Genomic DNA, 55,531 nt, shown 5'->3' with positions numbered 1-55,531 from the left:
TGATCGGCGGGTTCGAGGACGGTGACGTCGAGGCGGGTCACAGTGCGGCTGGTATTGGGGCGGCCGTCGTCACGCCGCTCGCTGTAGCGGGACATACATGCATCGGATGCAACTCCGCTCGGAGCCGCAGGAAGGAAACGTACGGGGTGACGGTAGCGGCCGTCATCAACCGCGGTGTCCGCGAGGAACTCCACCACGACCTCGGGATGCACGGGGTGCAACTCCAGCTCGCTGCGGGTGCCCCAGCCGGCGGAGAACCGGCGCCCGTGCCAGGGATGGCCAGGGCCGGCAGGGCGCAGCTGCGCACCGAGGTCGCGCCGGACGGTGGTGGCGAGCGGGGTGGTGCGGGCCATCAGCCGCAGTCTCCCGGCAGCGTTGTACCGGGCCAGCAGCAGCGTGCTCGGTGACGTCGGCGTCCCGGTGACGGCGCCGATCACCGCTTCGGCCGTGGCACGCGCGCACTGGTGGAGTGTCGGTATTCGAGGGTTGCAGTATTCGCCCGCAGGGCGAGCACTCCCGCACCCGGCCGGGTCGCGGCGACAAGGCGTACAGCTCTCACCGCAGCGGGTGCTGTCTGCACGAAGACGCCGGATCAAGAAGGAGAGACCGACCTCTTGCGGTGAACCAGCGCCGGCGCCCGCGCTCCGGTACGGGCCCTCGTCCTCTGCCACCGCGCCGTACGGGCCCTTCCCGGCAGCGGCTATCCCGCACGACAGAAGGCTCACCCGGCGTTACGAGGTTCACGACGCCGGTACGGCATCGATCTGCTGCTTCACCCGGAGGAGATCGAGCTGGCGCCGTTCGCCGACGATCCGGCCGTCGGTCACGTAGGAGAAGTTCATGGCCCGCACCGAAATCTTGTGGCCGAAGTGTCACCTAATGACCACCGGGTGACCGCTGTCCGCCGGGCGATTTGCCGGAGTCCAGGGAATGCTTGGGAAGCGTCACCGCGAGCGATCAGCTGCCGACACGCCATGTGAAAACACCCGAACCGCACCGGAAGGAATCTCACGCCATGACTGCTACCGCTCCCAAGGCTCCGACTGCACCAGGGGTGCGGTCCTGGTGGGGGATCCCGTACGCCACCGCCGAGCGGTATCGCCGCCCCGTGGTCGCGGACTTCGATCCGAGTCTCCCGTACGACCGGAAGGGCGTCGTCGCGATCCAGCCCGACAGCGGCGACTGGCTCGAAGCGGACAGCGGGATGGGCGAGGACTGCCTGAACCTGAACGTGTGGGCCCCCGAGCAGCCGGCCGACAAGGCTCTCCCGGTGACCGTTTACATCCATGGCGGCGGATTCGAGTTCGGCGCGAACACCCAGATCACCTCGAACGCCGCCGGTCTCGCCGCGACGGGGCGCGTGGTGGGCGTGTCCGTCAACTACCGGCTCGGCGCCCTGGGCCCGCTCTCGCTCTCGCAATACGGCGGGAAGCTCGCCGAGGCCAGCAACCTCTTCCTCCAGGACATCATCGCCGCGCTCACCTGGGTCCAGCGGAACATCGCCCACTTCGGCGGCGACCCCGACAACGTCAGCGTCTACGGCCACAGCGGCGGCGCCTACTCCTCCCTCGGACTGCTCGGCGCCTCCTCTGCCGACGGCCTGTACCGGCGGCTGGCCGGGTTCTCCGGCGGGCCCGCCCGCAGCATTCCGGCCTGGTGGGCCGAGGAACTCGCGCACCTGTTCGTCACCGAACTCGGCGTCGCGGACAACCCGGAGAAGCTGCTCGGCCTCGACCCGCTCTCCCTGCGGGACGCCCTGCGCAAGGTCGCCCCGACGGACCTCGGAGAACGGGGCGGGGTGGACAACAAGGCCACCGGCGTCGTCCTGGACATCGGGCAGCCCGGCGCGGTGGTGCACGCCCACCCCATGGACGTCCTGGCCTCGGGCGCGCACCGTGACGTCGACGTCCTGCTGAGCATGGCGAGCGACGACATGGGCTGGTGGGTGGCGAACGACCTCGACCGGTTCGACCCGGGCACTATCGACCGCATCGTCGACGAGGTCGCGGGGTGGCGCATTTCCCGCTCCCGTGCCAAGAAGATCGTCGACGCCTACGACCAGGGCGGCCGTACCCCGGCCGAGGTCCGCGCCGCGGTCATGGCGGACTACCTCTTCGCGATCCCCGCAGCCCGCGGTGCTCTGGCCCACGCCGCCGCGGGCGGCAACGCCCATCTCCTGATGATCGGGCCCGCCGAGGGCGCGCCCGCCGTGCACGGCACCGAGATGTACGCGCTTGTCGGTCAGGAACAGCCGGGCCGCAGCGCGGATCAGGCCGAGCGTGACACGCGTATCCGCGACATTGTGCTCGACTTCGCGACCGGCGAGCACTCCCGTCTGTGGCCCGCGGTCACGGACAAGCCCACCTCGGAAACCGTCGGCAACTCTCCCTTTGAGGGCACCGCCCGCTACCAGCAGGTCCTTGACCTGTGGGAGGGCATCGACCGCCCCTGACGGCTGGCGGGCGATACGGACGACGCAGGGGACAACACGGAGTGAGGTACTCGGCATGAGTCAACCGACAGCAGCCGCCGGCGCCGCACCGGCGACGATGAGGGCCGTCGTCGTCACCCGGCCCGGCGGCCTGGAGGCACTGGAGATCAAGGATGTGCCGGTGCCCGTCCGCATGCCCGGCTGGGTGCGGATCAAGGTAAAGGCGTTCGGCGTCAACGAGTCCGAGGTCACCACCCGCAAGGGCGAGTCGGACGCGGTGGTCACCTACCCGCGTGTTCCCGGCATCGAGGGCGTAGGCGTGGTCGACGAGGCCGACGAGGACAGCGGGCTGCGCCCGGGGCAGCAGGTGGCGACCATGATGGGCGATATGGGCCGCAGTTACGACGGCGCATACGCCCAGTACGTCACCGTCCCGGCGGAGCAGGTCATTCCGTTCGAGACCGGCCTGCCGTGGGACGTGGTCGGCGCGCTGCCGGAGATGTTCCAGACCGCGTACGGATCCCTCACCCGTGGCCTGGACCTCAAGGCCGGGCAGACGCTGCTGATCCGCGGCGGCACCTCCACAGTCGGGCTGAGCGCGGCGGGGATTGCGAAGGACATCGGAGCGACCGTGCTGTCCACCACCCGCAGCGAGGCGAGGGCAGGGGAACTGCGGGCGGCGGGCGTCGACCATCCCCTCGTCGACAGCGGCACGATCGCCGACCAGGTGCGCGAGCTGCTGCCGGGCGGCGTGGACGCCGCACTGGAACTGGTGGGCTGCTCGGTCCTCGCCGACACCCTCAACGCCGTCCGCCTCCACGGCACGGTCTGCTTCACCGGAGCCCTGGCGGGCCAGTGGACGATCCCCGACTTCACCCCGTTCATGATCCCGGGCGGCGTGCGCCTGACCTCCTACAACGGTGCGGCCACCGACCTCCCGGCCGATGTCCTCGCCCACCAGCTCCAGGCCATCACGGAGGGGCGCCTCCAGGTCCCGGTCGCGAAGGTCTACCACGGCCTGGAACAGGTCCGCGACGCCCAGGCCGACCTCGAATCCGGCACCACGCCGGGCAAGCACGTCGTCGTCCTGGACGACCGAGACCTGGGCAGCCGAGAATGGTAAGTGGATCGACTTGCTATCGCGGTGGTGTCGAAGTTACGTTCACGGGGTCCGTGCCGAACTGAAGCTCGTACCCCGATGAATGTGGCGTACGTGTCGGCCGCCGACCATCACTCCAACAACACCCCAGAGGGCAGAACCCATATGAGAATCCGACTGACCGCTGGAGAAACCGTCCTCAATGCAACCCTCGGCGACAACGCGACGGCACGTGACTTCGCCGCGCTGCTTCCGCTGACGCTGCAGATGAACGACCCGCTCAGGCGTGAGAAGTACGGTCACCTGCCCCGGTCTCTCACCGCAGGAGGCGAGCCGCGGTTCAGCTACGAGATCGGCAACATCGCCTACTGGTCACCCGGTCCCGACATCGCCATCTTCTATGACCACGACGGCGAGTCCATCCCCGACCCCGGCATCGTCATCCTCGGCGAAATCGACTCGGGGGCCGATGCCTTGAAGAAGTACGACGGCACGGTCGACGTAACCATCGAGGCTGTCGACTGAGACCCAGCCGGAAACAACCGGGATCGTCAGCCAACGGGAGGAGGGGGGCCATGTCCCGGGCCTCGCCCTCGGGGTGACCGGCGGCGTCGGCTCCTGCCTCGCCGCACGACTCATCGAACAGGGCGACCAGGTCGTGGGTCCTCACCGCCATACCGAGCAGGCTCCCACCCTGGAATCCGACGGAACAGAGCCGGTTCACGGCGCCCTGACGTCGCTCGGCGTGGGCACTCCAGCCGCCCGTCTGGAAGGTGCCGGCGCAGTCGTCTGCACCGCGGGTGCGAGCGGAGCCGGACCGCGACAGGCGGACGCTGTCGACGGGCGGGGCGGGGTAATCGTGGCAACCGCCGCAGCGAAGCAGGAGTCCACCGGTTCCTCCTTGTTTCCGCCTTCCCGTGCGCGGCCCGCCCTACCGGACACGTGTCCCTTCGTGATGGGTGGACATCAGGAGAAGCCTATGAGCGCGCCAGCACGCCGTCGGGATGCGGCGCAGAACCGGACCCGCATCCTGGAGGCCGCCCGCGCAGCCCTTGCCGAGTCCGATCACGTGCACCTACACGAGATTGCCAAGCGCGCCGGTGTAGGACAGGGAACGCTCTACCGGAACTTTCCCAACCGCGAAGCACTCCTCGTCGAGGTCTACCGGCGCGATGTCGAAGAACTCGTGGCCGCCGCCTCCGCTCTGCTGGCGGAACACACGCCTGTGAAAGCCTTGTGTCACTGGCTCGACCGAGTGATCGACTACGCCGAGATCAAGCGCGGCGTCCTGGCGGCCCTTGAGGCGGCGGCGTGGCAGGACCTTGTCGCCCACAGCCACAACCCCATCGAGGGCGCCCTCGGCCACCTGCTGGACGCGGGGAAAGCGGCAGGTTCCATCCGCGCAGACGTCGATGCCCACGGGGTCCTCCTTCTCATCGCATACCTCGGCCGACTGGACCGGGATGAGTGGGGATCAAGGGCACGGCCTCTGATGAACGTCATCCTCGACGGTCTTGCCCGACCAGACGCGGACCGGTAAGGACGGAGGACTGACCAGAATCGTCTGGCAGTTCACGACGTGGTGGTGCAGCATGCGGCACGTCACATGGATGAGGTAGTGGAAGGTGGCCGGGGCGGGGGCCACGGCCGGTCGTCATGGTCGGCGAAGAAGTCCTCGACGGTGGTGGACCTCCAGGCTGCAGGGGGTGCCGAACGGGGGCTGGAAGCCGTACAGCGGGGTGGGTGCGCCTGCGAGAGGGGCGAATGCCTTCGCCCTGTCCGGTTGTCCGTTCCTGACCATCATGTGTCCGCAGGCTACCCGGCCGAAATGCCCTGCCCGGGGAATCATGGCTGGTGAGGCCCGGACAGCCGGGCCGTCGGCGTCCGGAGTACGCAGGCGCACGCCGGGCGGGACGCACCCGAGCGGCAGCCGGGGTATCACCGCGGCCCTGGCCGAGGACTGGGTCACCAACTCGCAGGACCTGCCACTCGACTCGGCGCCCCGCAACCTGCGGCCTGCCCGCACCTGACCGCCCGCCCCGACCACCGTCACCTACGCGAAAGCCCACCCTCATGGACCACAGCGAACCCGCGCTCGCCCTGTTCGACGACGATCCCGGCCCCGACAGCACCGGCGCGAGCGACACCACCGTGCCGGCCATCGAAGACCTCTCACGTCCTCTCGCCGACCGGCTGCGCCCGCGCACCCTCGGCCAGGTGGTCGGCCAGGAGCACCTGCTGGGCGATGAGGCGCCGATCGGGCGGATGGTCGAGCGGCAGCATCTGGTGTCGATGGTCCTGTGGGGGCCGCCCGGCTGCGGGAAGACCACCATCGCCCGGCTACTCGCCGATGCCGCCGGTCTGGTCTTCGCCCCGCTGTCGGCGACCTTCTCCGGGGTTGCCGACCTGCGCCGGGTGTTCCGCGACGCCGAGCAGCGCCGAGCCCGGGGGCGGGGGACGCTCTTGTTCGTCGACGAGATCCACCGCTTCAACCGCGCGCAGCAGGACAGCTTCCTGCCCTACGTGGAGGACGGCACGGTCGTCCTGGTCGGCGCGACCACCGAGAACCCGAGCTTCGAACTGAACGGCGCGCTGCTCTCGCGCAGCCAGGTCTTCGTCCTCAAACGCCTCGACGAACAGGCACTGCAGACCCTCACGACCCGCGCCGAGGAGCTGACCGGGCGCCAACTGCCGCTGACCGGCGAGGCCCGCCAGGCCCTGCTCGCCCTTGCCGACGGGGACGGCCGCTACCTGCTGAACATGGCCGAGCAGCTCCAGTCCCTCCCCACCGGCACCGGCCCGCTGGACGTGGCCGGGCTGGCCCGGCAGGTGCAGCAGCGGGCCCCGCTGTACGACAAGGCGCAGGAGGGCCACTACAACCTGATCTCCGCGCTGCACAAGGCGATGCGCGGCTGTGACCCGGACGCCGCCCTGTACTGGCTGGCGCGGATGCTGGAGGGCGGCGAGGACCCGCTGTTCATCGCCCGCCGGCTGGTCCGCTTCGCAGGCGAGGATGTCGGCATGGCCGACCCGAGCGCCGTCCAGCAGGCCCTTGCCGCGTGGGACGTGTACGAGCGGCTCGGCTCGCCCGAGGGGGAACTCGCCCTCGCCCAGGCCGTCGTCTATCTGGCCACCGCCCCGAAGTCCGTCGCCGTCTACCGCGGTTTCGGCGCCGCGGGTAAAAGCGCCCGCCGTACCGGCTCCCTCATGCCGCCGCCGCATATCCTCAACGCGCCCACCCGGCTGATGAAGAACCTCGGCTACGGCAAGGGCTACCAGTACGACCCGGATGCTCCCGACGGCTTCTCCGGCGCCGAATACTTCCCCGAGGACATGGGCCGTGAGACCTACTACCGGCCCACCGAGCACGGCCATGAGGCCGAGGTCGGCCGCCGCCTGAAGCACTGGGCCCGGCTGCGTGCCCAGCGGCGCCACCCGGACTCCGGCTGAGCCAGGATCAGCCGCCCACGGTCCAGCTGCACGCCATCACCGAAGGCCGCCTCAAGCCCGACATCGCGAAGGTCTACCACGGCGTCGGCCGAATCCCGCAGGCCCACACCGACCTGGCAGCCGGCGGCGCCCCCGGCAAACACGTCGTCGTCCTCGACTGACAGCGCGGATGGTCGGCTCCAGGGAGGAAGCCGGGCCCGAGCGGCGTCGACCTCGCCCGCTGACACCCCACCACCCGCAAGGAGAGCCCCAGGTCCCTGTTCACCGACGGATACAGGTCATCCTCCGTCCTCGACCTCCCCGCCACTCAGACGTTCTACGGTGACGTCCTCGGCCTCCGTAACGGAGGAGCGCGACGCGATGCTCGTGCTGCACCTACCCGGCGGCGCCGAGGCGGTTGCCTACCCGAAGGGCGAGGCGCACCAGCCCGCCACCTTCACCGTCCTCAACTTCGTCGTCGACGACGTCCCCGCCGCAGTCGCCGAGCTGAGCGACCGCGGAGTGCTGTTCGAGCGGTACGACTCCGAACGCGCGTCGACGAGCACGGCGTCTACCGCGGCATCGGTCCCCTCTTCGCCTGGTTCAAAGACCCCTCCGACAACGTTCTCGCGGTGTGTGAGAAGGACTGAGCTCTCTGATCTGACCAAAAGCTGGATCAGGACAGCACCGCCGGCCCACTCCGCAAAGCAGCCGGGGAGTCGGTGGAGGAAATCCGCCCCAACCTGTTCATCCCTGTGTCAGCGCGGTCAGTCTGTGGTGAAGCTGGACAGGACCGCGACCGGGAGGCGGCTGCCTGCCGAGCCGTGGGGAAGGATCTCCGTGATGCGGGCCAGATCGGCGGCGGAGAGCTGGACGTCGGCGGCGCCGGCGTTCTCCTCAAGGCGCTTGGTGCTGCGGGTGCCGGGAATGGGCGCGACGTCCTCGCCCTGGGCGAGCAGCCAGGCCAGCGCGAGCTGGGCGGTGGTGATGCCCCTGGTGCCGGCCAGATTCTTGAGCTGTTCGGTGGCGTGCAGGTTGTACGTGTAGTTCTCGCCCTGCCAGCGCTCGTCCCAGCTGCGCATGTCGTCCGCGGGGTACTCGCTCGCGGGCTTGACCGCGCCGGTGAGGAAGCCGCGGCCGAGCGGGGAGTAGGGCACCAAGCCGATGCCGAGTTCCCGCAGGACGGGAAGGATCTTCTCCTCCACCTCGCGCTCGAAGAGCGAGTACTCGTACTGGAGCACGGAGACCGGGGTGACGGCGTGGGCGCGGCGGATGTACTGGGGGCCGACGTTGCTCAGGCCGAAGTACTTCACCTTGCCTTCGGTGATCAGCTCGCCGACCACGCCGGCGACCTCCTCGACCGGAATGGTGGGGTCGGAGATGTGCTGGTAGAAGAGGTCGATGTGGTCGCTCCGCAGGTAGCGCAGGCTGTTCTCGGCGACCTTGCGGATGTTTTCCGGGCGGCTGTCGAAGGCGGGGCTGATCGCCGGGGCGGTCATGTCGAAGCCGAACTTGGTGGCGAGAACCACCTCGTCGCGGAAGTCGCGGACCGCTTTGCCCAGGAGGATCTCGTTGCTGCCGGTACCGGCGCCGTACAGCTCGGCGGTGTCGAAGAAGTCGATCCCGAGTTCGTGGGCGCGGCGGATGGTCGCGATGCCCTCGTCGTCGTTCGAGGCGCCGTAGGCCATGGACATCCCCATGGTCCCCAGGCCGAGCGCCGAGACGCGCAGACCCTGAGAGCCCAGATTGCGGTGCTGCATGAGTTCACTCCCTCAGTGTTTCGCCGGCTTCACCCGCAGAGGTCAAACCGAACTGTTCAGTTTGACTGTACGCCCGAGCACCCGCGATGCCAAACCAAACGGTTCGGTGCTCTATCCTGGGGTCATGCCCCAGTCCCGCGACTCCGGCCGGACCGCAGCGCCCGCCGTCGGCGACACCACGCGCGAGCGCGTCCTTACCGCTGCCATGGAGGAGTTCGCCCGCCATGGCATCTCCGGCGCCCGCGTGGACCGCATCGCCAAGCTCGCCAGGACCAGCAAAGAACGCGTCTACGCCTACTTCCGCAGCAAAGACGCGCTCTATGCCGACGTCGCTGCACGGGAGTACGTCGTCATCGCCGAGGCCACCCAGATGGACCCGTGCGACCTTCCTGGCTACGCGGGCCGCCTGTTCGACTACTTTGTCGCCCGTCCGGACCACTACCGCCTGATCGCCTGGGGCCGCCTCGAACTGCCGGGCACCACAGCCGTTGCCGACGATCCCGCCCAGGCAGTGCTCGCCCGCAAAATCGACCAGCTCCGCCAGGTGCAACAGGCCGGACAGCTCGACCCCGCCTGGGACCCGGCCGACGTCCTCGCCCTGGTCAACCAGATCGCCATGACCTGGGCGTCGCAACCCGAACTCAGCGAGGCCGCCGCCGCACACGCCGTGGACCCCACCGCCGCCGCCCGCCGCGTCGCAGTGGTGACCGCTGTCGAGCAGCTTTTCCCTCGAGCGCGCTGAGGTCCCCCGGACCGGCGGCAGCCCTGCTCGATTCCCCGAACGGCGCCCGCATCTGCCCGTAGGCAGGCTCCGTGGAGAGGGTGGGCTGTTCACCGGAGAGCGATCGACGCAGTTCTCTTCCGGGCGCGGTCAGGGATCCCGCAAGCCGTCCGGGCCGACGCCGCCGGGCGGATCGTCTGGAGCCTGGTGGGTGGCGACCCGACACTCGCCCTCTGGGCGAATACTGCAGCTCTCGATTACCGACACGCCAGTGCACCCATCGGGCGTTCACGCAGACCGCGAAGGGGGCCGGGAGCCTCCTGACGGGCACGGGTCCTGCGCCGCGTTTCCGTCACGCGTGGGTCCTCGCTGCGCGGGCGGCGAAGGCGGCCGGGGTGAGGCCGGTATGGCCGCGGAAGAAGCGGCCGAAGTTCGCGGGGTCGGTGAAGCCGAGGTGGACGGCCACAGCCCGGGCGTCCCACCGGGCGCCTGCCAGCAGGCGCCGGGCTTCCAGGAGGCGCCGCTCGTCGATGAGTTCACGTACTCCCTTGCCGGTGGCGTCCCGGGCGGCACGGCTGAGGGTGCGGACCGAGCAGCCGAGCAACTCGGCGTAGTCCGCTGCTTGGTGCAGTTCGCGAAAGTGCAGCTCCAGGGCGTCCAGGAAGCGCGCGTACCTGTCGGCACGGCCGGTGCCGGTCGTGGCCGTGCCGATGGGGGCGATGTCCAGGGAGTTGGCCAGGCGCAGCAGCAGCGATTCGAGCAGGCTGCGCCGCAGGGCGTGGTGGATGTCGAGGGGGCGGCGCCCCAGTGCGCGGTGTTCGTCCAGGAGCTGGAGTGCCGTCTGCTGGAGCCATACGGTGTCGTCGGGGTGCGGGCTGAGCACGGCAGGGGCCTCGTGCGCGGTGAGCGGGGCCAGGAGACGGGCGAGGTCGGGCCGCAACACGTCCGGTTCGAAGAGGATGAACGGGCCGCGGGCCGCGCCGGGCGGATGCCAGCACTGCGCGTGTCCGGGACGCACCCACAGCCACTGGCCGGGGGCGACGGTCCGCGTGACGTGGTCGACGTCGTGCCGCAGCTCACCCTCGGTGACGGCGATGAGGTAGTGGAAGGTGGCACGGCCCGGACGGGGCGGGTTCCACGGCCAGTCGTCGTGCTGGGCGAAGAAATCCTCGACGGTACTCACCTCAAGGCCGTACGGAGTACCGACCGGGGGCTGGAAACCGTACAGCCGAACCGCGGCCGGTCCGGCCGCAGTTCCGCTCGAGTCGGGGTGTCGCTTGTCGACCATCATGTGTCCGCAGCCTACGGTCCTTCTCGTCGGCTTCGACGAAAGGATGGGACGTGCCGCCGCGCCCGCGCGCGTGCCCTCCGCGTCCTTCGATGCCGCACCTGTCACTACCTGAGAGAGGCAACGCCCCATGAACGGATCGGCCTTGCACAAGACCGCCGCCGACTACGCGGAGGAACTCCCCGGAGCCCAGCTGGAGCACCCCTTCGGCCCGGACTGGGAGGTCTTCAAAGTGCGCGGCAAGGTGTTCATGCTGATGACCGAGGTCCCGGGGCGGCCCGTCGTGATCCTCAAGGCGGACCCCGGTGAAGCTCATGCCCTGCGGGAGCAGTACAGCCACATCACCCCCGGCTACCACATGAACAAGAAGCACTGGATCACCCTGGAGAGCGGAGAAGGCGTCGACGAGGAACTCGTCAGGGAACTCGTCACCGACTCCTACCGGCTCGTCGTCGCCCACCTGCCCAAGGCCGAGCGGCCTGTCGACCCGCACACCTACGGCACCGGCGCGCGGGCGGCCCGGTGAGCGCGGCCGGTGACCGGCTCCAGGACACCGCCCGCCAGGCGGCCCTGGCCCTCCCCGGCGTCAGCCACGGCTACCCCTTCACCCCGGCACTCGACGTGTACAAAGTCGCGGGCAAGGTGTTCCTCATCGTCACCGACGACCCGGACGAACAGATCATCACGGTCAAGTGCGAACCCGAACACGCCCGCGCGCAAGAACGCGGCTACGCCTCGATCACACCGGGCCGCTATCTCGACAAGCGCCACTGGATCTCGCTGGGGGCGGGACCCGGCATCACCGAGCGTCTGGTCACTGACGCGGTCGAGGGTTCCTACGACCTGGTCGCCGAGCGGCTGCCGCGACGCGACCACCCCGGTGCCCGATGAGCACCGCGAGCTTCCCCGCGGACGGCGAGCCCTTTGCGGGGTGCGCATGGTCGCCGAACCGCACCAGGCCCACGATGGTAAGTGGAGCGACTTGCCTTATGGGCATCACGGGAGTTACCTTCTGATGGTGAGTCCATCGACTTACCTTACGACTCGGCAAGGAACAATGAACATGAATCGTCTTGCGGGCAAGCGCGCCCTCATCACCGGCGGCACGAGTGGGATCGGTCTGGAGACCGCGCAGCGTTTTGTTGCGGAGGGGGCCGAGGTGCTGGTCACGGGCGTAACCCCGGCCAGCATCGACAGGGCGCGGCAGGTCCTCGGGGACAAGGTGCCGGTGGTGCAGGCCGATGCACGCGATCTCGATGCGCAGCGCGGCCTGGCGGAGCGGGTGCGTGAGCACTTCGGGGAGCTGGACGTGGCATTCCTGAACGCCGGCGTCTCGGACTGGCGGCCGTTCGAGGACCACACGGAGGACAGTTTCGACCGGCTCTTCGACATCAACGTCAAGAGCGTCTTCTTCCTCACGCAGGCCCTGGTGCCCGTGCTGGCCAACCCGTCCTCGGTCGTCCTCAACGCCTCCAACAGCGCGCACGGCGGCTACGGGCAGTCGAACGCCTACGCCGCGACGAAGGCGGCTGTCTCCTCCCTGATGCGGTCGTGGAACGCGGACCTGCTCAGGTCGCACGGCATCCGGTTCAACGCGGTCAGCCCCGGACCGGTGAACACCCCGCTCTACTCCAAGCTCGGGATCGAGGACCCCGCGGTGCAGGCGGCGGTCCTGGAAGGGATCGGCGCCGGCATCCCGCTGGGTCGCATGGGCATGCCCGAGGAGGTCGCGGAAGCCGTGGTGTACCTGGCCTCCGACGTCTCCGCCTTCGCTGTGGGCCAGGACCTTATCCTGGACGGTGGCCAGACCGTCCTCTGACAGCGGGGATGCGGCTGGGAGACGGGCGAGGGGCGTGGGTATGTCGGTGGCGGACCGAGCGGAGACCGGTGGCGATACGTGCCAGGCCGGGTATGGCGCGCAGACCAAAGCCGGGTATCACGCGCAGATCAAAGCGGAGAACCGCGCGCGCATCATCCGCGCCGCCCGCGACCTCTTCCTCGCCCGGGGATACGACAAGACCTCCCTGGCCCAGATCGCCAGGGAGGCCCGCGTCTCCACAGGCACCCTCTTCAAGCGGTACCCCTCCAAAGCTGCGCTGTTCGCGGCCGTCACCTCCGAGCAGTGGCAGCTGGACGTGCAGTACGCCGAACCGCCCCCGCCCGGTGATCCCCGGTACGGCCTGGACCACATCGGCCGCGACTACGCCTGCCTGGTCTCGCGGCCCGGCACGGCGGCGCTGTGCCGCCTCATCATCACCGAACTTCCCCAGATGCCGGAACTCGCCGACATCGTCGGCACCGGCTTCGCCATCGACCGCGGACCCTTCTTCGACCGGCTCCGCGACTACCTGGACGCCGAGGCACAGGCCGGCACACTCGACTTCCGTTCGGCCGACGGACAGACACAGCCGGCATCCGCAGTGGCCGAACAGTTCCTCGGCATGATCTGCGGCCAGCTCCTGTGGCCTCAGCTCGTACGCACCGACTTCGTCCCGCCCGACCCCACCGACACCACGATCGTGGACGAAGCCGTCGCCCTCATGCTCACCCGCTACCGCACCGGATCCTGAGCCCCGGACGCGGCGGCTACTGCCAGCCGACCGCAGAAACGTCGGACGCAGGGTGGCGGCCCGCACCTGAGTCAGCCAGCCTGGCGGAGGTCCTCACTGCCTAGCCCTGCGGGGCGGCCCATCGCGCTGTCAAGTATTCGGACCAGTTCCCGCCGACGAGGGTGGCCCAGCGTTCGGCTGTCTTGGGGTGGATGCCGGGCGGGAACGGCGATGAGGTGGCGGCGGATGGTGCCGGTCCGTGCCCGTGCGTGGAACGTGGAGGCCAGATGCCCGGCGGCCCGGGTCAGGTTGTAGGCGACTGCGGCCAGGGTCAGCCAGGCGGCGTTCGCGGTGAATGTGCCCGAGGGCAGATGAGCGAGGGCTGAGTCCCCAGGTCAGCGAAGACCTGTTCCACCGCGGCGTGATCGCGGTGCATGGGCTCGGCGTCGGTGAGGACGAAGCGGCTGTCGGCGAAGATCACGTGATAGCGCCAGACGGCGAACAGTGCGCTCTGCCCCTCAGGCACCGTCTTGGGGTTCAGTCGTTTCACGCGGCGGACGATGAGCCGGGCGGTGGTGTGGAACTGCTTCTTCTTGCTGGTGAAGGCGGTGAAGCGGGCCGTAGACCTGCTTGACCTTGGAGTCGATGTCCACGAACACCACCTCGTCCCCCTTCGGAACGAAGCCCGTGTGAGCGGCCAGGTTGCACGCGAACGCGCGTGCAGCGGACTCCAGTTGACGCACGTGGCTCCAGGTGAAGGCCCGCAGGAACATGCCCAGCGTGGACGGCGCCCGCACCCCGCTGAACAACTTCGGCAGCCCGCCGTGCCGCAGTACGTCCAGGTCGTCGATGGAGTCGGCTCCGGCGACCATGCCGCCCACGACGCTCATCACCTTCGCGTCGGCAGCCGTACCCGCACCGTTCTTCGCACCGCTCAGCTTGACCTTCTCGGCCACCAGAGCCGGCAGGCCGCACCGCTCGGCCAGCCGGACGGCCGGGACCAGCCCGGCATGCGCGATCAGATTCGGCTCGTCGAACGCGGCGAACACCCGCGCCGGGCTATGGAACAATTTCACTTGAGAGGTGCCTTGCTGGTTGGTACTGCTGGAAGCGTCAGAACTCCCATCATCCCAGGTCACGGGCACCTCTTCTGTTTTCTCCGTCCGCAGCCCGGCCGCTACGCGGCAGATCGAGGCTCAGCCGGAGTCAGCCAGGCGTCGGTAGCGGCCGGTCTCCTTGTGCCACTGGTAAGAGCCGGCAGCCCAGCCTTGGATGGCCTGGGCGTGCCGCAGCACGGCATGCTGGGTGTCCTGATCGGCGTTCAGGTCATGGAGTGTTTGCGGCAGGTCGGCCTGGACGGTTTCGTGCAGTGTCCTCACCCGGCCTGTCAGGATGCGGTTGACGAAGGAGACGGCTTCGGCCAGGGGGATCTCGTACAGTTCCTGGGCCACGTGCACGATGTTGTTCCTGGTCACGCCTTCGCGGACTTCCTTGAGGTAGGACACGATGTCGTTGTGCAGATCGACGGTGTCCCGGAACGCGTTGATCAATACGGCAAAAGGCCGTGTTCCCCGGATGCCCGCGGTGATCTCCCAGCCGAGTGAGTGCTCCATCAGCAGTGCGCTGCACCCGGCCGCACCATAGTCGCGGCGCATCTCGGTCTGCTCGATGAAGTCGGGGGACCTGCGCCGGGTGAGGTTGTCCGCCTCCCACAGTGATGCTTCCAGGAACTCCTGCACGGACCTGGTGTACAGCAGTCGCCATGAGGCGGAAGCTGAAGGCGCCGTGCGGCGCCACAGGTCCGCCAGAGCACGTTCCAGCGGCTGCTTCGGGGGCGGCTCCGAGGTGTCTGCCCGTACTGGCAGGAAGGTCATCAGCCGCTCAATGTGCTGGAGGATCTGTTGCCGGCTGCTGAGAGATTCACACCACGGCAAGAAGGTGTCGTCGAGACACCAGATGACGCTGTGCCAGGCGGACAGCAGCTCCAGTTCCTCGGCGGAGGCATGGGGATAGATCAAGGCGGTGAAGTGCGTGAAATCCGCCCGGTCAAAGACCTCGGCACTCCATCCACCATGGCATGAGTCAGCGTGCTGCGGTTCCAGGAGCCCAACCGATCGCGCCCAGGCGTGAACGCGTGGACGAACGGTCGACAGGTGCGGGTTCACCCTGGCCGGGAACGGCATGAAGAACGACGGCAACTGGAAGGTGCCCTCCACCGCTGCCTGCCGCGTGGTCACGGACGCTTCCGAACTCGACAGAGTTGTCATCCCTCACATCTCCTTCCGCGAGGCGCACTACCTCCCGGCTATGGCTGCGCGTACCTTCCAGGAAACTGGCCAATTCCGAACACGGGAAGACGATCCCATCCCTGAGTGCGTGAACGCGTTGAACAATTGCGCTCTTGTGAACGCCGATGGGTCCGCTGACGCTGCGCGAGTCACTCAACTCACCTTGCCTTGCGGCGACAGCCCCTCGTAGCCTCGCTCGCTTCAGCTCAGCCTCGATCCACCGCGTGATTCCTGATCGTCGTCGTTGGGTGGGTTTCTGATAGTTTTCGTGTATTCGGGCAGGACTGTATTCCGGGTGGCCGTCCCGGTGGCGGGTTCCCCGAGGTTCTTCCTGATCGTGGGCGAGTGGTGGGCGGCGGCTTCAGGTGAGCATGCGGTGCCCGGTGGCCCTCCACAGATCGGTGAAGTCGTCGGCTCAGCGCCAGCGTTGGGGCAGATGCAGGACCACGCCCCGCCCGGGGCGGGCAATCCGTGCCGGGATCTGGATCAAGGGTTGTCGGATGGTGCCGGTCCTCGCTTTGCCATGGAAGACCGAGACGAGGTAACCGATGGCGCGGGTGAGGTTGTAGGCGGTGGCCGCGAGGGTGAGCCAGGCGATGTTTGCGGTGAACTTCCCCGAGGGCAGGTGGCCCAGCGCGGAGTCCTCCAAATTGGCGAAGCCCGGTGTGTGCGGCCAGATTGCAAGTGAACGCCCGTACCGTGGACTCCAGTTGGCGGACATGACCCCAGGTGAACGCGCGCAGGAACGTGCCGAGGGTGGACGGGGCACGCACCCCGCCGAACAACCGGGATAGGCCCCCGTGGCGCAGCACGTCCAGGTCGTCGGTGCTGTCCGCACCGGCCATCATCCCGGCCACGACGGACATCACCTTCGCGTCCGCGGCCATGCCCGCACCGTTCGACCCCTCCGTCAGCTTCACCTTCTCGGCGACCAGAGCGGGCAGGGGACGATTTCACTTACGAGGTGCCTTGCCGATTGGGACTGGTGGAAGCCCAAAGAACTCCCATTATCCCAGGTCAGCAGGCGCCTCTTCTGGTTTCTCTGTCCACAGCTCAGCCGTCACGCGGTGGATCCAGGCTGACACGGTGTGAGGGTCAAGAGGCTACCGAGCGGCCGACGGCCAGCAAGGACGCGGTGCAGGCGTTCAAGAAGCTCCCGCAGGGCCGAGAGATCAGCGGGGCCGGGCTGCGATCTGCCGGCGGGCAGTTCCCCAGAGCTCCTCGAATTCCTCGGGGGCCAGCTTCTCTGGATCGTGCCCTTCCCACTCTGAGACGGGTAGTTCAGCTGTGATGCCGAACCTGTTGTCGTACTCGTCGAGGAGGCCCGCGTCGTGGGCCTGCTGCCATTCGTCGAGGGAAGCGGCTGCGATCGGCGTCAGTTCAGGGCCTTGGAGCTCGATCTGCCGGGTCACCCAGCCTTCGGCGTTCACCTCGAAGTAGAACCAGACGTCTTCCTCGTCCCAGTAGCAGCGCATCCACGTTGTCACGAGTCCATGATGAGGCCTCATGAGCGGCACTCCGCCGGCGGTCCCGGGTCCTGTTCTGGCCTTCCGCCTGGCCTGTTCTTCACCAGGTCGTTGAGTTCTTCGGCACTGGGTTGTCCGAGGGCTTTCAAGGCCTGCTGCCCAAGGCCAGTCGGCTGCAGCGGGCGCCCGGTGTCGAACGGGTCCAGTAGGAGTCCTCCAAGGTCATGTTCCAGGCGACGGATCTGAGTGACTCCGCCCCCTCGTTTACGAGGGGGCGGAGTCACGGCTTACCCCTCCAGGAGAGCGCATGGGGATGTGGTGGAGACGGGCTCAGAACGCATACGGGTCAGGCCCCCGGCACGAGATCGGTGCATACGACAACGAGGCTGGTTGATTGATTCACCTTGGGGTTATGTTTTGGTGGTTCGCATCATCCGACCGGAGGGTAGCCGCCGTGACCCACACCGTCCCCGCCGCGTACGACGGTCCAGCGCTGCCCGTCGACCTGGACGAAGCCGCCCACCGCTGCCTCGTCGCGGGCTTCGACGGGACCGCGCGCGTCCCTCACACCCTGAAGCGGCTCATCGACCGAGGCCTCGGCGGAGTCATCCTCTTCACCCGCAACGTGCGCGACGCCGAGCAGGTGCGCCGACTCACCGACGAGCTGCGGGTCATACGCCCCGACCTGCTCGTGGCCATCGACAACGAGGGCGGCGGCATCGGCCACCTCGTGGGCGCGGGCGCCCCCGACGTCCCCGGCAACTTCGCGCTCGGCGTCGTCGACGACACCGAGCTGACCGCCCGCTGCGCCGACGCGCTGGCCGGACATCTCGCCACTCTCGGCATCACCGCCTCGTACGCCCCGGTCGTCGACCTCCAGCACCACCCGGACAACCCGATCGTGCGCACCCGCTCCTTCGGCGGTGACCCCGGGCTTGTCGGCCGCCATCTGCGGGCCTGGATCACCGCCACCGAAGCACGTGGCATCGCCTCCTGTGCCAAGCACTTCCCCGGCCACGGCGGCACGGTGACCGACAGTCACCACGACACGGCCGTCGACCCCCGGTCGTACGAGGAGCTCCTGCCCGACCTCGAAGCGTTCCGCGCGGCCGTCGCCGCGGGCGTACCGATGCTGATGAGCGCCCATGTCGTCTTCCAGAAGCTCGACCCCGGCCGCCCGGCCACGCTGAGCCGCCGCATTCTGCGGGACCTGCTCCGCGACGAACTCGGTTTCGACGGCGTCCTGGTCAGCGACGCGCTGGAGATGAAAGCGATCGCCGACCGCTACGGCGAGGCTGCGGGAGCCCGCATCGCCCTCGCCGCGGGAGCCGACCAGGTGATCGTCGCCGTACCGGCCCTGGAGACCACCCTCGCCTGCCGCGACGCGGTACTCGGCGCGCTGCGCGCCGGCGTGCTGCCGGAGGAGCGTGTGCTGGAGGCCGCGGGTCGTGTGGGCCGGCTCGTCGAGAGGTACGCGGCCCCGGCCGCCCCCGGCACGGTCGCGGGCTGGGACGTCGGGGCCGGACCGGAAGCGGCGCGCCGGGCCGTGCGCGGCAGGCCCGCGCGGCCGCCCGTGACCGGAGCCCACGTCGTCGACCTGTTCCCACCGCCGCACCCCGCGCTCAACTGGGGCGGCGAGGACCTGCTCACCGAGCTGCGCGCCGTCGACCCCACGGCCTCCGGCACAGCGGTCACCGGAGAGCCGTCCGACCCGGCGGCCCTCGTCGCCGGGATCCTGCGGTGGGCGGAGGGCTCGCCGCTGATCATCGCCACCTGTGACGCGGGGCTGCACCCCTGGCAGGCCCGCCTCCGCGCGGCCATCCTCGGCCGGCGGCCGGACGCCGTCCGGGTCTCCACCGGGCTGCCGGAGGACGGGGACAGCCTCTGCTCGTACGGGCGGGGCCGCGTCAACCTGCAGGCGGTGGCGGAGGTGCTGGCGGGCCGGTGAGCCACGGCCGCCGGCCGTGGCACCCACCCCTGCCACGGCCGGCGTACTCGGGTGCTGCCTGGCCTGCGTACTCGGGTGCTCCCGTGGACCGTGCTCCGGCCCGCCCCGCCCCGCCGTGTTCACGTGCCGCGTACGAGCTCCGTGATCCCCCGGGCCGCGAGGTGAGCGGTGTCGTCCGCCCGGGAGGCCAGGACCACGGCAGGGCGGACACCCTGCTCGGTCAGCCGCATCCACGCCTCGAAGAAGCTGCCGCCCGGACCCGACACCGACCGGGTGGCGGGTGTGCAGGCGAGTACCAGGGCCTTGTCACGCGGCTGCCCGGGCCGGGGTGCGGCGCGCACCTCGGCGACCGCCTCGGCGACCGCCTCGGCGAACGCGGCGGCGATCGGCTTGGCGCGGCCGGCGGAGTCGAAGAGACCCAGCGTGTACTCCAGCTCCGGGTAGTCGGCGAGGGAGCGGTCCACGTCGTGCGAGCACCACCAGGTCACGCCCCACAGCCCCCCGCACCCGGCGGCGTTCAGCACGGTCGAGCGGGCGAACTCCGGGGCGTCGGCGGCCGGGATGTGCGGCTCCGGTGCTCCGGTCTCCTGCACCCAGACCGGTCGTGTCACGTCCTCGGCGTACGCCTTGGCCAGCTCCACGCCGTACTCGGCCAGGTGCAGGACCTCGAAGGAGCGGGGGCCGTAGCGGCGTGCGCAGTCACCGGAGAAGACCCACGGGTGCACGGTGGTCAGATCCCCCTTGCGGGCCGAGGCCTCGGGGGTGAACGGGTGGTCGTCGCCGTACCAGGCGGCGTCGTACGCGGAGTGGGTGATGAGGTGGTGTGGCGCGGTGTCGGAGAGGCCGTCCCGGGCGGCCGCGAGCAGCGTGTCGAGGTAGTGGTCCGCCTCCCCGGCCGTCACCGGGTTGTGCTCGACCAGGTTGTTGAGTTCGTTGCCGAGCTGGAGTCCGATGAGATTGGGCCGGTCGGCGAGCGCGCGGCCGAGGACGCGCAGCAGTTCCGCCTGGGCCTCGACGGCCTCGGGATCCGTGAACACGTTGCGGTGGTGCCAGCCGCGGGTCCACTCCGGATAGAAGTCGAAGCTCGACAGATGGCCCTGCACGCCGTCCACGAGGACGTCGAGACCCGCCTCGGCCGCCAGGTCGACGAGCCGCACCAGCTGGTCGACCGCCGTGGTGCGGATGAGCGTGCGGTTGGGCTGCAGCAGTGGCCACAGGTGGAAGACACGTACGTGGTCGAGGCCGAGCCCCGCGATCTGGGCCAGGTCCTCGCGGGCGTGGGCCGGATCGAAGTCGTGCCAGGAGTGGAACCAGCCGCGGCGGGGCGTGTAGTTCACGCCGAAGCGGGGGGCGGACGGGACGGACGCGGGTGAAGCGCTGATGGAGTCCTCCGTAAGTTGTTGGGTGGCCCGGCTGAGGGAGTGGAAACGGGTGGAAACCCGTCCCGACGCGCGGTCGGGTCTTGTTCTCGGCGAATGTATCAACCACCATGGTCGGCAATGGACAGTGATTTGAACCAGGATCTGGCTCAGGATCTCGTGGTGGGCCTGGATGCCGGCGGCACCCGTACCCGAGCCGTCCTGGCAGCCGCCGTGGACGGCCGTGTGCTAGGCGAAGGCGCCGCGGGGCCCGGCAACGCCCTCACCGTCCCGGTGCCGCGGCTCACCGACCACCTGGCCGAGGCCATCGCCCGGGCGGTGCCGGAGCGGGCGCGGGCGCGGGTCGTCGCCGTGGCCGGAGGCTTCGCAGGCGCCGCGCAGACCTCTCCCGACGAGCCCGGACGCCTCAACGCCCTGGCCGCGCTCACCGCCGCGCTACGACGCCTGGGCATCGCGGCCGGCTCGATCGGCGTCAGCAGCGACATCGAGGCGGCCTTCGCCTCCGCTCCCGGTGTGCCGGCCGACGGCCTGGCCCTGGTGGCCGGTACCGGCGCGGTGGCGATCCGTATCAGCGACCGCCGCTGCGCGGTCTCCGTCGACGGCGACGGCTGGCTGCTCGGCGACGACGGCAGCGGATTCTGGATCGGCCGCAGCGCGGTACGGGCGGCGCTGCGCATGGCGGACGGGCGCGGCGCACCCACCGTGCTGGCCGACCTGGTCGGCCGGGCACTGGAGCTGCCGACCGAGGCGCGGCCACCCACCGGCTCGGCCGACGTCCAACGCGGTGACGTCGGCCGTGGCGAAGGCGCCCGCGCCGATGCCGGCAGTGACGCCGGCCGTGGTGGAGACGGCCGTGCCGACACCGGCCGCGGTGAAGGCGGTGACAGGCGGCTTCCCGTGGAGCTGGAGTGGACGCGTGCGGGGCGGGAGGCGTATCGCATGCATCTGCTGCCCGCCGTCATGGCCGGGCCGCCGATCCTTCTCGCCTGGCTCGCCCCGCTGGTGGCCGAGGCCGCCCGGGGCAGGGACCCCGTCGCGGAGGCGATCCTCGAAGAGGCGGTGGATCACCTGCTGGACACCATCCGCGCTCTGGAGCCCCACCCCGGCGAGCCCGTCGTCGCCACCGGCGGACTGCTCGGCCCGGACGGTCCGTTGACGGTTTCCCTGGGCGAGCGACTAGGGACCCTCGGCCTGCGGCTCGACTGGGTCGCGGACGGCTGCCGGGGCGCCGTGGCTCTCGCCCGGCTGGGACACGGCCGCCCGGCGCCCCCCGCTCCAGCCACCTGACCGACCCCGGCCTCCCGTTCGCGGGACTCGACAGCACGTCTCACCAGCACGGCACCGACAGCACGGAAGGAACCGGCCGTATGACGACTCCGGAACACGCGGCCACTCGCGCCGAGCAGAGATCCGAGGTCTTTGGGGGCCACGACGGCGAGGGGCCCCTCTACCTGGACCCGGACGCGGCCGTCGACGCCAGGGTCGCCGACCTGCTCCCCCGTATGACCCTGCGGGAGAAGGCGGGTCAGCTCAACCAGCGGATGTACGGCTGGGACGCCTACCGCCGCACACCGGACGGCTTCGAACTCACCGAGGCGCTGTACGCCGAGACCGAGCGCTTCGCCGGACTCGGCGCCCTGTACGGGCTGCAGCGTGCCGACGCCTGGTCGGGCATCGACCACACCAACGGGCCGGACGCCCAGGACGGCGCAGCCCTCGCCGCCCTCGTGCAGCGGCACGTCGTCGGGCGGAGCCGGCTCGGCATACCGGCGCTGTTCGTCGAGGAGGTGCCGCACGGCCACATGGCGCTCGACGGCACGGTCCTCCCCGTCAACCTGGCCGTCGGTGCCACCTGGGACCCTCAGCTGTACGAGGACGCCGCAGCCCACGCCGCGGCCGAACTGCGCGCCCGTGGCGGCCATGTGGCCCTGGTCGCGGCCCTCGACATCGCCCGTGACCCGCGCTGGGGACGCACCGAGGAGTGCTTCGGAGAGGACCCGTACCTGGCGGCCTGCCTCACCGAAGCCCTCGTGCGGGGCATGCAGGGTGAGTGCGCCGAGTACTTCGCCGACGACAGGGCCCCCGTCGTCCTCAAGCACTTCACCGGACAGGGCGCCACGGTGGGAGGGCGCAACTCCGCCGAGTCCGAATTGGGGCTCCGTGAGCTCCACGAAATCCATCTCCCCGCCGCCCGTGCCGGAACCCGGGCCGGCGCCGCCGCCGTCATGGCCGCGTACAACGAGGTCGACGGCCTCCCCTGCGCCGGCAACAGGGCCCTGCTCACGGGCCTGTTGCGCGAGCGCTGGGGCTTCGACGGGCTGGTCATGGCCGACGGCCTCGCCGTGGACCGGCTGGCCCGCATCACCGGGGACAAGGTGTCCGCGGGCGCACTCGCCCTCAACGCCGGTGTCGACCTCAGCCTCTGGGACGAGGGATTCACACACCTGGAGGAGGCGGTCGAGCGAGGGCTGGTGGACGAAGCTGTCCTCGACGCGGCCGTCGCCCGGGTCCTGCGGCTCAAGTTCCGGCTGGGGCTCTTCGAACAGCGGGGGCCGACGACGTCTCCGCCGGCCCACGGCAGGGACGTGAGCACGGCCCTGGCACGAGCCGCCGTCACCCTCCTCCACAACGACGGCGGCCTACTGCCCATATCGGCGACCGTCTCCCGCATCGCCGTACTGGGGCCCCAATCCGCCACCATCACCCACCAGTTGGGCGACTACACCGCCCCGCAGCGCCCCGTTGCCGGCACCGGCCTGCTCGACGGACTGCGGCGACTCGCCCCGCCCGGCGTCGACATCCGCCACACCCCGGGCTGCGCGCTCACCGGCGACGACCTCTCCGGTATCCCCGCGGCGGTCGCCGCGGCAGCCGCCTCCGACCTGGCCGTGCTCGCCCTGGGCGGCAGCAGCGCGCGCACCCCGGACACCGACTTCGCGGCCAACGGAGCCGCCAGCGCCGCCGTTTCCGAGATGACCTGCGGCGAAGGCGCCGACCTGGCGGCGCTGCGGCTCGGCAAGGCCCAGCACGCCCTGCTGGACGCCGTCACCGCGACCGGCACACCCACGGTCGTCGTCCTCGTCCAGGGCCGCCCGCACGTGGTTCCCGACGCGGCGCAGCGGGCGGGCGCGCTGCTCACCGCCTGGTATCCCGGCCCGTGGGGCGGCGATGCGATCGCCGAAGTGCTCCTCGGCCGCACCGAGCCGGTCGGGCGGCTTCCCGTCTCCGTCCCACGCTCGGCGGCCCAACTCCCCGTGTACTACAACCACAAGGACATCGAGTACGGCGCCTACGCGGACGAGAGCGCCGAGCCGCTCTACTCCTTCGGGCACGGGCTGTCGTACACGAGCTTCCGGTACGGACCACCGCGCCTGACCGGGCACACCGTCACGGTCGACGTCACCAACACCGGGGGGCGGTACGGCCGTACGGTCGCCCAGCTCTACATCCGCCGTCTGCGGACGCCCGTCTGGCCGCGCACGCTCGAACTGCGCGCCTTCCAGGCCGTCGGACTCGAACCGGGGCGGTCCCGCACGGTCGCCTTCCACCTCGGCGCCGACCGGCTCGCGCAGGTCGGCGCCGACCTGGAGACGGCCGTGCTGCCCGGCACCCTGGAGATCCGCGTCGCCGAGTCGGCGCGGGCCGCCCTGAGAGCCGTACCGGCGGTGCTGCGCGTCGAGGGGTGACGGGCGGGAACCGCACGGCGGGGCGTCAGAGCTTCACGGCCCCGGAGGAGACACCGCGGTAGAACCACCGCTGGGTGATCACGAACAGCAGCAGCACCGGAACCACGGAGATCACCGAGCCCGCCATCACCATGCGCTGGTCGTAGCCGAAGGACGACGTCTGCAACCGGGCGAGCCCCAGTGTCAGGGTGAAGTGCTCCTCAGAGCGCAGCACGATCAGCGGCCAGAGGAAGTCGTCCCACGCGCTGATGAACGTGTTGATGGTGACGACCAGGATCGCCCCGTAGGCGGAGGGCAGATACAGATACCGGAACCGCTTCCACTCCCCGGCACCGTCGAGCATGGCCGCGTCCTCGATCTCCCGGGGGACGGCCAGGAACGCGGCCCGCATGATGAGGACGTTGATGGCGGCGACGAAGCCGGGGAGCCAGACGCCGACCAGGTTGTCGATGAGGCCCATGTCCCGGATGCTCAGGAACAGCGACACCATGATGGATTCGAAGGGGAACATCATGGACGCCATCAGCAGCACCCACACCAGTTTGCGGCCCTTCCAGGCGGGCTTGGAGAGCATGTACCCGGCCATGGTGGAGAAGACGAGCTGGCTGGTGATGGAGATGACGGCGACGAACAGGCTGTTCCTGATGTACGTCCACACCGGGACCTGGTCGAAGATCTCGCGGTACGCCCGCAGGGACGGATCGTGGGGGATCAGCGACGCGCCCGCGCCGAAGACGTCCTCGCCCGCGCCCTTGAGCGACGACAGCGCCTGCCACAGCAGCGGTCCGACGGTGATCCCGAGGGCGAACAGCAACAGCAGGTAGCGGACGATCAGTTCCCGGGGGCGGCCGTAGTCGCGCCAGCGGGGCATCAGGCGTCGGCGCTTCTCCACAGCGGTCGTCATGCCGGTCATCCCTCGTCCTCCTTCGTCAGTCGTTGTGCGAGGAGCGTGAGGCCCAGGGTGAGTACGAAGAGGGCGACACTGACGGCCGCGCCGTAACCGGCGTTGCCGGTGAGCGGGTCGAGGCCGACGTCCCGGATGTAGAAGGGGAGCGTGCGGTCGGCGCCGCCGGGGCCGCCGGTGGAGCCGCCGAGCATGTAGATCTCGGTGAAGACGCGGAGCGAGCCGATGCCGGTCAGTGTGCCGACCAGCATCATCGACTGGCGGACGCCGGGGACCGTGACGTGCCAGAAGCGGCGGGCCGCGCCCGCGCCGTCCACGGAGGCCGCCTCGTGCAGTTCCTTCGGTACGTTTCCGAGCGCGGCCAGGTAGAAGATCATGTACCAGCCGAGGCCCTTCCACAGGGTCAGGCCCATCGCCGACAGCAGGATCAGCCACGGGTCGGAGAGGAAGGGAATGGCCGCCCGGATCAGGTGAGCCTTCTCCAGCCAGGTGTTGACCAGCCCCTGGTCGCTGAGCAGCCACTGCCAGCTCAGCCCGACGACCACGCTGGAGGCGAGGACGGGCGTGTAGAAGGCGGAGCGGAAGAAGCCGATACCCGGCAGGTTCTTCTCGACCAGGATCGCCAGCAGCAGGGGCAACAACACCATCAGGGGGACGACGATGACGGCGTACAGCAGGCTGTTGCGGGTGGCGAGCCAGAAGTCGTCGTCGCCGAGCATCCGCGTGTAGTTGTCCAGGCCCACCACGTTGAACGCGCCGCCGAGCGGCTTGGCGTCGGTGAAGGACAGGATGAGCGTGTTGAGGAACGGCCACACCCCGAAGACCGTGATGGCGACGACCGCCGGCGCCATCCACAGCCAGGGCAGCCACCAGCGGCGGTGGAGCGCCGCGCCCCCCGCGTCCCTGGTCGGGCCGGGGGTGAGGGCGCGGAGCGCACGGCGCAGCGGCCCCGGCGGGGGTGTCGGGGAAGTGCCGGGGCGCGGGCCGCCCGCCCCCGGGGGAGTGGGGACGGGCGGCCCGTCGAGGGTGGTGCGGGCAACTCGCTGAGCCATGGTCAGCTGCCCTGCTTGATCAGCTCGTTGGCCTTGGACTGGGCCTCGTCGAGCGCGTCCTGGGCGCTCTTCTTGCCCTGCATCGCGAGCTGCACCTGGGCGGTGACGGCGTTCAACTCGCCCGGAGTGAGGGTGATTTCGTCGGCTGTGGAGGTCTGGCGGTCACTGGCCACTATCTTGCGGGCCTCGGCGAAGGGGTCGTCGCCCTTGACGTTCTGGAAGAAGGGGTCGTTCAGAGACTCCGAGGTGGACGGGAAGATCACCACGTTCGGGTCCTTCGCCCATGCCAGCTGGTTCTGGGCGTTGGTGAGGAACCGCGCGAACGACAGGGCCGTCGGGGCGTTCTTGCTCGTCGAGGCGACGCCTATGTACTGCGGGGCGCCGACGGTGTGGCCGAGGTCGTCCAGCGGGTAACGGGCGACGCCGGTCTTCTTGTAGACGGTCGGGTTGTTCTGCTCGATGAAGCGCAGGTAGTTGGGGTTCGTCTGCCCGTACACCAGCTTGCCCTGGCCGTAGACCGAGGACGGGTCCTGGTTGGAGGAGATCGAGTCACGGGGCATGGCGCCGGCCTGGTAGAGCCTCTTCATCCAGTCCACCCACCGGACCGTCTTCGGGTCGTCGGCGAAGGTGAAGGACCTGCCGTCGGCGGACAGCACCTTGACGCCCATCTGCTGCCAGTCGGCGGGGATGCGCAGCGAGGGGTTGGCGAGGAAGGCGTAGTAGTCGCCGTCCGAGGCCTTGGCGATCTTCTCGGCGTCGGCGAACATGCCGAACATCGTCGTCGCGGGCTTGGCCGGGTCCAGACCGGCCTTCTTCATCAGCGCCGTGTTGAAGGTCTGCACGATGCCGCCGGAGTACCACGGCAGCACGCTGTGCACCTTCGTGCCGTCCGCGTCGGCGTAGGTGCTGGACTTCCACATCGCGTCGGTGAACGGCTTGCCCGCGTCCGGCGCCTTCTTGTCCAGGTCGAGCAGGTAGCCGTTCTTCGTCAGCGCGATCGAGGTGTTGACGTTGATGTTGACCACGTCCGGCAGCGTGCAGCCCTGCGCGTCGGCGACCAGGCGCTGGGTGAAGGTCGAGTCGCCCGGGTCGTCGATCCACTTCACGCTCGAACCGGGGTGGGCCTTCTCGAAGGCCTTGATGACGCCGTTGAAGTAGGTGCCGAAGTCCTTCTTCAGGTTGGTGGTCTGGAAAGTGATCTTTCCCTTGACGTCGCCGGTGAGCTCGCCGGACCCGACGTTGCCCTTGTCCACCTTGCAGCCGCCCGCGGTGGCGTCACCGTCGTCGGAGCCGCCGGAGAGGCCACAGCCTGCGGCCGTCAACGTCAGTACGACGAGACAGGCCAGGGATCCGGTCAGTCTTCTTGCGCGCATTGCTGCCCTCCTGAGACCCAGTCTGCTGCTGGTTCAATTCACCAACTTGGACTCCGATTGATGAAAATGTGGACCAGAATTCATCGGAGGTCAATGGGGTTCCGTGTTGCTTTTAGGTTCCGGACCGGATCAGTGCCGGTGCTCGTGGTCCGGGTGGGTGGGATCGCCGGGATGTTCGTGCCCGGTCGCGTACACCACCCCGGCCCGTGCCTCGTCCAGCCAGGCGAAGAACGAGCGCCGGCCTGCCGACCGGCGCAACTCGTGCGCGATGCCCGCGCGTACGGCCTCGTACGGCAGGAAGTCCGCGGGCTGCGCCCCGCCGGAGGGGGCGCTGAAGGGATCGACGCCGCGCCGCAGTGCGTCCCGGGTGAGGAAGCGGTCCGGACTGCGTTCGTAGTAGTCCCGAACCGCCGACTCGGGAACGTCCTGTCGGTCCTCCAGCGCGGCGAGCAAGGCCCGGGCGGCCGGGGAGTGGGCGAGTACCGCCGCGACGATGCTGCCGAGATCGGCGACGTCCGCCTCGGCCACGGCGAGGACGTCGGAGGGCCGGACCTCTTCGGGAGGCCGCAGCCCGCGTTCGGCGCAGGCCCGGCGGGCCAGTTCGTCCACGACGACGACCTGGGTCGCCCAGCGCCGCCGCTGCCGTTCGGCGCGCGCCGACGCGTCGGGCCGTGTCCCCGGATCGCGGGGCGGTACGGTCTTCAGCAGTGCGTCGACGTGCCGCGCGGCGAGTGCCTCGCCGTGCACCAGCGCGGCCGAGCCCTCGGGCGGCCGGGCGGTCACGGGGCCGTCGGGTGGATGCGTGTGCGCGTGTCCGTGACCGCTCACGGCAGCACCTCCAGAGGGACGGCCTCGGTGTAGGCGACGTTGCCGTGCCAGGCCGTCTTCACCAGCAGCCAGTACGAGCCCGCGGCCACCGCGTCGCCGTCCACCTCGATCACGCACTCCCGTCTCCCTCCGGCGGGCACGGTGAAGCCCTGACTGCCCGGGGTCACCCCCGGCCAGGTGCCCCACGACGACACCGCCCACAACGTGCCGTCGACCGGGCCGCGCGTCGTGTTGCGCAGGGCCACCGGAACCCGGACGCGTTCGCCGGCCCGCACGCTCACGCGTTCGGCTCCGATCCGGCAGACCAGAGCCGGGCCCGTCCGCCCGTCCGGCTCGTCACCCGGGACGGTGCCCGGCACATCGAGGGCCACGACGTCCTCGTACGTCTGGCCGCCGTGCGAGAGGCGTGCGGCGAGCCAGTGGCGGCCGGGTGGGGCGTCGGGGGCGGGAGTGACGGTGACTTCGGCGAGCGTGAATCCGCCGGGGCCCAGCGCGTACGGCAGTTCGGCGGGCTCGGCGGACCAGCCCGGCGGTACTCGCAGGGCGACCGTGCCCGAGACCGGGGCGTCCGTCAGTTCGGAGCTGACACGGACCGTCGCGGTCACCGGTCCGGAGGCGGTGAGCGCGGTCGGCGAGACGTACACCGCGACGGGCAGGTTGCCGCGCGGAGCGGGACCGGAGTTGTGCAGCCAGTACCGCGTGTGGACGGGCTGCGCAGGCTCGTGCGCGGCAACGCCGGGCCCGGCCGTGGTCTCCCGTGGCGTCTCCCGTGGAGTCGCCAGGACCGTCGCGACCTCGAACCCGGTGAGAGCGATGTCCAGAACACCGTTCTCGTCCGGGGCCGCCGGCTCCCCGGGTGTCTCCAGGACGTCGGCGCGCGCTCCGGCGGTCCAGGCGACCGGCCCGTGGACGCGGGCCCGGACCGGGCGGCCCGACACCTCGTGCATCCGTACGACCACTCCGCGCCCCGGGTCCGGCGCGGCCACGCTGCCGCGGGCCAGGGGCGACCCGACCGGCTTCAGCGCGTCGAGCAGCACCTCGCCCGCCGGTTCCAGTCCCAGAAGAGCCGTGCGCCTGGGCAGCACGGGACCGTCCGGGGACTCACCCCCGTCGCGCAACCGCGCCGTGAGCGGACGGTTGTACGCGTGACCGGTGCGCGGCAGGCCCAGTTCGCGCCAGTCGCCCTCGCCGCCCACCACGGCGTACTCGAAGGTGTGCGACCACCGCTGGAGCTGGAAGGCCGAGCCGTCGGGGGCCGTACGGCGGGGCGGGTCGACCCAGATGCCCGAGGGCCAGCCCGTGCACGAGCGCATCAGCGACATGTAGAGGTCGCCCGAGGAGGTGACCACACAGCCGGGTGTACCGCGGTTGAGGACGGCGAAGCTGCGGCCGTCCCAGGCGTCGCCCGGCGGCAGGGCCTCACCGCCGCCCGCCGCTGTGGCCTGCACCACCGCGTCGTCCAGGTCCGCCACCAGCGCGTCGACCGCCTTGGCGTCGTCCTTTGGCCGGGTGCCCGCCACGACGAGCAGCGGCAGCCGTTCGAGGTCCCGCAGGTCGGCTCCGGGCACCCACTCCTCGCGCAGGCTCGCACGCGGGGCGACCCAGACGGCCGCCACACCCTTCTCGGCCAGCTGCCGCCGCAGTTCGCGTCCGGCGGCCGGGTCCCAGCCGAGCGCCTCCGCGACGACGGCGTTGCGGTCCGGGCCGCCGACGGCGATGCGGACGTCGGGCAGGTTGGAGTCGACCTCCAGGTCCCCGTAGCGCGGCCCGTCGGCGATCGTCGAGGTCGCGGTGACGCCCGCGCGGACCAGGGCCGCCGCGAGCGGGGTGCCGAGTTCGCCGGCCTCGTCCCAGGAGCCGTACACGAGTTCGGCGACACCGATCGAACGGTGGCCGAGGAGCGTGCCCGTGTTGTCCCGGATCTCGGCGCGGGCCGTGGACCCGAGCCCGAACCAGGTGTTGGCGGGGTTGTCCAGCGTCCAGGGGAACCGCTCGCTGTCGACCTCCACGAAGCCGAACCCGCGCCCGATGACGGCGTCGGCCACCTCGTGCACCGGCAGCCCGCCCCGCACGTCACAGGGCCAGCGGACCCTGATCAGCCGGTCGGAGCCGTCGTAGCCGTCGACGGTGGTGGACACGTCCAGGCGCGCGACCCCCTTCCACAGGCAGAGCCGCTGTGTGTAGCGGAAGAGGCCGAGGTCCGCGGTGACGGTGATCCGGGAGCCCGCAGGGGAGTGCTCGATGCGGACGTCGGCGTGCACCTCACGGCTGCGGGCGGCGGTGGTGCCGGTCGGCGTGAGATGCCAGGGGCCCTCACCGAAGCGGGGGTGGCGAGGGTACTCCTCCTGCACGACCAGCTCGTTGCCGATCTCGCCGGTGCGCAGCAGATCCCGGCCGCCCTCCGCGAGGGCGCGCAGTCTGCTGACGCCGCCGCCGCGCTGCGGGTCCACGGTCAGCTCGTAGAACTCGTTGCGGATGGTGGCGCCCTCGCCCGGTGTCCACTCGGGGACGGTGCCCCGCGCGAGAGGGAGCGCCTTCAGACCCATGCCGGGGACCTCGGGGACGACCACGCGCAGTTCGCCGTTCTCCCGGACGGCGGGCAGTGGCAGACCCGTGTCGTCGAGGGGGACGAGCCCGGGGTCGGCGACGGTCAGCACGTCCTGCCTGGCCCAGGTGGCGGAGTTGAAGACGACCAGGTCGTGGTCGCCGCCGGGCAGCGCGGCGACTCTTCGGGCCAGGGCGTCGGTCGCGTCGGCGTGCACGGTTTCGGCGAGGTCGGCCAGTTCGCGCCAGCCCGTGAGCAGGTCGATGTACACCTGGTCGGACTCGGAGCCCGTGATGGCGTCGTGGTGGGCGCCGTAGATCAGTTGCCGCCAGGCCTTGTCGAGAGCGGCGTCCGGGTAGGCGTGCCCCGTGACGAGCGAGGCGAGTGTCGCCCAGGCCTCGGCGTCCGCGAGCAGCGTCTCGCCGTACCGCTGGGCCTGCTTGGTGTCGATGTAGGAGACGTCCTTGCCGGTGTAGACCGGGTTCATGTCCCGGGTCTGCGGCGAGGCCCTGCGCCCCTCGGCGTCCAGCTCGGCCCGCACGGCGGCGAAGAAGTCGCGCGGCACCGCGCTGACGAAGCGCGGCCAGACGTAACGGGCGTTCCAGCCCCGGTGGATGTCCATGACCCAGCGGCACGGCGGGGCGTAGTCCCCGCCGACCGGGAGGAGCACGTTGCGGGTGAGCGCCACCTGCTTCAGTCCCCGGAACAGCTTGAACGCCGCCGCCTGCGCCTCGGGCAGCGTCGGCGCGTTGTCGATGACCCAGCCGGCGCCGTAGTGGTTGACCATGTACGCGGTCAGCAGCCCGCGACCTGACGGCGCGATCCACGAGAACTCGGCGGGGAACTGCATCCGCTTCGGATCCCGCGGCTCCTCACCGAAGACGGAGAGGGTGGGGCCCCACTGGTGGTAGGGGCCGCGCGCCCACGAGCTGGAGGACAGGCCCGCGTCGGCCATCAGGCCGGGGAACTGCGGGTCGTGCCCGAAGGCGTCCAGCTGCCAGGCCGTCTCAGGCGAGGCACCCATGACGGCACGCTGGAACCCGTCCCCGTAGACGGCGTTGCGGATGGTGGCCTCGGCGCCGGTGAGGTTGGTGTTGGGCTCGTTGTAGGTGCCGCCCATGATCTCGACGCGGCCGGTACGCAGCAGCTCCCGCAGGAAGGCGCGCTCCTCCGGGAAGGAGTCCCAGTACGGCTTGAGATAGTCGACCTCCGCCAGCACGAAGGTGTACGCGGGGTCGCGCCGGGCGAGATCGCAGTGGGCGCGTACGAGGCTCATCCCGGACCGGCCGCGGGAGTCGAAGGTACGGGCCGGCAGGCCGGTGGTGGCCGGGTCGTCGGCGACGTCCCAGGTCTCGGTGTACGCGGCCTGGGTGTTCCACCAGACGGGGTCGTAGTGGAAGTGGCTGACCATGAACATGGTCCAGCCGGTCTCGGCCGCGGTGAACTCGTCGGTGTGCACGGCGACCTGAGCCTCGTCGCCCTCGTCGGTGGCGGTCACCGTGATGGTGCGACGGTCGCCGGGGGACAGGCCGGTGAGCACGGGTATCTCGGCGCGTACGGTGCCGTCGTCGGCCGCCGTGGCGTGGGCCTCTCCGGCGACGCCGGGGCCCTCGACCGTGAGGCGGACGGTCCGGCCGGGGGTGTGGCTCAGTTCGACGGCCACCACCTGGCGTGGCTGCTCGGTGGTTCCTACGAAGAGCTCGGTCGACTCGACAGAGGTCACGCGCATGGGGCTCCTACGAGGGTGCTCGGCGGAGCCCCATCGTGACACCGAGAGGGTGATTCAAACAACCATCCACGGAGTTTCTCGGTGGTTCATCCATACATCCTCGATCGGCTCAGCGCGTGCGGCGGTGCTTCACCGCGTGCTGTCCGGCGATGTGGTCGGTCAGGGCCAGGGAGGCGCTCGCGCGTTGGTACGAGAGCTGCGCGACCCGTGCGTAGAGGCAGTCGATGAGCACCAGTACGGAGTGCCGCGCGCCGATGATGCCGGTCGGGAAGCTGGCCTCCGACGTGTAGGAGATGAGTCGGACGTCCGCTGCCCGCGCGAGCGGCGACTTCGGGTCCGCCGTGATCGCCACGGTGGTGGCGCCGCGCTCCTTGGCGAGCTCGAAGGGCTCGACGGTCTCCCGGGTCGCGCCCGAGCGCGAGATGCCGATGGCGACGTCCGCCGGGGTGAGCAGCGCCGCTGAAGTGGCCGCCGCGTGCACCTCGTTCCAGCCGCGGACCGAGCAGCCGATGCGAAAGAGCCGTACCTCGGTCTCCAGGGCCACCGCGCCGCTGCCGCCGACTCCGTACACGTCGATGCGCCGCGCGCGGGCGACGGCCTGGGCCGTGCGCTCCAGCGCGTCGAGGTCGATCCGGTCGATCGTCTGCTGGACCGCGCGCAGGTCCGCGCTGCCGACGACGGTGACGACCCGTTCCAGGTCGTCGTCCGGGGAGATGTCGGGTCCGATCTCCGCGCTGCCCCAGTCGGAGACCTCGCCGCGACCGCGCTCCTGGGCCAGCTCGATCAGCAGATGCTGGTACGAGTCGAGGCCGATGGCGCGGCAGAACCGGGTCACCGTGGCCTGCGACGTGCCGGTGCGGCGGCCCAGTTCGGCGGCGGAGGAATGGGTGACGGCCGCGGGGTCCGCGAGGATCAGCTCGCCCACCTTCCGGAGGGAGCCGGCCAGGCGGGGCAGCTCGGTGCGGATCAGTGTGGTGACGTCCGTCGGGGGCATTCCGTTGCCGACGCCGATCCGTTCCATGGGATTACCGATCTCCTCGGTGGTGCCTGCAGTGCAGCTGAGAATGTATCAGCCACCGACCATCTCGCAGATTGAATCTCAGGACCGACGGCCCTTCCGTGCCCCGGTCGCGTCGGGGCACGGAGGAACCCCCGTTGCCCGACACTCGTGATCTATGGTTTATTCATTCAAGTAAGTTCGTAAAGGATGGTGGTTTCATCCACCAGTAGGGAGTGCCGCGTGACCGTCGACTCTGTGAACGCGGGCGTGTTCGCACGCGAGGGCCTGGACGTCCTGGACCGCATCGCCGCGTCCTCCCGGGACGAGGTGAGGCAGGCCGCAGAGCTGCTGGCCCAGTGCGTGCGCACGGACGGCGTCATCCAGGCGTTCGGCACCGGGCACTCCCAGGCGCTCGTCCTCGAACTCGCCGGACGCGCCGGAGGACTGGTCCCCACCAACCGGCTGAGCATGGCCGACCTCGTCCTGTACGGCGGCGACGACCCGAGCGTCCTCGACGACCCGCTCCTGGAGCGCAGGCCGGGCGTCGCCGAACGGCTCTACGACCTCGCCGCGCCGCGACCCGAGGACCTGTTCGTCATCATCTCCAACTCCGGCGTCAACAGCGTGATCGTGGAGATGGCCCTGCGGGCCAAGGAGCGGGGCCACCGGGTCCTCGCGATCACCTCGCTGGCCCACACCCGGGCCGTTCCCGCCTCCCACCCCAGCGGCCGGAAACTCGCGGACATCGCCGACGTCGTCCTGGACAACGCCGCCCCGCGGGGCGACGCACTCCTCGAACTCCCCGGTGGCGGCTCCGTCTGCGCCCTGTCCACCCTCACCGGGGTCATGCTCGTCCAGATGACCGTCGCCGACACGGCCGCACGGCTGCTCGCCGACGGACTGCGACCGCCCGTCTACGTCTCCGCCAACGTGCCCGGCGGCTTCGAGGGGAACCTGGACCTGGAGCAGCGGTACGCGGGCCGCATCCGGCGCACGGCGAGTTGACACGTGACGGACGGCGGTGAGGGCCGGGGCGCTGAGGGCCCCGGCCGGGTGGGCCGCCGGGTTCAGGGAGCCTCTGTTCCGGGGAATGCCGCGGCCATGAGTGTCTCCTCCAGGGGGAAGTGGCAGGCCGCCGTGTGGAGCGGCGCCGCGAGTGGCGGTGCGGGGACGGCCCGGGCGCAGATGTCCTCCGCACGCCGGCACCGGGTTCTGAAACGGCAGCCGGAGGGCGGGTCGGCCGGGGAGGGGATCTCACCGCCGGTGAGCAGGACGCGCTCCCGCTTCGCCCCGCTCCCGCGAGCGAGCGATGGGGCCGCCGACAGGAGAGCTGCCGTACAGGGGTGCTGGGGCGGCTCGAAGAGGCCCTCCGCCGGGCCCGTCCCCACGATCTTGCCGAGGTACATCACGGCGACGCGGTCGGCGACGTGCCGCACCACGGACAGGTCGTGCGAGATGAACACGTACGACAGTCCCAGCTCGTCCCGCGGATCACACAGCAGGTTGAGCACCTGCGCCTGTACGGACAGATCCGGCGCGGAGACGGGCACGTCACAGACGATGACCTCGGGTTCCAGGGCGAGGGCACGCGCGATCCCGATCCGCTGCCCGCCGGAGAACTCCTGCGGGTGGCGGCGCGCGTCGGAGGCACGCAGTCCCACCATCTCCAGCAGCTGTGAGTCGGAGCATGGCGGTCGCGTGCTGGGGACGTGACCGGTAGTGATCGGCTGCCACGGCGATGCTGGTCCAGCCCGCTTGGCGCATTTCGGACAGGCCGCCCACGCCGTGCGCACGGTCCGCGCCGGAATCCGCTGGTGAACGGCTCGCCCGGCAGCACACCCGGGTTCTGCGCCTCATGGACCAGCCGCAGCTGAGCGACCACTTCACGACGGTCGCCCCGTACTGCGTGTGGATCACCTACCGGCTTGAGGCCGGCGCCACTCAGACCACCGGGGAGGCCGCTGTCTCGGGCTACCGCGTCCTGCCGAACGGCGTCGTCGGCATGGACGCCGCCAGCATCACGCTGCACAGCGCGAACCCCTTCGGCGCGAACCCCTTCGACGCGGACGCCGCTCCCGACTGGCTGACGGGTCTGATCGAGAAGTACGCCCAGAGCTCCTGGCAGCCTCCACCCGAACCCCCGGCAGCGCGCCAAGGGTTCGCCCATTCCACCGGCCAACGCGCCCCGGACCAAGGAGACATGAGCATGGAGCTGGCCTCATCCGCCAACACCGGCATCATCGGCGTGCTGGGGATCGTGGTCGGTTTCCGCCTGCAGGAGCGGTCCACCGCACGCCGTGACCGGCACGCCCGGCAGGCACAGCAGCGCGCGGAGCTGCGCACCGTGTCCGTCCGCTTCCTCGCGCCGCTCGCCGCGGCGCGCCGTCTGCAGAACGCGTGCTCCGTCCTGCGGGAGGCCGGCGCACCCGAGGCGGAGCAGGCCGCCGCGAAGCAGACCGCTCTCGAGGCGCGTACCAGCGTCGACGAGGTGCTGGCCGAACTCCCACTGCTGGTCGGCGGCCCGCGCGTCCTGGAGCTCGCCGGCACCCTCGGCGACGTCACTTTCACCCTCCTCCTGAATACCGCGCAAGGGCTCCGATTCCGTCCCGCGATCTCCGGACCGGCAACTCAGGCGGGTCGAGCGGGATCCGCAAGAGTGTCCTCATGAGGTAATAACCCGCTCTTCTGCCCATGGTTGTGGCCACGATGGTGGGATGTGGCAGGACACTCAGCACAGCGGTGATCGAGACGCGCACATCCACCCGTCAGCCTTGGTGTCGCCCGGGGCCGAACTCGGTGCCGGGGCGCAGGTCGGCCCCTTCGCTGTCGTCGAGGAGGGAGCCGAGCTGGGCGACGGTGTGTGCGTCCAGGCCCACGCGGTCGTCCACGGCTCGGCGACACTGGGCGCCGGCGTCGTCGTGGGGGTGCACGCGGTCGTCGGCGGGGATCCACAGGACCTGAGGTTCGACGCACGCACGGCGACCAGAGCCGTGGTGGGCGCCGGCACCGTGCTGCGGGAAGGCGCGACCGTACACCGTTCCACGGGCGAGGAACCCACCCGGATCGGCAGCGACTGCCTCCTCATGGGGAATACACACATCGGGCACGACTGCGTTCTGGGCGACGGGGTGGTGGTCAGCCAGCTCACCGGTCTCGGTGGACACGTGCGGGTCGGCGACCATGCCGTGATCGGTGGGGGGAGCGGTGTCGTGCAGTGGGTGCGCATCGGGCGTCTGGCGATGGTGGGTGCCAAGACGAAGGTGGAACGGGACGTCTTGCCCTTCACCGTCGTGGACGGAGTGCCGGCGCAGCACCGCGGACTCAACCACGTCGGCATGCGACGCCACGGCATCTCCGCCGCCGCCCAGATCGCGCTGCGCCGCTACTTCACCGCCTTGCAGTCGGGTATGCCCGACGACGGGGTCTGCGCGGAGGAACTCACGCTGCAGGTGGAGGAGTTCCTCGCTGCTCCGTCCGGCCGGGGCATCACGCCGGTGACGCCCCGCCCCCGACCGGCTCGTAGAAACTCCTAGAGAGGTGGATTTCATGACCTGGTCCCTGCGCGAGATCGCCGAGAAGTACGAGGGGGCCGTCTGCGGCGACGCCGGGATGCGCGTACATCCGACAAACACCGAGTCCACGGATCCGTCGGGACTGGCTTACGCGGAGCGGGCGAGTGCGCTGGGGCGGATGGCAGGTGTCGGAGCGTTACTGCTGCCGCGCGCTCTCACCGGCGTGGACACACCGCACGTCCACGTGGACGATCCGCGCGCCGTCTTCCACCAATTGCTGGGCGAGCTCGACCGTCAGGCGCCCATGCACCAGGGCATCCACCCCACCGCGGTGACCGATCTGGACTGCAGCATCGATCCCACCGCGTACGTGGGGGCCTACACGGTCGTGGAGCGCGGCGCCGTCGTCGGACCGCGCGCGCGTATCTACCCCTTCGTCTACGTGGGGGAGAACTGCCACATCGGCGCCGACAGCGTGCTCCACCCACACGCCGTACTGTGCCGGGACGTCCGTCTCGGCGAGCGCTGCACCGTGCACTCAGGGGCCGTCATCGGCAGCGAGGGGTTCGGATTCACGCCCACCCCGAACGGCTGGCGGCGCGTGCCACAGATCGGGGGCGTCCACGCCGGCGACGACGTGGAGATCCGCGCGCTGGCCAGCGTCGAGCGGGCCACCTGCACCACCACCGTCCTGGGCGACGGGGTCAAGGTCGGCGACCTCACCTGCGTCGGGCACAATGCCAGGCTGGGCGACCACACCCTGTTAGTGCCCCTGTCCGGCATCGGCGGCAGCGCGGCGCTCGGCCAACGCTGCGTGCTGGGCGGCGGAAGCGGCGTGTTCGACCATGTGACGCTCGCCGACGACGTCCGTATCGGCGCGTACGGCACCGTCACCCGTGACATAGACACCCCCGGCGACCACACAGGAACTCCCGCCCGCCCTCTCGCCCAACAGCTGCGCCTTGACGCGCTGTTGCCCAAACTGCCCGACCTGCTGGAACGGGTACGGCAGCTGGAAGAGCGACTGGACACCGGCCAGTGACCGACCGGCGTGCCACGGTGCGCGCCCCCGTCCTGCTCCACGGCGTCGGCCTGCACTCGGCACAACCCGTCACCGTGACCATCGCCCCCGGCGACGACGGCATCGCCTTCACCCACACCTTCCGCATCCCAGCCCGCCCCGCCCACGTCACCGCGACCAACCGCCGCACCCGCCTCGGCCCGGTGTCCACCGTCGAGCACCTGATGAGTGCCCTGGCCGGCGCTCGCGTCACCGACGCCGAGGTATACCTCACGGCCGACGAAGTCCCCGGCTTCGACGGCAGCGCCCGGCCCTTCACCGAGGCTCTTCGTACCGTGGGCCTGCGGGACCTCGGCCCATGGCAACCTCCCCTTCTGCCGCGACCTGTCCGGTACGAGGACAAGGACACGATCCTGCAGGCCCGTCCCGGAACAGGCCGATGGAGCGTCACCTACGACCGCGCACCACGATTCCCGGGCCGACAGACCGTCACCGCTCAACTCCCCGTCGACTACGCCGGCATGGTCGCACCCGCCCGTACTTTCGTCCTGGAGACAGAACTCGCCCGCGCCCGAGCCCATGGCCTGGGACGTGGACTCGACGAGCCATCCGTAGTCATCATCGGCGACGACGCATACGCCGGCCGGACCCGCTTCGTCGACGAACCCGCCCGCCACAAACTCCTTGACCTCATCGGCGACCTCTACCTCACCGGCATTCCCGTCCATCACCTCGACGTCACCGCCGTACGCCCCGGTCACCTCGCGAACATCGCCCTCGCCACGCTCATCACGGGCGCGGCCGCAGGCACCGCCGCCGGAGGGTAAGGCCCGAACACCGGTGTCCCCGCATCGTCGGCTCCTGGGCGGCCGGTGACCACCAGGGCCTCGATGACGCGTGGGAGGACATGATCGTCGACCTCGGGTCGCAGTGGGGCCAGTACGAATACGTCACCAACGTCGGCTTCGCCGCATAGAAGCCCCGTGGTAGACGGTGGTCTTTGCCCCCTCTGTGATGGCGTACGGTGGGGGATACCGACGCGGGGTGGAGCAGCTCGGTAGCTCGCTGGGCTCATAACCCAGAGGTCGCAGGTTCAAATCCTGTCCCCGCTACTGCTGAAGAGGGCCCGGATCCACACGATCCGGGCCCTCTCGCATTCCTGGGACGGTCCCCACTTCTGACTCCTGCCTGGCAGGATGCCCGGCCACTGGGCATCCCTTCGCACAGCCCGGGTGGGCTTTCGCCGTCATCCGGACCGTACCCAAGCAGCCGCCACACGCCCACACCGGGGGCCGGCGCGAGTGCACGGCGATGGAGCCTGGTCTACGGGCGGTCCTGGCGTCGGGTTCGGGACATCACTGATCCCTTGTGGAGCAGGCGTGGGTGCCCGCAGGCCGGCAGGTTGCCGGACGGGCCGGCCTTCGGCAAAAGCAGCGCTCGCCCACAGAACCGCGGCAGCGGCAAACGCCTCGACAACAGGGCCGGGCCCGCCCGTGCGCACTCACCGGCCGCCGGTCCTGAGTGAAGGGCTTGTCGACGTCTCAGCTTCGAGGGTGCAGACGGTCTATGCCTGATCTCGCAGGGTGTCCAGTTCCGCATGCAACGCTTCGTTCTCGGCCACCACTTCGGCCTTGCTACGCCGATCTGCGGGCGGTTTCCGGGTGGCGTGGCCAGGCTTCGGGGAGCGCTTGTCCGGTGGGGGAGCGGCGATGGGCCCCAGGGGCTCGAAGGCGACGATCCACACTCGGCGACCCCTACCGCGACCACCTGCGCCGGCGCCGAAGCGAAGACCCCGCCGTGCCCGTCACTCACCTCTTGCGCGAGATCAAGGAGCTGGGTTTAACCGGCAGCGCCAACCTCCTGGTCCGTTACATCACCCAGGGCCGCGCCGAGGGTGACAAGCCGGCCGCCACCCCGCAGCGTTTCGCCCGCCTCCTGCTCACCCGCCCCGAGAACCTGCGCGACAAGGACACCGCACCACTGCGGGAACTCGCCGCAGCCTGCCCCGAGATGCGCCAACTCATGCGCCTCACAGGCCAGTTCGCTCAGCTACTGACACCAGCGGAGGGCAACGACGCCAAACTCACCGACTGGATCACCACGGTTCGCGTCGTCGATCTGCCCCGCCTGCACTCCTTCGCGAACGGCCCCGAACGCGACCGCGCCGCCGTCGACGCCGGCCTCACCCGCCCCCACCACAACGGCCGCACCGAGGGCATCAACACTCGAACCAAACGGATCATGAGACAGATGCACGGCCGAGCCGGGTTCCCCCTGCTCCGCCACCGCATCCTCCTCCAGTGATCCCTGCACAGCGTTACCACCGATTACGGGCCAGAGCCGGCGCCCCCTCTTGTCCCGTACGAGGGCTCCCACCGCGCAGATGTCCGGCTCGCTCTCGCCGGCGATCGTGGCTGGTGCGAACGGACCGGTGATGGCCAAGGACGTCGCGATCGCCCTGGGCCGTGAGACCACGCCGGGCAAGGTCGAGCCGGTCCGCGGTCAGCCTATGAGTGACGAATGTGCCATCTCCGGCTCCGCCGGAGCAGATGCGGCGACGCTCCGCGTCGCCACCATCAGATTCGCTTCACCCCCGGCATGAACGCCGAGGCACTGCGAATGAATCCCGGTAGCGCTGCTCCAGGAACGCGAAGTACCCGTCAATGATGTTGATCTTTGTGCGTACGGTGGAACGAGCCCGTTTGCCCGGCCCGGCGAAGTACCGGTCGAGGTCCCGCGGTTGCAGGCGCCACGGCGCCAGATCGAGGTACTCGCAGATCTCGATGACAGGCTTCACCAGCTTGTCGACCGTCTCCGGCATGAGACCGGCCGCGTCACGAGCCCACTGGTACTCGGCAAGAGTGTCGAGGAAGTAGTCCCGCTCCGTCAGACCCTTCCGTTCAGCTCGACGACGATGCAGCTGGAAAACCTCAGCCAGCCCCGCGCCACCGAGTCCGGCTGCCGGTGCGTCTCGAAGAGTTCCAGATTCATCCACGGACACGCAGATTACGAGCTGTAGTCGCAGATTCTGCGAGTATCTGCAGAAGTCTCACGCCATTGAGGGGCGCTTCGAACACAGGTCTCGGACCTGCTGACATGGAGGCATTCCTACGCGAGCGGTCACCTGGGAACCTGCGCGTACTCCAGTTCCGAAGTGGGCTGGCCGCTGTTCGGCGGCTTGGAGAGCTGCGGGGCCGCGCCGGTGCAGCCGGTTCCGCAACTGCTCGAACGCCAAGCACTCGCTGGTGTCCCATACAACCAGTTCGCTGCTTATGTGAGCTGCTGCATGTGTCTCATCAACAGCCTTCTATCCGTCGGCAGATCACCGCCTGGAGTGGTTTCTGAGCGGGGAGAAGGCGCCCAGGTCTCGGTTTCGGGATGGTGGCCGGATCCGGCGTCAACGAGGTGATCGAAGCGGGACGGGGGCGGCGCCATGATCGCGGATTTGTGCACGACGAGCCCTCCTGTCGGCAAACCGAGTGGGCGTACGCACCCGGCTACCGGCCCGACCGCGGCAGGTCAGCGCAGTACAACACCTCGCCGGGGGCTGTGTGCTGAGTTCCTGGCGCACGTCCAGGCGGCGCGGCCGGACACCGGGCTGCCCGGATCGCGCGTCGTACGGTCTGATGTCGCGGCCGCGCACCGTCCGCAACGGATCTCACCGAACCCGGCGGTACGGCCGGTACGGCCGAGAGATCTGAACCGATATCGGAAATCAGGCGGCGACGAGTTCCTGCTCGCGGTCCGGCGTCTTGACCTTGGGCTTCTTGTTCGGCAGTGAGAGCCGGAAGACCTTGTGCCACGCGGAGAACACCTGTTTGGGCAGCGGCCCGGTGACGTACTCCAGTTCGTACTTTTCGAATAGCGCGCGCACCTTGACCGCGACCTCGGCGTACCGGTTGCTCGGCAGGTCCGGGAACAGGTGGTGTTCGATCTGGTGCGACAGGTTGCCGGTCATGAAGTGCATGGCCCTGCTGCCGCTGATGTTCGCCGAGCCCATCATCTGGCGCAGGTACCACTGGCCGCGCGTCTCGCCCTTGATCGAGCGGCGCTCGAAGACCTGTACGCCCTCGGGGAAGTGCCCGCACATGATCACCGAGTGGGTCCAGATGTTGCGGACCAGGTTCGCGGTGAACGTGGCGGAGAGCGTGGTGAGGAACGACGGGCCCGACAGCAGCGGGTGGATCACGTAGTCCTTGAGCACCTGCTTGCGGATCTTGCGGCCCACGGCCCTGGCCCGCGCGCGGAACTCGGGGTTCTTGCGGCGGCGCTTGTTCAGGTTCTTGGCGAGCTCCAGGTCGTACGCTGCGATGCCGTACTCGAAGAAGCAGGCGTTGAGGAAGTTCCACAGCGGCTGGCCGAGGTGGAACGGGTGCCACCTCTGGTCCTCGTCGACGCGCATGATGCCGTAGCCGAGGTCGTTGTCCTTGCCGATCACGTTGGTGTACGTGTGGTGCAGCTGGTTGTGCGAGTGCTTCCACTGCTCGGACGGCGAGACGTGATCCCACTCCCAGGTGGTGGAGTGGATCTTCGGGTCCCGCATCCAGTCCCACTGGCCGTGCAGGACGTTGTGGCCGATCTCCATGTTGTCCATGATCTTCGCCACGGACAGACCGGCGGTGCCGATCAGCCACGCGGGCGGGAAGATGGAGAACAGCAGCACGCCCCTGCTGACCAGCTCGAGCTTGCGCTGCGACGAGATGACTTTACGGATGTAGGCGGCGTCTTTCTCGCCGCGGCCGGCGATCACCTCGTCGCGGATCGCGTCGAGCTCGCGGCCGAGCTCCTCGGTCTGCTCCGCGGTCAGGTGGGCGGTGGGGTCGGTGGCGGTCAAGGTGCTCCTACCGTTCGATGTCGCAGGGGCCCGCCGCGGCGGACACGCAGGTCTGGATGAGGACGCCCGGCTCGGCCTCGGTGATCTCGCCGGTGCGCAGGTCGCGGACGGCGCCCGCCTTGAGCGGCGTGACGCAGCCGAAGCAGATGCCCATGCGGCACCCGGAGGGCATGAGCACGCCGGCCTTTTCGCCGATGTCCAGCAACGGCGTGGCGCCGTCCGCGTCGACACTCTTGCCGGTGGTGCTGAACGTGACCTCGCCGCCGTCGCCGGTGACGACGATGCTGGGGCGGAAGCGTTCGGTGTGCAGGCGCTCTTGGACGCCGTGCCCAGTCCAGTGCTCTTCGGCGGCGTCGAGCAGGCCCGCGGGCCCGCACGCCCAGGTCTCGCGCTCGGCCCAGTCGGGCACGAGTTCGTCGAGACGGGCGATGTCGAGCTGGCCGTCCGTGTCGGTGTGCACCTCGGTGAGCCGCAGCTTCTTGTCCGCGACCAGGTCGTGCAGTTCGTTGCGGAAGATCACGTCTTGCGGCTGTGGCGCGCAGTGGACCATGACGACGTCGTCGAACTCGGTGTCGCGCAGCATGCCCATCACGGGCGTGATGCCGCTGCCGGCCGTCAGGTAGAGCACCTTGGCGGGCTTGGTCTGTGGCAGCACGAAGTCACCGGTCGGCTGGTCGAGCTGGATCAGCGTGCCCGGTTTCGCCCTGCGGACCAGGTGGTTGCTGACCTTGCCGTCCTCGATCGCCTTCACGGTGATCGTGACGCGGCCGTCCTGGCGGTTTGTCGGCGAGGTGAGGGAGTAGGCACGCCACAGGCGCACCCCGTCGATGTCGACCCCGATCCGTACGTACTGACCGGCTGTGTGGCCGCGCCAGCCCCGTCCCGGCCTGATCACGATGGTCGCGGCGTCATTCGTCTCGGGGTGTACGGCCTCGATGCGTCCACGCAGGTCAGCGCTTGCACGCAGCGGGCTGACCAGGTCGAGGTAGTCCGACGGCAGCAGCGGCGTCGTGACCATCTCCAGCAGTTTCCACGCCCTGCTGCGGAGGGCTGTACTCGTCATGACCCCAGCTTGCTGCGCCTCAGGGCGTAAAGTCCTGTCCGTAGGACGTGAATCTGGCCGGCTGAATTGTTCGCAGGGAATAGAAACGTGAGCCATGCAATCCGGAGGGCCGGTGAACTGGCCCTGGATGAGACGACGGCTACCGCGCTTCGGGCCGCGCTGAAGAGTACTGCCGACGAGGTCGTCCAGGCGATCATCGACGAGGTCCCTCCCTACGCCAACGCCCTTTCGGGCCGCATGGGCGCCACCATCCGCCGAGCCGTCCGCACCGCCCTGGGGCACTACCTGGACCTCGCGAGCGGGAATGCCACGGGCGGCGACGCCGGTGACGCAGCCTACGAGCTGGGCCGCGGCGAGGTGCGCGACGGCCGTTCGATGGACGCCCTGCTCAGCGCGTACCGCGTCGGCGCCCGCGTGGCCTGGCGAGGCCTGGCTGCGGGTGCTGTACCCGCAGGTCTGCCCGCCGCTGAGGTCGCCAAGTTCGCCGAGCTGACCTTCGCCTACATCGACGAGCTCTCCGCCGCGAGCGCCGCGGGCCACGCCGACGAACTGGCTGCCCAGGGCAGGGACCAGGAGCGCCACCTGGAACACCTGGCCCGCGACCTCCTCGCCGGCCAGGGCCCGGACGTGCTGCTGGCCTCTGTTCAACGGGCCGGGTGGCAGCCTCCGGTTTCGCTGACCGCGGTCCTGCTGCCCGCCGCTCAGGCCCGGCCGGCCTACCGCGCGCTCGACCCGGGCACCCTCGTCCTGGACGATCTGCCGGACGCCACCGGTGTGCTGCTCGTCCCCGATGCCGACCGATCACATCTCTTGCGGCAGCTGACCGACCGCACCGCCGTGGTCGGCCCGGCCCGGCCATGGGCTCGTGCGTCCGCCTCGTACGCACGAGCCCAACGCGCGCGCTCCCTCTCCTCCGATATTCGCGACACCGAGGACCACCTGCCCGAGCTGGTGCTGAGCGCCGACGTGGACGCGTTCGCGGACCTGCGTGCCCGGGCCCTCGCACCGTTGCGGACCTTGCCTGTCGCGACCGCACGGCGGCTGGAGGAGACGTTGCGGGCGTGGCTGCTGCACCAGGGCAGGCGGGAGGAGGTGGCAGCGGCATTGTTCGTCCATCCCCAGACGGTCCGGTACCGGATGTCGCAGCTGCGGGAGCTGTTTCCGGATCTCGCATCGCCACACCGGGTCCTTGAACTGACGCTGGCGGTCGGTCTTCGGGTCAGCTGACGCGTACTTCGACCGTCCACGACCGCGTCCGCGAGCGGTCCGGGAATCGTGCCTCGTTCTCGGTGCCATCAGCTGGCTCATGCGGCCCGGGAAAGAACGGTATGAGCCAGCTGAGACCGGGGGTTGATGTGAAGACCGGACAAGGCCTAGGGAAGCCCGTCGGGGCGCTGTCTCTGAGAAGCGCGGTGGCGGATACGGCTCGACTGGATCCGGTGGACGATGCGCACCGGCCCGCTCGTCGACGCGCTCATCGAGCATCTGGTCGGCGATCTGGGCCGCAATGCCCTGGAAAACGTCTTTCATATCCCCGTGGAGGGAGCTGTCCTGGCACGAACTGACCCACGGGCGGCGGGCTGCAACTGGGTGACCGGCGGGGCGGCCAGGCCGGATCACCAGGAACGGGGGGCGGGCCGCTCGCGCCGGGGACCACCGTGGTTCTGCGACGGCCCGTGCCTCCCTTCCGACGGCGCAGCCGGACGACCGACCGGGCCGGCCTGGCACACCGCGCGAGAGATGATGGGGATGGAATGACGGAACGTGAGGTCAGGAGCTTCCATGACGAATCGGGTTCACCGACCCCGTGAGGACGCGGAGTTCAATTTCATCCTCGGGATGAGCAAAGTTCCGGTCCTCGCATACTTCACCGGGACATGGCCCAAGGCAATCGAGCCCTGCCGGATGATGGACCTCGTCGTGGGTGGCATCGCAGACGACTACACGGGCCGCCTGACGGCCGTCCGCACCGACATCACACGTTGTCCGGCCGCAACCGAGCGATACGGGATCACCGGAGCCCCGTCCTACGTCCTGCTGAAGGAGGCAGAGGCGGTGGCGCACGGCACGGGGCCTATGACCATCACCGAGGTACGGAAGTTCCTGGACGGCCACCTCTGAGCGGCCGCTGCGGCACGTGGCCGCGACGCCCGTCACGTCTCGTCTATGGGAGCTGCGCCGCCTGAGACACCTTGGGACTGAGACACCCCCACAGGTCACATAACGCCGTCAAGGATCACGCCGGGCGGTAGGCGCATGGCGGCCACCGCGAGATCCATCCAGAGCGCGGTGACGTCGCGGCCCGTCCGCGACTGCAGCCGGACACCGTCCTCGGTGCGCCACGGCACGGTCCGGTGGCCATCGACCTTGATCTCGTACGCCCACCGACCCGTCGGCAGCTGCGGCACGGGCCGCGCCAGGGCGACGTCTAGGGCCAATGCAGTTGCTTTAGACATTGCTTCACTTGGTGGGCTGCATCGTGATGCTGTCCATGCCCGCCCCGTTCACAGGGCTCCTCAGCGCTTCGGCTTCACCGAGGCAGGCGCTCGCCGCCGTCACCCGCAGCTGCCAGGCGGCCCCGGGATACACTGCCCCGCCTCATCCCGCCCGGAGGTCATCTCAGTGTTCCCTGCACGGGTACTTGCCGGTGCCCCGTTGGCTCTGGTGATTCTCGCCCTGTCCGGCTGCTCTTCCTGGGGCTGCACCGACACGACGGCGAAGCGCGGTGAGGCCAGTGTGAGAGTGCAGGTCGAGGACACGTATGGGCAGCGTCCCGGCGTCACCGCCGAGGTCGTTGACTGGCGTCTGGAGCCTCACCCACAGGTGCCCTCCGAAGGTGGCCAGGTCGACTTCGATTACCGCTTCGACGGCGCCGACGAATTTTCCGGCCCTGCAGTGGACGCCTGCGCGGTCGATAAGAAGCGCGTGGCGTTGGGGTGTCAGACGATCTATTCGTCCGAGGCATGGCACCAGCCGGACGGTACCCTCACGGGCGACGGCTGGCTCGCCGTCGAGCACCCTGGGCAGGTTGCCGGAGTGCTGTTGATCCCCAATGACCAGTCCTACGGCCCACGAACCTGCGATCAGGACGCCAAGGACGGTGGCGGGACGCATCCTCCGAAACCAGCCAGCAAGGGGGCCCAGTTGTAGGAGGTCAAGGGGGTTGAGGCCGCAGCACGGGTCTGCCGGCACCCCGGTGTTTGCGCTGTTTGGTGGTCTGGTTGTACGCCCATCGCCCCGGCTCGACCTTGCTGCGGCCGCTCGGAGTTCTCAGGACCGGCCACCTCATCGGCTTCTTGATCGCTCGGGGCCAGTCCCGACCGGACCGGGGCGGCAGCAGACGGGACCGCGCTTTCTGGATGGCCGCCTTCCCGGCGTTGGTCAGCGTGCGCTTGGAGGTGTCGTGCTGGGACGGCACGCTGCGCCGGGCGATCCGGACGCAGCGGAGGTAGGAGAGCCGGTCGGCGTCCAGGACCGGGCCACTCGCCGCGGCGGTGTGCGCGAACCGGCGGACGGCCTGGTGGACCGCGAGCAGGGCCCACAGCTCCTGCCGCACGGCTTCAGGGGTGCGCGATCGGAGCGGCCCGCCGGGGCCGAGGTGGTTCTTGACCTCGTCGAAGGCCGGCTCGATCTCCCAGCGCTGCCGGTAGAGGGCGATCAGCTCGTCCGCCGGGTACTGCTCGGTGTCCAGCAGGGATGTGCCCAGGTGCACGGCCTTGTCGTCCTTGGTGAAGGTGATGACGCGGTAGGTCGTCTCCTTCGGCAGGACCCGGCCTTCGCGGGCTGCCCGGAGGTGGACATCCCTGCCGGGGCGCATCAGGGGCAGCCGGGAGCCGTCCGGTAACTCCGCCTGGGTGGTGCCGAGGTGATTGGACTGGAGCCTGGCCGGCAGATGGGCGCCGGACGTGGTGAAGGCGTGGACGAATTCGACCGACCAGAACCCGCGGTCGGCGATGACGAGGTCACCGGGGCCTGTCGAGCTGGCCAGCGGGTAGGCCAAGCGCCGCTCGCCGTCCCGGTAGCCGCCAGGCCGGCGTCGAGGACGGCGTGGGTGCCGATCTCCGCGAGCACGGCGGCTCGCACCTGCGGGACCGAACGGCGTCCCACCTGTGGAGGGGCCGTCGAAGGTGTCACCGTTGCTCACCGAGTCCGGCACGTCGAACTGTGTGCCGTCCAACGCCAAAAGGCGCAGACCGCGCCACCACGCGCCCGGCGTCTCCGGGACCGCCAGCGGGTCGGCCACCTGCCGGAACACCGTCTCCAGCACCTCTTCACCGAGCCGGACTCGCGCCCGGCACAGCGACGAGCGGTTGACCCGGGCCAAAATCCGGCTACCCGGTATGCCGCTGGTCAGCATGCGTATCACCTCCTCGTACGACTCCCGGGCGAACAGACACAGCCCGAGCACGAAGTACACGACCAGCCGGGCCGGAAGCAGTCGGCGCCGCAGCTCACCCCGCCCGTGCTTGGCGACGGCCGCGTCCACGAGCTCCGGAGTGAACACCTCGGTCAAGATCCCTATGCGCGACCGGCACGCCGGCCCCCACCCCTCCACGAGCAGGTCAACGGGCGGGATCGGCGGCCGCGGGGCAGGACTGCGGATGCACGCGGTCGGCAACGAACTCGCGGTGCGCCTGAGCCAGACGGTGCACCGTCTGGACCTCGCCAACCGCGAACTGCCTGTCGACCGCGGCCAGGACGTAGAGGAGGACCTGGCCCGCATGCTCATCGCCGCGGCCTGGTACCAGGTCCTCGCCCGTACGCCGATCGGCTTCGCCTTCACCCCGCTCGCCAAGGCCGCCCTCAAGGACCCGAACACCTTCACCTTCACGCACCTGCTGGAGCTTCCGCACCGCGACCTGGTGGCCGACTCACCGCCCAGCTCCACAAGGCCGCCCACGGCCCCCTGGAAGCTCTGCGTGCCCCTACCGAGCCCGCAGACTGCGTCGGCATGCCGACGTTGGCCGGTGCCCAGATCACGGCTGACGCCGACATCGTCGTCGACGGCCTGCTGCTCGACTTCAAGAGCGCCCGCCGCCCACTGGCGGAGATGTCGCAGCGCACGGCGTGGCAGCTGGCCGGCTACCTGCTGCTCGATGCCGCCGACCGGTACCGGATCGACACCGTCGGCCTCTACCTGTCCCGCTCCGGGGTCCTCACTTCCTGGCCCGTCGACGACTTCCTCGCCCTGCCGGGTGCCTGCCGCCGCGACCTCACCGAGCTGCGCGGCGTGTTCGCCGACCTGCTCGCCGGATGCCGGGGCCAGGCCGACACCCGGTACTTCGGCACGGAAGAGGAGACCGAGCGCGTCCGGCAGCTCCTTGAGCGCCTGGCGCCGGTCGCCGGGTCCGGTTGCTGCCCCTTGCTGCCCCGTGTGCACCCAGGCCACTGCCCGAGTCCACCCGCCGACCCCGGAAGTTCTGCACCACCTGGTACCGCGACCGGGACAAGGTCCGCCAGCGTCGCGCACTGATGCCCGGCGGGCCGCGCCCGCTGCTCCCCGCACCGCGCAAGCAGCGCTTGGACCTCCCCGACAACGCGGCGACTATGAGCCTCACAGCACGTTCGCCCAGGTGGGCGGGGTGTGGTGTGAGCCAGCGAGCGGGCACGGACGCTGGGGGCGCGGGTGCGCGAGGAGGACGGAACGAGCCGGGTGGTGGAAGCCGTGCGCCGACTGTCACCCGACGGACCCGGAAGCAGCGGCTTAGGGCTGTCCCGGGCCGACCAGTGAGCGCGTGCCGCGCCCCCCGTTACCGCGTGAGCGGCCGGACCGGTCCTCCAGGGGGTTCGGGTTCCCAGTCGGCCGGTCTGAGGATTCCCAGCAGTTGTCGCACCAGTTCGTCGACCACCTCGTCCAGCGTGGCGTCCACCCACCCCGAACTCCAGTCGTGGAGGAGGCCGTTGACGCTGCCGATGAAGGCCGTCGCCGCGAGACGGTAGTCCCGGGGAGCCGCCTCGCCGCGGGCGGCCGCGGCCGTCGCCTCGGCGCAGATGAGGTCGACCCAGCGGGCTCGGCGGGCCAGTCGCTGCTCCTCCAGCCGGGGGCTGACGCCGACGATCTCCACGAAGGTGATCCGGATGCGGCGCGGGTCGGCGGTCACGTTGGCCGCGTAGGCCCGGAAGATCGCGGTGACCCGCTCGACGAGCGGCACGTCCCCCGCGGCGGCGAAGGCTGCCAGGACCGCCTCCTCGGCCCAGTCGTTGACCTGGAGGTGCAGCGCCGCCAGGACGTCCTCGAGGGTGCGGAACTCCTCGTAGAACTGGCGGGTTGACAGACCGGCCGCCTCGCTGAGCGACGCCACCGTGGTGCCGCGGTAGCCGGGGACGCTCCCGAACGACTGCAACGCCGCCGCCAGGAATCTCCCGCGCCGCTCGGCCTGCCGCTGCTCGGCGGTCCGGCCACCGTACCGGCCGGTCGGCGCCCTGAGCCTGCCCGCCACTGACCCTCCCTCGTCGGTCCGTGCCCCCTGCCGCCAAGTTTGTCGCGCACGGGGTCTTGTGGCGAAGGGCAACCCTTCCTTACTTTCCAGTAAGTCAACTCTGAATGCACCCGTGTTCAGATTCGGGGCGGGCAGTTCCGTCCTGTCCCCACACCTTCCGCCCAGAGGAGAGAGCAGCCATGCCTGCCTTCCGCACCAGGCACCTTTGCTCCGTAGCCGCCGCCCTCGTCCTGACCGTCACCGCCCCCGCGACCGCCGCCACTGCGGTCTCCGACGCCTCCGACGCCTCCGACGCCGCCGCGCTGCGCGAGGTGCTGTTCGTCGGCAACAACTGGGAGGGCACCGCGGACGTCATCAAGTCCAGCGGTGACTTCGCCAGGATCGGCCGGATCAACGTGATCCCCGACAAGGACGCCCGGATGGCGGCGATCAACGCCGACCCGATCAAGTGGATCTACTTCCAGGCCATCCGCAACGGGGTCGGCGAGGGCCACGACCAGTTCGTCGACGACATGTACACCACGCCGGACGGCACGTCGGTGGTCGTCTCCCGGCCCAGTTTCGCCGACGTCATCTCCATCAACCTGGCCACCGGGAACATCAACTGGCGCTTCCCGGTGTCCGGTTACCGCTCGGACCACATGGCCGTCTCGCCCGACGGCACCCGGGTCGCGGTGTCCGCCTCGATCTCGAACACCGTGCACGTCCTGGACATCAACACCGGCAAACAGCAGGGCTCGTTCAAGACCGGCGACAAGCCGCACGAGAACATCTTCACCAAGGACGGCAAGTACATCTACAACATGGCGATCGGCGACGTGAACACCTCGCAGGACGCGCCGTGGCAGGACTTCACCAAGGGCGACCGGCGCATCACCGTCGTCGACGCGAACACCTACCAGCAGGTCAAGATCATCGACATGCGGCAGCGGCTGGACGCGATCGGTCTCAAGGACTACTCGGACGCCGTGCGCCCGGCGGTGTTCTCACCGGATGAGTCCAAGCTGTACTTCCAGGTCTCGTTCTTCAACGGCTTCTTCGAGTACGACCTCGCCACGGACCGCATCACCCGGACCAAGACCCTGCCGAAGAACCCCGCGACCAGCGACGACCGCACCACGTACGTCAACGACTCGCGCCACCACGGCCTCTCCATGAGCCCCGACGGAACCAAGCTGTGCGTCGCCGGCACGATGGACGACTACGCCACGGTCGTCGACCGTGCCACGCTCCAGGAGGGCCCGCTGGTCACCGCCTCCAAGCCCTACTGGGCCACGGTCAGCGGCGACGGCAAGAGCTGCGTCATTTCCGAGAGCGGCGCCGACCAGGTCACGGCGATCGACTTCGCCACCGGACGGAAGCTGGTGTCGGTCCCCGTGGGCGACCACCCGCAGCGGGTCCGGCTCGGCCATGTGGCGGTGAACTGGACCGGAACCGGCAGCTGACGGCTCCCGGGACACGACAGGGGTGTACCACCGGAGCGGTCGCAATGTCCGGCTCGGCTCGTACACCCAGCGGGTCCGCCCGGCCGGCGCCGGACCGCCGGCGGGCTCGGCGATCTTGCTGACGACGTGGGCCATCTCGTCCATTGTGACATCGCAGGGTAGTTGGCAAAGAGCTCGTAACACGATCATGGTCGGTGTTTCTTGAGGCGTCTCCAGCAGATGAGTGCGCAGGCGGGGGATACGAAGGCGTCGTGAAGTTCGGTGCGGCGTTCCCAGCGGACGGCAAGGTGTTTGAAGTGGTGGAGCAGGGCGAAGGTCTGCTCCACGACGTAGCGGAGTTTGCCCAGGCCCTGGATGTTCGGTGCTCCTCTGCGGGGGATGACGGGCAGGATCCTGCGCTTGCGCAGTTCGAGGCGGTTGGCCTTGGAGTCGTAGCCCTTGTCGCCGGGCAGGGCGTCGGGGCGACGGCGTGGTCTGCCGGGGCGGCCTGCGACGGGCGGGATACCGTCGACGAGGGCGAGGGTCCGGGTGATGTCGTTGACGTTGGCCGCGGTGGTGATGACTTTGAGCGGGGTGCCGCGTCCGTCGCAGATCAGGTGGTGTTTGCTGCCCGTTTTCCGCCGGTCGACCGGCGACGGACCGGTGTCGGGGCCCCCTTTTCCGCGCGGATGTGCGAGCCGACCACGCACGCTCTCGACCAGTCGGGCTCGCCGGCGGCGTTCAGTTCGGCGAGCAGGATGCGGTGCAACTGGTCGAAGACATCGGCCTGCTGCCATCGCTCCAGCCTGTGCCAGCAGGTCTGCCCGGAGCCGAACCCCAGCTCCAGGGGCAGGAGTTGCCAGGCTATGTCGTTGTAGAGGATGTACAGGACGCCCTGCAGGCAGAGCCGGTCCGCCACCGGCCGCGGCCCCGGCGACCGCTCCGGCCAGGGCGGCAGCAGGGGCTCGGTCAGTGAGGTCGTCTCGGCAACGTGATAGTTGCGGTGTGTGACTGAGCAGAAGCACGATAGTTGCCACAAGGGCTGCCTTGATGTCACTGCGGTCTCGTCTCAGGCCGAGCTTGACCTTGAGTACGCTGGTGAAGGACATTTCTTCGATGAAACGAGTCCTGGTCGCCGGGAGCACGGGCGCAGGCAAGACCACTCTGGCCCGCGCGATCGCCGAGCGCCTCGCGATCCCCTTTCACGAGATGGATGCGCTGGCCATCGCTGGTCCCCACTGGGAGGAGAACCCACGCCTGCTCGAGGACGTGTCGCAGATCAGCTCCGGCCCCTCTTGGATCTTCGACTCCTTCGGCTACCCGCAGGTCCGAGACCTGTTGTGGTCCCGAGCTGACACCATCGTCTGGCTCGACTACTCCCGCCCGGTGATCATGTGCCGCGTATTGCGCCGGTCAGCGGCCCGTACCCTGCTCCGCCGCCGGATTTTCGGCGGAAACGTCGAAACCGCGGGCGACTGGTTCAAGGCCGACCACCCCGCTTGGTGGGCCTGGTCACAACACGCGAATCGCAGGGTTGATATCGCCACCCGCTGCGCTGACCCCAGGTTCGCCCCCCTCGAAGTCATCCACCTCGCCACCCCGCAGGCGGCGCGGGCGTGGCTCAGCATCACCACAACAACTGGTGACAAGACGATGGCAAATCCGGCGACAGTGACAAAACGGTTGCCTCGTTGGTGACAGCCAGATTGCTTCAAGGGATATGCGCGGACCAGGTCAGCCCACCCGATGGGTGACAACTAGCGTGCTGCGGCTCAGTGACGGGGTGCGGGCGCCCGCTCGCGGCCTAGTTTTGCGGTGCCAGGGTGCGCAGGACGCAGAACTCGTTGCCCTCGGGGTCTGCCATGACCACCCAGTTCCGGTCTGAGCCCTGGCCCACATCCGTCTTGGTGGCGCCGAGGCCGAGCAATCTGGTCACCTCGTCCTCGGCGCTGCTGTCGATCGGGCTGACGTCGAGGTGAAGCCGGTTTTTGACGGTCTTGCCCTCGGGCACCTGGATGAACAGCAAGGTGGGCGGCATCTGGCGGGCCCGAACATCCTCGACGGTCGGCACCCAGGAGCCGATCTCGACCTTGCCCTCGCTCCGGTCGGTCACCTTGAAGTCCAGGACCTCGCACCAGAAGGCCGCGAGCCCCTCTGGATCGTGGCAGTCAACGGCCAACTCGGTGAACCTACTTGTCATGACTCTCCCGGACAGTGCGGACCGGGCTCAGAGTATGCCGCCCGTCCGACAGATCCGAGATCTCTTGACTAGGGACATCAGACGGGCTTGACCCAGCATCAGATACGCGAGAAGCCCCTGGTAGGAACAGGTCTGCGAAGAACAGGTTCCGGGTACCGAGAGGCTTCACGCGTTGACCAGTATCACCTACACCGGCGTGCTCGATGTCAGCCGGGCCACTGCTGGGGCCCTCGCCAAGCTGCTGCTCGAACACCGCGAGCGTCTCGGGACCCGCAAGGGCACTCGCGCCCTGGGGCCGTTCAAACAGAGCGTGTTGATCCTGCGCTGGTTCCTGGACGGAACCCGGCTGACTCAACTCGCCCGCGACAACCGGATCTCCGTCCCGACGGCCTACCGATACCTCCACGAAGGTCTGACCGTGCTCGCCGGCCAAGCCCCGGACCTGTCCACCGCACTGGAGCGCGCGGCCGCGGCCGGCTGTACACACCTCAACCTCGACGGCACCGTCATCCGTACCGATCGCGTCGCCGCCCCCGGCCCGAACAAGGCCGCCCTGTGGTGGTCGGGCAAGCACAAGCACCACGGCGGCAACGTCCAGGTCATTTCCGCACCCGACGGCTGGCCGCTCTGGGTCTCGCCGGTCCGGCCCGGCCGCGAGCACGACACCACCTGCGCCCATACCCACGGCCTGATCGCCGCTTTGAACCGGCTCGCCGACACCCTCGACATCCCCACCCAGACCGACCTCGGCTACCAGAACACCGGGGCCGGCCTCCGCCACCCGGTCAAAAAACCAAGGGCGGCGAACTCACCGACGACGCCAAGGCGTTCAACTCCGTCATCCGAGGCGTCCACGGCGTGGCCGAACGCGCCAACGCCCTGCGCAAGGTGACCCAAGGCTCTGCGCAGGGTCAGCCTCGGCCCCAAGGCGATCACCCGGATCACTCGCGCTGCCCTCGTCCTGCTCCAGACGGAACACGGACGCACCATCTGAACGAAGATCACGAACCGTCACGAGACGTTACCGAGAAGGGCTCAGTGCCCACAAGTCGTCATCGACAGTCCACGACTGAGTACTCACACCGTCCCGAACGGCCGAATCGTCACATCGGTCACGCCCGACCAGGACACATCAACAAAATCGTGTTACGAGCTCGTAGTAACTTCGAGGAATGGACTGCCGGGCCAGGCCGGGCGGAAATAGTCGAGTTCAGGGTTTGGGCAGGGTGCAGCCTTGGCGCTTGAGGTCCACGACGTTGCCGGATCCGATGCAGCCGGCGATCGCTGCGGTCTGGGTGGCGTATCCGCGCCCCCTATGGACTACGGTGCCCGTCGAGTCCACCTCGCACGGGTTGTTCAGCTCGCATTCTTTCCCGTCGCGATTGCTGGTGCTGTTCACCGCGACGAGCTCCCCGGTCTCGGCATCGACGACTGGCGAGCCGGAGCTACCGGGCTGAGTGTTACATTCCATCCGCTATACGGGTCCAGACGCCGGCGCGGCGGCCTCGCGGGCGTAGTCGGTGAGGTCTTTTGGTTGGCGGCCCGGGGCCTCCTGGACGTGG

At 69.6% G+C, this 55,531-nt stretch carries 50 protein-coding genes, 1 tRNA gene and 7 pseudogenes; 30 read left to right on the top strand and 28 right to left on the bottom strand.

The genetic code is table 11. From position 1 onward, the window contains the following. A pseudogene (locus tag AB0D14_RS37130) lies at positions 1-437 on the bottom strand (hypothetical protein); the annotation flags it as partial. Between the two features lie 578 nt (positions 438-1,015). Here AB0D14_RS37130 and AB0D14_RS37125 point away from each other — a divergent pair. From AB0D14_RS37125 to AB0D14_RS37105, 5 genes and pseudogenes are all read left to right on the top strand, one after another. After that, positions 1,016-2,452: a carboxylesterase family protein gene (locus AB0D14_RS37125; protein ID WP_362787523.1), complete on the top strand. Its 1,437-nt coding sequence runs from the start codon at positions 1,016-1,018 to the stop codon at positions 2,450-2,452. Between the two features lie 55 nt (positions 2,453-2,507). After that, positions 2,508-3,554: a zinc-binding dehydrogenase gene (locus AB0D14_RS37120; RefSeq protein ID WP_362787522.1), complete on the top strand. Its 1,047-nt coding sequence runs from the start codon at positions 2,508-2,510 to the stop codon at positions 3,552-3,554. Between the two features lie 90 nt (positions 3,555-3,644). Further along, a complete protein-coding gene (locus AB0D14_RS37115; protein WP_362787521.1) occupies positions 3,645-4,055 on the top strand; it encodes a cyclophilin-like fold protein in 411 nt (136 codons plus the stop codon). 73 nt (positions 4,056-4,128) lie between these two features. Beyond that, a pseudogene (locus tag AB0D14_RS37110) lies at positions 4,129-4,395 on the top strand (NAD(P)H-binding protein); the annotation flags it as partial. Between the two features lie 114 nt (positions 4,396-4,509). Further along, positions 4,510-5,070, top strand: a complete 561-nt coding sequence (locus AB0D14_RS37105; RefSeq protein ID WP_362787531.1) for a TetR/AcrR family transcriptional regulator — start codon at positions 4,510-4,512, stop codon at positions 5,068-5,070. A 60-nt stretch (positions 5,071-5,130) separates the two neighbouring features. Here the strand turns inward: AB0D14_RS37105 and AB0D14_RS37100 are convergent. Further along, positions 5,131-5,265, bottom strand: a pseudogene (locus tag AB0D14_RS37100) (AraC family transcriptional regulator); the annotation flags it as partial. 112 nt (positions 5,266-5,377) lie between these two features. On the opposite strand from AB0D14_RS37100, the gene AB0D14_RS37095 reads away from it, so the two are divergent. Next, positions 5,378-5,560, top strand: a complete 183-nt coding sequence (locus AB0D14_RS37095) for a hypothetical protein (protein ID WP_362787520.1) — start codon at positions 5,378-5,380, stop codon at positions 5,558-5,560. A gap of 43 nt (positions 5,561-5,603) precedes the next feature. Further along, positions 5,604-6,980: a replication-associated recombination protein A gene (locus AB0D14_RS37090; protein WP_362787519.1), complete on the top strand. Its 1,377-nt coding sequence runs from the start codon at positions 5,604-5,606 to the stop codon at positions 6,978-6,980. A 746-nt stretch (positions 6,981-7,726) separates the two neighbouring features. On the opposite strand, the gene AB0D14_RS37085 is transcribed toward AB0D14_RS37090, so the two are convergent. After that, positions 7,727-8,719 (bottom strand): aldo/keto reductase, encoded by a 993-nt coding sequence (locus AB0D14_RS37085; RefSeq protein WP_362787518.1) that lies wholly within the window; start codon positions 8,717-8,719, stop codon positions 7,727-7,729. 124 nt (positions 8,720-8,843) lie between these two features. On the opposite strand from AB0D14_RS37085, the gene AB0D14_RS37080 reads away from it, so the two are divergent. Next, entirely contained in the window at positions 8,844-9,461 is a 618-nt protein-coding gene (locus AB0D14_RS37080) for a TetR family transcriptional regulator (RefSeq protein ID WP_362787517.1), read from the top strand. Positions 9,462-9,792: 331 nt separating this feature from the next. Here AB0D14_RS37080 and AB0D14_RS37075 read toward each other — a convergent pair whose 3' ends face one another. Further along, positions 9,793-10,731 carry an AraC family transcriptional regulator gene (locus AB0D14_RS37075; protein ID WP_362787516.1) on the bottom strand — a complete coding sequence of 313 codons (939 nt, stop codon included), beginning with the start codon at positions 10,729-10,731 and terminating at the stop codon, positions 9,793-9,795. 127 nt (positions 10,732-10,858) lie between these two features. On the opposite strand from AB0D14_RS37075, the gene AB0D14_RS37070 reads away from it, so the two are divergent. From AB0D14_RS37070 to AB0D14_RS37055, 4 genes are all read left to right on the top strand, one after another. After that, the gene (locus tag AB0D14_RS37070) at positions 10,859-11,254 is read left to right on the top strand and encodes an MmcQ/YjbR family DNA-binding protein (protein ID WP_362787515.1); all 396 of its coding nucleotides are present in this window, start codon (positions 10,859-10,861) and stop codon (positions 11,252-11,254) included. Then, positions 11,251-11,619: an MmcQ/YjbR family DNA-binding protein gene (locus AB0D14_RS37065; protein WP_362787514.1), complete on the top strand. Its 369-nt coding sequence runs from the start codon at positions 11,251-11,253 to the stop codon at positions 11,617-11,619. Before AB0D14_RS37070 ends, AB0D14_RS37065 begins: the two co-directional genes overlap by 4 nt. 172 nt (positions 11,620-11,791) lie before the next feature. Next, a complete protein-coding gene (locus tag AB0D14_RS37060; RefSeq protein ID WP_362787513.1) occupies positions 11,792-12,547 on the top strand; it encodes an SDR family oxidoreductase in 756 nt (251 codons plus the stop codon). Between the two features lie 40 nt (positions 12,548-12,587). Next, complete coding sequence (locus AB0D14_RS37055) at positions 12,588-13,298, top strand: TetR/AcrR family transcriptional regulator (RefSeq protein ID WP_362787512.1); 711 nt, start codon at positions 12,588-12,590, stop codon at positions 13,296-13,298. 310 nt (positions 13,299-13,608) lie between these two features. Here AB0D14_RS37055 and AB0D14_RS37050 read toward each other — a convergent pair whose 3' ends face one another. The 6 genes and pseudogenes from AB0D14_RS37050 to AB0D14_RS37025 all read right to left on the bottom strand — a co-directional run bounded on the left by AB0D14_RS37050 (position 13,609) and on the right by AB0D14_RS37025 (position 17,040). Beyond that, positions 13,609-13,827, bottom strand: a complete 219-nt coding sequence (locus AB0D14_RS37050; protein ID WP_362787511.1) for a hypothetical protein — start codon at positions 13,825-13,827, stop codon at positions 13,609-13,611. Beyond that, complete coding sequence (locus AB0D14_RS37045) at positions 13,796-14,422, bottom strand: hypothetical protein (protein WP_362787510.1); 627 nt, start codon at positions 14,420-14,422, stop codon at positions 13,796-13,798. The genes AB0D14_RS37050 and AB0D14_RS37045 overlap by 32 nt, the downstream gene beginning before the upstream one ends. 51 nt (positions 14,423-14,473) lie before the next feature. Beyond that, a complete protein-coding gene (locus AB0D14_RS37040) occupies positions 14,474-15,544 on the bottom strand; it encodes a hypothetical protein (protein WP_362787509.1) in 1,071 nt (356 codons plus the stop codon). Between the two features lie 436 nt (positions 15,545-15,980). Then, complete coding sequence (locus AB0D14_RS37035) at positions 15,981-16,286, bottom strand: hypothetical protein (RefSeq protein ID WP_362787532.1); 306 nt, start codon at positions 16,284-16,286, stop codon at positions 15,981-15,983. Next, a pseudogene (locus AB0D14_RS37030) lies at positions 16,267-16,437 on the bottom strand (IS1380 family transposase); the annotation flags it as partial. The gene AB0D14_RS37035 and the pseudogene AB0D14_RS37030, both read right to left, overlap by 20 nt. Positions 16,438-16,737: 300 nt before the next feature. Continuing rightward, positions 16,738-17,040, bottom strand: a complete 303-nt coding sequence (locus AB0D14_RS37025) for a hypothetical protein (protein ID WP_362787530.1) — start codon at positions 17,038-17,040, stop codon at positions 16,738-16,740. A gap of 445 nt (positions 17,041-17,485) precedes the next feature. Here AB0D14_RS37025 and AB0D14_RS37020 point away from each other — a divergent pair, with 445 nt between their 5' ends. Beyond that, positions 17,486-18,979, top strand: coding sequence for a glycoside hydrolase family 3 N-terminal domain-containing protein (locus tag AB0D14_RS37020; RefSeq protein WP_362787508.1), 1,494 nt, complete (start codon positions 17,486-17,488; stop codon positions 18,977-18,979). Between the two features lie 119 nt (positions 18,980-19,098). Here AB0D14_RS37020 and AB0D14_RS37015 read toward each other — a convergent pair whose 3' ends face one another. Then, positions 19,099-20,361: a glycosyl hydrolase gene (locus tag AB0D14_RS37015; protein WP_362787529.1), complete on the bottom strand. Its 1,263-nt coding sequence runs from the start codon at positions 20,359-20,361 to the stop codon at positions 19,099-19,101. 117 nt (positions 20,362-20,478) lie between these two features. On the opposite strand from AB0D14_RS37015, the gene AB0D14_RS37010 reads away from it, so the two are divergent. Both AB0D14_RS37010 and AB0D14_RS37005 read left to right on the top strand, forming a co-directional pair. Continuing rightward, positions 20,479-21,645, top strand: a complete 1,167-nt coding sequence (locus AB0D14_RS37010) for a BadF/BadG/BcrA/BcrD ATPase family protein (RefSeq protein ID WP_362787507.1) — start codon at positions 20,479-20,481, stop codon at positions 21,643-21,645. A 215-nt stretch (positions 21,646-21,860) separates the two neighbouring features. Next, complete coding sequence (locus tag AB0D14_RS37005) at positions 21,861-24,044, top strand: glycoside hydrolase family 3 N-terminal domain-containing protein (RefSeq protein WP_362787528.1); 2,184 nt, start codon at positions 21,861-21,863, stop codon at positions 24,042-24,044. Between the two features lie 25 nt (positions 24,045-24,069). Here AB0D14_RS37005 and AB0D14_RS37000 read toward each other — a convergent pair whose 3' ends face one another. The 6 genes from AB0D14_RS37000 to AB0D14_RS36975 all read right to left on the bottom strand — a co-directional run bounded on the left by AB0D14_RS37000 (position 24,070) and on the right by AB0D14_RS36975 (position 33,469). Further along, positions 24,070-24,948: a carbohydrate ABC transporter permease gene (locus tag AB0D14_RS37000; protein WP_362787527.1), complete on the bottom strand. Its 879-nt coding sequence runs from the start codon at positions 24,946-24,948 to the stop codon at positions 24,070-24,072. Between the two features lie 5 nt (positions 24,949-24,953). After that, the gene (locus AB0D14_RS36995; protein WP_362787506.1) at positions 24,954-26,000 is read right to left on the bottom strand and encodes a sugar ABC transporter permease; all 1,047 of its coding nucleotides are present in this window, start codon (positions 25,998-26,000) and stop codon (positions 24,954-24,956) included. Between the two features lie 2 nt (positions 26,001-26,002). Next, positions 26,003-27,373: an extracellular solute-binding protein gene (locus tag AB0D14_RS36990; protein WP_362787505.1), complete on the bottom strand. Its 1,371-nt coding sequence runs from the start codon at positions 27,371-27,373 to the stop codon at positions 26,003-26,005. Between the two features lie 129 nt (positions 27,374-27,502). Continuing rightward, entirely contained in the window at positions 27,503-28,156 is a 654-nt protein-coding gene (locus tag AB0D14_RS36985) for a peptidyl-prolyl cis-trans isomerase (protein WP_362787526.1), read from the bottom strand. Between the two features lie 41 nt (positions 28,157-28,197). Continuing rightward, positions 28,198-32,475: an NEW3 domain-containing protein gene (locus tag AB0D14_RS36980; RefSeq protein WP_362787504.1), complete on the bottom strand. Its 4,278-nt coding sequence runs from the start codon at positions 32,473-32,475 to the stop codon at positions 28,198-28,200. A gap of 109 nt (positions 32,476-32,584) precedes the next feature. Continuing rightward, on the bottom strand, positions 32,585-33,469 hold the full coding sequence (locus AB0D14_RS36975) for a MurR/RpiR family transcriptional regulator (RefSeq protein ID WP_362787525.1): 885 nt from the start codon (positions 33,467-33,469) through the stop codon (positions 32,585-32,587). A gap of 246 nt (positions 33,470-33,715) precedes the next feature. Here AB0D14_RS36975 and AB0D14_RS36970 point away from each other — a divergent pair, with 246 nt between their 5' ends. Next, positions 33,716-34,480 carry an SIS domain-containing protein gene (locus AB0D14_RS36970; protein ID WP_362787503.1) on the top strand — a complete coding sequence of 255 codons (765 nt, stop codon included), beginning with the start codon at positions 33,716-33,718 and terminating at the stop codon, positions 34,478-34,480. Between the two features lie 62 nt (positions 34,481-34,542). Here AB0D14_RS36970 and AB0D14_RS36965 read toward each other — a convergent pair whose 3' ends face one another. Continuing rightward, entirely contained in the window at positions 34,543-35,139 is a 597-nt protein-coding gene (locus AB0D14_RS36965; protein ID WP_362787502.1) for an ABC transporter ATP-binding protein, read from the bottom strand. Between the two features lie 191 nt (positions 35,140-35,330). Here AB0D14_RS36965 and AB0D14_RS36960 point away from each other — a divergent pair, with 191 nt between their 5' ends. The 7 genes and pseudogenes from AB0D14_RS36960 to AB0D14_RS36930 all read left to right on the top strand — a co-directional run. After that, the gene (locus AB0D14_RS36960; protein WP_362787501.1) at positions 35,331-36,143 is read left to right on the top strand and encodes a hypothetical protein; all 813 of its coding nucleotides are present in this window, start codon (positions 35,331-35,333) and stop codon (positions 36,141-36,143) included. Positions 36,144-36,189: 46 nt separating this feature from the next. Then, entirely contained in the window at positions 36,190-37,008 is an 819-nt protein-coding gene (gene lpxA, locus AB0D14_RS36955; protein WP_362787500.1) for an acyl-ACP--UDP-N-acetylglucosamine O-acyltransferase, read from the top strand. Between the two features lie 13 nt (positions 37,009-37,021). After that, entirely contained in the window at positions 37,022-38,029 is a 1,008-nt protein-coding gene (gene lpxD, locus AB0D14_RS36950) for a UDP-3-O-(3-hydroxymyristoyl)glucosamine N-acyltransferase (RefSeq protein WP_362787499.1), read from the top strand. Further along, positions 38,026-38,835, top strand: a complete 810-nt coding sequence (locus AB0D14_RS36945) for a UDP-3-O-acyl-N-acetylglucosamine deacetylase (RefSeq protein ID WP_362787498.1) — start codon at positions 38,026-38,028, stop codon at positions 38,833-38,835. Before lpxD ends, AB0D14_RS36945 begins: the two co-directional genes overlap by 4 nt. A gap of 20 nt (positions 38,836-38,855) precedes the next feature. Further along, positions 38,856-38,984, top strand: a pseudogene (locus AB0D14_RS36940) (transcriptional regulator); the annotation flags it as partial. Between the two features lie 62 nt (positions 38,985-39,046). Beyond that, positions 39,047-39,120: transfer RNA gene (locus AB0D14_RS36935), tRNA-Met, on the top strand. 610 nt (positions 39,121-39,730) lie between these two features. Further along, a pseudogene (locus tag AB0D14_RS36930) lies at positions 39,731-40,312 on the top strand (transposase); the annotation flags it as partial. A gap of 283 nt (positions 40,313-40,595) precedes the next feature. On the opposite strand, the gene AB0D14_RS36925 reads toward AB0D14_RS36930, so the two are convergent. The 3 genes from AB0D14_RS36925 to AB0D14_RS36915 all read right to left on the bottom strand — a co-directional run bounded on the left by AB0D14_RS36925 (position 40,596) and on the right by AB0D14_RS36915 (position 43,905). Beyond that, complete coding sequence (locus AB0D14_RS36925; protein WP_362787497.1) at positions 40,596-41,003, bottom strand: hypothetical protein; 408 nt, start codon at positions 41,001-41,003, stop codon at positions 40,596-40,598. Between the two features lie 720 nt (positions 41,004-41,723). Further along, a complete protein-coding gene (locus AB0D14_RS36920) occupies positions 41,724-42,842 on the bottom strand; it encodes an acyl-CoA desaturase (RefSeq protein WP_362787496.1) in 1,119 nt (372 codons plus the stop codon). A 7-nt stretch (positions 42,843-42,849) separates the two neighbouring features. After that, entirely contained in the window at positions 42,850-43,905 is a 1,056-nt protein-coding gene (locus AB0D14_RS36915; protein WP_362787495.1) for a ferredoxin reductase, read from the bottom strand. 87 nt (positions 43,906-43,992) lie between these two features. Here AB0D14_RS36915 and AB0D14_RS36910 point away from each other — a divergent pair, with 87 nt between their 5' ends. Together AB0D14_RS36910 and AB0D14_RS36905 are read left to right on the top strand one after the other, a co-directional pair. After that, positions 43,993-45,132 carry a helix-turn-helix domain-containing protein gene (locus AB0D14_RS36910; RefSeq protein WP_362787494.1) on the top strand — a complete coding sequence of 380 codons (1,140 nt, stop codon included), beginning with the start codon at positions 43,993-43,995 and terminating at the stop codon, positions 45,130-45,132. 555 nt (positions 45,133-45,687) lie between these two features. Continuing rightward, positions 45,688-46,026: a thioredoxin domain-containing protein gene (locus AB0D14_RS36905; RefSeq protein WP_362787493.1), complete on the top strand. Its 339-nt coding sequence runs from the start codon at positions 45,688-45,690 to the stop codon at positions 46,024-46,026. A gap of 95 nt (positions 46,027-46,121) precedes the next feature. Here AB0D14_RS36905 and AB0D14_RS36900 read toward each other — a convergent pair whose 3' ends face one another. Then, the gene (locus AB0D14_RS36900) at positions 46,122-46,361 is read right to left on the bottom strand and encodes a hypothetical protein (RefSeq protein ID WP_362787492.1); all 240 of its coding nucleotides are present in this window, start codon (positions 46,359-46,361) and stop codon (positions 46,122-46,124) included. Positions 46,362-46,527: 166 nt separating this feature from the next. Here AB0D14_RS36900 and AB0D14_RS36895 point away from each other — a divergent pair, with 166 nt between their 5' ends. Continuing rightward, a complete protein-coding gene (locus AB0D14_RS36895) occupies positions 46,528-47,055 on the top strand; it encodes a hypothetical protein (RefSeq protein ID WP_362787491.1) in 528 nt (175 codons plus the stop codon). A 4-nt stretch (positions 47,056-47,059) separates the two neighbouring features. On the opposite strand, the gene AB0D14_RS36890 is transcribed toward AB0D14_RS36895, so the two are convergent. Then, positions 47,060-48,418, bottom strand: a complete 1,359-nt coding sequence (locus AB0D14_RS36890) for an IS4 family transposase (protein WP_362787490.1) — start codon at positions 48,416-48,418, stop codon at positions 47,060-47,062. 49 nt (positions 48,419-48,467) lie between these two features. Further along, complete coding sequence (locus AB0D14_RS36885) at positions 48,468-48,740, bottom strand: hypothetical protein (RefSeq protein ID WP_362787489.1); 273 nt, start codon at positions 48,738-48,740, stop codon at positions 48,468-48,470. 116 nt (positions 48,741-48,856) lie between these two features. On the opposite strand from AB0D14_RS36885, the gene AB0D14_RS36880 reads away from it, so the two are divergent. After that, positions 48,857-49,378: a hypothetical protein gene (locus AB0D14_RS36880; RefSeq protein WP_362787488.1), complete on the top strand. Its 522-nt coding sequence runs from the start codon at positions 48,857-48,859 to the stop codon at positions 49,376-49,378. A 277-nt stretch (positions 49,379-49,655) separates the two neighbouring features. Here AB0D14_RS36880 and AB0D14_RS36875 read toward each other — a convergent pair whose 3' ends face one another. Next, on the bottom strand, positions 49,656-50,345 hold the full coding sequence (locus AB0D14_RS36875) for a TetR/AcrR family transcriptional regulator (protein WP_362787487.1): 690 nt from the start codon (positions 50,343-50,345) through the stop codon (positions 49,656-49,658). Positions 50,346-50,524: 179 nt separating this feature from the next. Here AB0D14_RS36875 and AB0D14_RS36870 point away from each other — a divergent pair, with 179 nt between their 5' ends. Beyond that, positions 50,525-51,790, top strand: coding sequence for a YncE family protein (locus AB0D14_RS36870; protein WP_362787486.1), 1,266 nt, complete (start codon positions 50,525-50,527; stop codon positions 51,788-51,790). Positions 51,791-51,975: 185 nt separating this feature from the next. On the opposite strand, the gene AB0D14_RS36865 is transcribed toward AB0D14_RS36870, so the two are convergent. After that, positions 51,976-52,742, bottom strand: a protein-coding gene (locus AB0D14_RS36865) for an IS5 family transposase (protein ID WP_362787524.1) whose coding sequence is annotated in 2 segments (ribosomal slippage) — positions 51,976-52,451 and positions 52,451-52,742 — 768 coding nt in all. Because the reading frame shifts where the segments join, the coding sequence is not laid out codon by codon here. Positions 52,743-52,867: 125 nt separating this feature from the next. On the opposite strand from AB0D14_RS36865, the gene AB0D14_RS36860 reads away from it, so the two are divergent. Beyond that, a complete protein-coding gene (locus tag AB0D14_RS36860) occupies positions 52,868-53,467 on the top strand; it encodes an AAA family ATPase (protein ID WP_362787485.1) in 600 nt (199 codons plus the stop codon). A 106-nt stretch (positions 53,468-53,573) separates the two neighbouring features. On the opposite strand, the gene AB0D14_RS36855 is transcribed toward AB0D14_RS36860, so the two are convergent. Continuing rightward, complete coding sequence (locus AB0D14_RS36855; protein ID WP_362787484.1) at positions 53,574-53,969, bottom strand: VOC family protein; 396 nt, start codon at positions 53,967-53,969, stop codon at positions 53,574-53,576. 172 nt (positions 53,970-54,141) lie between these two features. Here AB0D14_RS36855 and AB0D14_RS36850 point away from each other — a divergent pair. After that, positions 54,142-54,963, top strand: a pseudogene (locus tag AB0D14_RS36850) (transposase family protein). A 216-nt stretch (positions 54,964-55,179) separates the two neighbouring features. Here AB0D14_RS36850 and AB0D14_RS36845 read toward each other — a convergent pair. After that, positions 55,180-55,368: a hypothetical protein gene (locus AB0D14_RS36845; protein ID WP_362787483.1), complete on the bottom strand. Its 189-nt coding sequence runs from the start codon at positions 55,366-55,368 to the stop codon at positions 55,180-55,182. Positions 55,369-55,531 lie beyond the last annotated feature (163 nt).

This window comes from Streptomyces sp. NPDC048484 (assembly GCF_040651415.1).
Classification (GTDB): domain Bacteria; phylum Actinomycetota; class Actinomycetes; order Streptomycetales; family Streptomycetaceae; genus Streptomyces.
Note: the sequence above shows the minus strand (reverse complement) of the source record. Positions and strands in the feature narration are given on the sequence as shown.

Bases quoted from the DNA above. Each gene is read 5' to 3' on its own strand.
- AB0D14_RS37125 (WP_362787523.1), top strand. From the start codon at position 1,016: ATGACTGCTACCGCTCCCAAGGCTCCGACTGCACCAGGGGTGCGGTCC.
- AB0D14_RS37120 (WP_362787522.1), top strand. From the start codon at position 2,508: ATGAGTCAACCGACAGCAGCCGCCGGCGCCGCACCGGCGACGATGAGG.
- AB0D14_RS37105 (WP_362787531.1), top strand. From the start codon at position 4,510: ATGAGCGCGCCAGCACGCCGTCGGGATGCGGCGCAGAACCGGACCCGC.
- AB0D14_RS37095 (WP_362787520.1), top strand. From the start codon at position 5,378: ATGGCTGGTGAGGCCCGGACAGCCGGGCCGTCGGCGTCCGGAGTACGC.
- AB0D14_RS37090 (WP_362787519.1), top strand. From the start codon at position 5,604: ATGGACCACAGCGAACCCGCGCTCGCCCTGTTCGACGACGATCCCGGC.
- AB0D14_RS37085 (WP_362787518.1), bottom strand. From the start codon at position 8,719: ATGCAGCACCGCAATCTGGGCTCTCAGGGTCTGCGCGTCTCGGCGCTC.
- AB0D14_RS37080 (WP_362787517.1), top strand. From the start codon at position 8,844: ATGCCCCAGTCCCGCGACTCCGGCCGGACCGCAGCGCCCGCCGTCGGC.
- AB0D14_RS37075 (WP_362787516.1), bottom strand. From the start codon at position 10,731: ATGATGGTCGACAAGCGACACCCCGACTCGAGCGGAACTGCGGCCGGA.
- AB0D14_RS37070 (WP_362787515.1), top strand. From the start codon at position 10,859: ATGAACGGATCGGCCTTGCACAAGACCGCCGCCGACTACGCGGAGGAA.
- AB0D14_RS37060 (WP_362787513.1), top strand. From the start codon at position 11,792: ATGAATCGTCTTGCGGGCAAGCGCGCCCTCATCACCGGCGGCACGAGT.
- AB0D14_RS37055 (WP_362787512.1), top strand. From the start codon at position 12,588: ATGTCGGTGGCGGACCGAGCGGAGACCGGTGGCGATACGTGCCAGGCC.
- AB0D14_RS37040 (WP_362787509.1), bottom strand. From the start codon at position 15,544: ATGACAACTCTGTCGAGTTCGGAAGCGTCCGTGACCACGCGGCAGGCA.
- AB0D14_RS37035 (WP_362787532.1), bottom strand. From the start codon at position 16,286: ATGTCCGCCAACTGGAGTCCACGGTACGGGCGTTCACTTGCAATCTGG.
- AB0D14_RS37025 (WP_362787530.1), bottom strand. From the start codon at position 17,040: ATGCGCTGCTACTGGGACGAGGAAGACGTCTGGTTCTACTTCGAGGTG.
- AB0D14_RS37010 (WP_362787507.1), top strand. From the start codon at position 20,479: ATGGACAGTGATTTGAACCAGGATCTGGCTCAGGATCTCGTGGTGGGC.
- AB0D14_RS37005 (WP_362787528.1), top strand. From the start codon at position 21,861: ATGACCCTGCGGGAGAAGGCGGGTCAGCTCAACCAGCGGATGTACGGC.
- AB0D14_RS37000 (WP_362787527.1), bottom strand. From the start codon at position 24,948: ATGACGACCGCTGTGGAGAAGCGCCGACGCCTGATGCCCCGCTGGCGC.
- AB0D14_RS36995 (WP_362787506.1), bottom strand. From the start codon at position 26,000: ATGGCTCAGCGAGTTGCCCGCACCACCCTCGACGGGCCGCCCGTCCCC.
- AB0D14_RS36990 (WP_362787505.1), bottom strand. From the start codon at position 27,373: ATGCGCGCAAGAAGACTGACCGGATCCCTGGCCTGTCTCGTCGTACTG.
- AB0D14_RS36980 (WP_362787504.1), bottom strand. From the start codon at position 32,475: ATGCGCGTGACCTCTGTCGAGTCGACCGAGCTCTTCGTAGGAACCACC.
- AB0D14_RS36975 (WP_362787525.1), bottom strand. From the start codon at position 33,469: ATGCCCCCGACGGACGTCACCACACTGATCCGCACCGAGCTGCCCCGC.
- AB0D14_RS36965 (WP_362787502.1), bottom strand. From the start codon at position 35,139: ATGGTGGGACTGCGTGCCTCCGACGCGCGCCGCCACCCGCAGGAGTTC.
- AB0D14_RS36960 (WP_362787501.1), top strand. From the start codon at position 35,331: ATGGACCAGCCGCAGCTGAGCGACCACTTCACGACGGTCGCCCCGTAC.
- lpxA (WP_362787500.1), top strand. From the start codon at position 36,190: ATGTGGCAGGACACTCAGCACAGCGGTGATCGAGACGCGCACATCCAC.
- lpxD (WP_362787499.1), top strand. From the start codon at position 37,022: ATGACCTGGTCCCTGCGCGAGATCGCCGAGAAGTACGAGGGGGCCGTC.
- AB0D14_RS36915 (WP_362787495.1), bottom strand. From the start codon at position 43,905: ATGACGAGTACAGCCCTCCGCAGCAGGGCGTGGAAACTGCTGGAGATG.
- AB0D14_RS36905 (WP_362787493.1), top strand. From the start codon at position 45,688: ATGACGAATCGGGTTCACCGACCCCGTGAGGACGCGGAGTTCAATTTC.
- AB0D14_RS36900 (WP_362787492.1), bottom strand. From the start codon at position 46,361: ATGTCTAAAGCAACTGCATTGGCCCTAGACGTCGCCCTGGCGCGGCCC.
- AB0D14_RS36880 (WP_362787488.1), top strand. From the start codon at position 48,857: ATGCCGACGTTGGCCGGTGCCCAGATCACGGCTGACGCCGACATCGTC.
- AB0D14_RS36870 (WP_362787486.1), top strand. From the start codon at position 50,525: ATGCCTGCCTTCCGCACCAGGCACCTTTGCTCCGTAGCCGCCGCCCTC.
- AB0D14_RS36855 (WP_362787484.1), bottom strand. From the start codon at position 53,969: ATGACAAGTAGGTTCACCGAGTTGGCCGTTGACTGCCACGATCCAGAG.